Raw genomic sequence first — 57,036 nt, 5'->3', positions numbered from 1 at the left:
TTCTCTACTGATATAGTATATTTTACGGTATCAACGGTAACAAAGTATTATAAAGCTATATAAATAAAGGGTTTATAGTGATACCATTCTCTAAAAGAAGAGTAATTATAAAGTATCAACGGTAACAACTATAAGAAACAGACTGATAGTTATTTAGAAGTGAAAGAACGCCAAGCAAAACTAAATAATTTTTTAATAGCCCAAAATATAATAAAACTTTTAATTGTTTCTTTGATTGCTTTAAACATTTATATTTCCTCCTATCAGCTTTTAACGTGGTTCAGGTTTGCACGTATTGGGGTTAAGTAAAAAAAGATTCAATAATTTACTTATGGAATTGGTGGAAAAAGGGGGGAATTTGTTATAAACGACTATTATTTCAATGATTCCGCAAGCGTTAGAGTTTTTCTATCAACTACTCTTATATCTTCATTTTCGAGCCGAACAATATAACAATTTTGCAAAGTTGTAGATTCATCGCCAGTAACAATTGTGGCAGTCTGTCCGTCTGATAGTTTGATAACGTCGTCTTTTTTCATGGTGTAAATTCTTTCTAATTTTATAGTGGATATAAGCCACTTTGATTATATTGAGGAGTTTGAAATACTCCGTCACGGATGATATGAATTAAAAAATATATTCATACCTTTGGTTTTCACAGATATGAACTTTCGTAAATTTCTGATAGTTAAGGTAAAGTAAAAAAGTTACTTGCCCTAATTAGATTGTGGCAATAGTCGTAAAATGCGACCTCAGGTAGTTTAATAAAAAATGTAATGAGTATGTTGTTATTTTCTAATTTGAAAACCAATACAAAAAAGTGTAAGATGAAAGTATAATGATTTTGAGATGTCATTACTTTCAAGTATAAAGCTACTCTTTGGTGTGGCTTTTAAATGTACAAATTATAGAATATGTTGTATAATCTATTTATTCCAAACATAAACTTTTCATGAAGTTTTGCGTTAAGCGTCCTATTTCAAACTAGGGCGCTTTTTTTATTTTCTATATTAAATCCAGTTGTTTCATTTTATGCAATATCTTCATTATTGCTGACCTCGGCAAAATTGGCTGTTATGCGTTTAGAGTAGTTTAGAGTAGATTAGAGCGAACCTATAGAGATTTGTACAAAAATGTTCATATCCTATTCTTGGTTTCCGAAAAAAGTGAAACCAAAAACATATAAATAAAAATGAGATTGTGCCAATTTGGCACTAACAAAGTTTAGACAAGGTTAATCACAAAAATGTGAGAAAGTATTCGGAGTTGTCGGAGCTATTAAAAAAGGGAGGAACGAATCGTTACTACCTAGGGAGTCGAGAATCACGACCCCCTTAATAACAACAACGAAATTTTCGTTTTTGCCACTTGTGGCAGAAAGTTGGGACGATTAACGGAGGGAAAAATCACTTCGTTAATACTTAGCTTGTCAGTTACTTGCAAAATGTAAGCAAACTGACAGCGGTTCAGGGTGTAAAGATTTTAACGCCCTCAAAATTGTGGAGGTTATCAACACTAGACAAAGTCTATACCGACATCACGTCGGTCAGGGGTAACTTTGAGGTGTACCCATTCAAAACAAAAATGTTATAGCTCCGTAGTTACAAATACACAGCAAATTCTAGCAACATACAAAATTTACATGCTGTCAGTATCATACTGAACAAGCGTACCTAAAAGTACACTTGTTAATTGTTGGCAAATGTTGGCATGAAATTGACTTATCAGGGTATAATCCCAAAATTTATCTAGAGTTTATATACTAATATAAATCAAAATGCGATTCAGAATCTGGTTTAGCTAACAGTGGTTTGCCATTCTTGTCTATCAACGGTGTTATTCCACAACCGTCAGAATCTTTATTAACCACCATATATTGTACGCCAGTATTTTTATCAGTAATTATTTCTACACCGCTTAAAATACCTCCAGAAGTTCTTTCAAAGCGATCTTTTATCTCTTTTTTTGTTATCATTGTTATAATCATTCCTTTCCGCTTCGTTCCAAGACACAACACGAGATGAAAAAGTGTTGTACTATATTCACACCTCTTTTTCTCAAATCAAAGTCTCTTTGCCGATATATATTTATATAAAATTAGCTGAGCAAGTGATTTGTTTTATTAAAGATTCAAGTTACCTGTTGCAAAAAGAAGTAATAAGGCACCAACTATTCCAAAAATAACTCCAAGAATTCGTTGTTTAATAAAACTTACATTTCCTAAAAGCACTCTAACTAAAATAAACTGTCTACTAGCAAAAGTAAATAGAAGGCCAATACCCAATATAATACATGAGATAAGTGCTAATGGGTTATGACTAAAAATTTGAATAAGGTTATCTGATTCGTTCGTAATATTATCCACTTTATTTTCCTCTTTCGCGTGCGCTCAAGCGCTTTTTATTTTGCATTCCTAAAATTTAGGACTTGCTATATAGATTTGAACCTTAGCATTTCTTAGCATACTGGTATTGGACTGTTATAAGCAAGTATTTTATAAGTCTCCTGTAAGGAATTGCGCTCTTCCCCCAAAGAAACTCCAGTCTTCATCACTATTAACGGTCAAATTTATCATTATATCTTCTGCCCTTATTTCAAGTTTTTCATTCAATCTAGAAACCAATTCTTTATAAAAATTAACTTTTTGTTCCACAGTTCGTGGGCGAGTGACTAAACTAAAAACTATTACTTTATCTGTACGATTTACTCCCAAACCAGTATCAAGTATCTGCATTTCAAATATTTCATGTTGAGTTACAATTTGATAGCGGTCTCCCTCGGGTGCTTCAAAAGCTTCTAACATGACCCGATAAGAGATCTCAAGTATTTGCGTAATTTCATCAGTTGAATAGCTATCTTTAATCATATCAAGTTTCATTAATGGCATTTTTTCTCCTTTTATCCATTTTTAGTGAGTGGAAACACTTTAATTAAGCACTATAGTAATTCAGAATTTACCACTGGTTTTATTTTATCTAACTGTAAACCGTTATATTCAAACCAAGCAAATCCATTTCTATCTCGGCCTTTTTGAGAATCTAATAACTGATGAGTTTCATCATAACAACAAATCGCTGCCCTTGATAAAGACTGCTCAGTTTTACAACAAGGGCAAATAACTCTATTTCTCCTGTCTGTCACTCTTGCGATTAAGTTTTTGTTTCCCTTAAAAACAAGTCGTCCACCAATTGGAATATTTAAATAATCAAAAGTTCTGTTTGGACGTTGCCCAATTTTTCTTTCTTTAATTGGAATTATTTTTTTAATGATCTCTGAGTTATACTCACTAGGATGTATTAGCTCATTTTCAGAATTTATTGCTAGTAGCGAAAAAGCAGATTTAACTTGATTAAAACTAACCGTGAACCACTCCTTTTTACTTGATTGTCTTTTGTCTGTAAAGACATTATGAAGTAGTCTTTCAGCTTTTTGATAGTTCTCTAATCTGAAAGCAAAAAGTAATAGTGTAGGATTACTGTCTGGCATTCCTGTATTATTAAATTGCTTCAGGCGTTTATGTAAATTTTTGGTTTGCCCTATCTTTATCATCCCTGGGAATGATTTGTTTTCCAAAGCGTAAACATACCCTTTTTCAGACATTATTATTTTCCTCTCAAACTCTAAGCGCTCTAAAAGCGCTTTTTATTTTGCATTCCTAAAATTTAGGAATTGTTTTATATATTTGAACCTTAGCATTTATTAGCATGTTGAGAAATGTTGAGGTTCACAGCTATATAGACTTTAGCACTATTAAAATTCTAATCTATTGCTTTTTTCATTTCATGAATAACTCTTCTTAATTTTGGCAAAGGTAATTCCATCAGGTCAGTAAACTGTTCTTGTGGTAGTCTGTAGTGTTCTCCAAACATTTTCTCATACTCAGCTATAATTACAGCCTTTTCCATTTTTTCATCTAGGTTATCAATATTCTTTAAGTAGTCCGATAGTTTCATGTTTCCTCCTTTTTTTACCCCACCAAATCAAACCAGCACAGCTCATACAGCAACGCACACGCCTCGTCATAGGCGTTGTGATGATAGCCGTAGAAGCTCTACTTCTTATTTTTTCGATTATAAATTTTACATGAGTTTGGTTTATTCCTTATCGTCATCTATAAGTTTCATTACCGAGCTATGTCTTAAACTGTTGAAATCTGAAATAGGATTTAGAGCTTTGTTGATTTCGTAAGATTTATCAAACAAATCTTTGTCGAATTCTGTTAGATTATCTTGACATACCGATGCAATTATTTCCACGGCTTTTTTCGCCACTTCAACGTTTTCTTTGACACTCTTTCTAAAAATGAACTCAAACCATATTCGCCTTAGTTCTTCATAAATATATTCATCTTTACTTGAGTCCTCAATCCCTAATAATTGACTTTTTGTAACACCTAGAACATCAGCTATCTTTTGAATTTCTCCCATTTTAGGGGTTCTTTTCCCGTTTTCCCATGCCGATATAGATGATTTTGCTTTTCCTACCCTTTTTCCGAGTTCTTCCATAGAAAACCCTCTAGCTTTTCTGAACTCTTTGATGTTTTCAGCAAACTTTATATCATTCATTCTCTTACACCTTTTATTTTATTAAAAATATTATAGCACAAAAAGTTTTGTTTTTGCGTACCTTTTTAATTGACAATGCAAAAAAAATAGTTTATTATAGTACACATAAACGAAACGAAGGAGATTTAATATGACTTTAGACGAGCTTATTAAATCTAAAGGTTTCATGATTTCATTTGTCCAACAAGAATTAGGACTGAAAAAATGGAACTTTTGGAATAAGAAAAAAGACCCAGAAAACGGCTTTAGTATTGCATAACTTAGAAAAATAGCTAAAATTATAGGAGTAGATGAAACGGCAGTCTTTGAAGCCGTTAAAATTAGCTCAAAAAGTACACAAATTCAGAACGACAAAAAATAAATCATCAAAGAGAACAATCGTTGATAGTTATGAGTAATTTCTATCTAACGAACGTACACAAGGTATTCACGTCCTTGTAAGTATCTTTGCTGATTCCACAGCCTACGCATGGCTCTAAACTGCTGACCTAACAGACCGCAATGTCTTTAAACTACGTAGAAATGAGGATAAATGACCCCATTAGTATTATTTGACAGCCTAGACTTGTCTAAAGCAAATAATGAAGATTTTTATACGACTACCGAGATTATTGCTGAACAGACAGATATTATCTATGATTCAGTTTCTCGATTGGTTCGTAAATATAAAAAGAAACTTGAAGAAATAGCACCGCTGACATGGCACTTTGAAAGTTCCATGAAGAAAGGTTCACGCGGATTTGAAATCCGTGTAAACAACCGAGGAAACGCAAGAAAAGTTTATCATCTCAACGAACAACAAACTTTATTCTTTATTCCATTATTAGGAAATACACCAGCAGTTGTGCAATTCAAATTTGATTTAGCTGCTGCTTTTATAGCTATGAGAAATGAGTTACAAGCTCGCAAGATTGCAAGAGCAGTCGAGAAACCAAAAGGTGTTAATCTTCATCAAGCTATTTCTGAGTGGGAACACTTTCCACGTCATGGTAATACATGGCACACCATTATTAGAAGTTTGCTTGCTACTACTGTGACAGGACTAACTAAAAAGCAGATACAAGCTAGAGATACAGACTGGCGAAAAGAAAAAACGCTCCTAGACCTCTTAAATTCAGAGGAAATGGAACGTTACAAAATGCTTGAAAGTATCGTAATAGCAATGATTGAAGCTGGTTCTGATTATGAGCCTATCAAAACAGCTATTAAAGCCACAATGACAACAAAAAAGCCGTAACTGATCCCCATCAAAACGACTTTAAATATTAAGTAAGGCAAGCCTTTCGTGGCTTTGCTTTACTCCATTCTAACAAAAATTATCAGCAAAATCAAAGCTGATTGACCTTTGAAAACTGAATAAGAGTGAACTTCTTGAAAAATGATTTATTTTTAATTTGTGGTGCAATAATTCTTGACATATATAATTAGTGGTGTTATAATTATATATGTAAGGTTAATCAAGGGTTACGGCTTAGGCAAATGAGTACTGATTAACTTGCAATTTTAGTAAGAAAGGTGCAGGATTTGACTGAGGAAGAAAAAAGACGTGTAGGGCGACCTACCAACGACCCAAAAGAAACAAGGATGTCTGTAAGTTTTAATGCTGAACAGGCAAAACTAATCAGCGATTATTCCCGAGAAAAAGGGATAACTAAAGCTGAAGCAGTACGTCATGGCGTAAACAAATTAAAAGTAAAATAAAAAACTACTAAACTTCTCCCCGACCAAAGTTTGAAGTTAAGTAGTCCGCACCGAGAGTTTCACTCGATAAATAAATTATATCAAGAAGTGAACTCTTTTTCAACACGCATTTTTTAAGGCGCGAGAAATGGAGTTTTTTTGTACCATTTTTCGCCCGATTTATAGAATTGGAGCTAACAATTGAATAAAATAATCGACGTAATTTACCCCACTCACGGCATACGCACAGGCGCACAAGTGCAGTTTGACCCAATCGCTCATACTTGGACGGTTTGGACGAAACAAGGCTTAGAACGCACGTTTAAAAACGTAACTTCATACGCTAGATACATGACGAAAGGTTAAGGGGTAAAGCATGAAATTCAAAACATTTAATTTAAGAGCTTACCGTCGCAAAGACGAAACTATACTTTCATTTGATATCAAAGGTGGACGGATACCAACAAGCAGAATCCTTTATATTAAAAAAGGCAACCCTTTTAAGATGAAAATTTCTCATGAAATTGCTGAAAAGTACCGCATTAAGCAAGAAATTAAACAAACAGAATATAAGGGGTTCGTTACAGAGGGCGTCGCGCAATTAGCTGACATCATAGAGAAAAAGATTATCTTGATGGACTATCACACCGCAAATAAAAAAAATTGGCAAGACTGGATGCGCATTTTTGCTTATGAATACCTTTATGACGTAGCTTTTAACCGTGGTATTCGCCATGAAAGACAACGTAGGAAATCAAAAGAAACAGTTCTATCAGCCTTTGATATTATCAGTTCCGAAGATGTTTCAGAGCTTTCTCATGAGCTAGGAATAAATGAAGACAGACTGACTTATGCAGTGCTGGAAGTTATCTCTAAACGTAAAAACGGAGGCACTCCATGAATGAAGACACACTAACAACCCTTGTGGCTCGTGGTTTAGTTGATTCTGTGATTACAGATTTTAACCAGTATGCAAATAAGCTGTTAGAACTAAAAAAAGAGCGAAAATTGCCTTATATTTCTAGGCAAGAAGTTATAAAAGAAATGGATATATCAGACGGCACACTTGATACTTGGGAAGATAAAGGATTGAATCGCTATAAACCAAGATACAAAACTTCACTTATTTACTATTTAATCGATGATATATGTAAGTTCATCATCATAGATACTTAGCAACTTGTCAGGCAAGGCAAATTTATTAAAGGATTGAGAAAATGACAAATATTATTAGAGCTTGTCCCTATGTGGCTGGTATTGATAGCGTAGGCATGCAAAACTTAAAAGCCTATCACACGGAGCTGACAGACAAGCAAATCGAAAAAATAGACCCATTGAATGCAAACACAGGCACAGTTGATTATAGCTTTAAAGTTAGTAAATACAAGCACGGTGTCCGATTTGAGGGCGAAAAAGAGGGCGGAGAAATCAGCTTATTTGATGAGGTAGCGAGATGATAGAACACCACCAAGGTTATACGGCTATAAAACGGTACGGACGGAATAGTTTTAGACCGATAGGCAAACACCCATTTAAGATGATTCACAACGCACGAGCGGTCAAATATGACTTGATACAGCAGTTTGAAGCGAGTACAGGCATAATTTTACCAAGTGGAGTAAAGAAAGCCTTATGCAGGCAAGTAAGCCCAGTTTTGGGAAAAGAGCTTGCTGTTATCAAATTACAGATAAAGGAAAATAGAAAATGACATTAAAAAATTTGAGTGATGATGAACAACAAGCACTTTCTGAATTTATGGAGAGTGGCAAAGCTTACGAAATGCTGAAAACTCAACCAGATACTGAAATAAAAGCCATTACAATTGAAGCCTTATACAAAGGCGAAGATTTACTCGCAGTTACACCACAGTTTGATGAAATATCAAATCTTGAAGCAGTCAGTATCTTACTTAATGTATTGGTAGCTGATGCAAGACAAAGCACAGACATAGAGAATTTTATCAAGACCATTATTTCTATATGGGGAACTTATGACGAAGCGGAGGGGAAATCATGAAATTAAGAGAACTACAAAAGCTTGATCAAAACATTATTAAAATGCTGGCAGACCATAAGGGGATTGATAGAGCAATCAGAGGCGAAGTATTGGCTCAATCCTTGAATATTGATTTGAGAACCCTACAAAGTCGTATTTCTAGCTTACAAAAGAAACGTTGTGCCATTGGTACGATTGACGGATTAGGCTATTTTATCCCAACTGATGAAGCTGAACGCACGGCGGGAATCACTAAAAAAGAAGAAATGGGCTTTTCGATTCATGATGCTGTTTCAGGCTATAGGCGTGCAGATTTGGAATGGCTTGATAAGATGATTGATTAGGAGGACTGACATAGTGAATTGTTATTTATGCGGTAAACCACTAAAAGAAAATGAAGTCATTCCCTATCAAGAGCGACAAATTTGTGATGAATGCGAGTATCGATTGGAGGTTGATGATTGACACCAAAAGAACAAGCCCTAAACTGTATTAGTCGTGGCTTTTCTGTTATCGCTGGTTATCCAGCAGGTAAAAGCGAGAGAGCTGTTATAAAAGGAACTTCAAGCGGAACTCTTGACGAAATCACAGTGAGTGAATGGTTTGATGAAATACCAAACCGCAACATTATGATTAATCTTAGAAACAGCGGTTTGATTTGCATTGACTTAGACCAACACCAAAACGGACAGAATGGCAGAGCTGTATTCAGTCGCTTGTGGAATGAACACAGCGAGGGCGAAATATTAAGTACCTATGTTGAAAAGACACCCACAGGCAACGGCTTGCACGTTTTCTTTAAAGTTCCGAAAGAGCTATTTAATCAGCCGATTGTCAGTGAACTAGCGGACGGCGTAGAGATAAAAACACACTTCACACCCATATATCCGAGCAAACGTACAGACGGCGATTATATGCCTTTGAATGATACAGAAACTAACGAGCCTTTAACTTTCGATAGTCTTTGCGATTGTCCTGACTGGTTACTTGAAATGATACAGCGACCACAAAAAAGACAGAACACAACGCTAGGCAGTCGAACTTATGGCGCTGAAATGTGGGAACTATTCAACCAAGGCGCAAGAAAAGGGAATCGAAACAATGACACGAACCGTATTCTCCACTACTGGAGAAAGATTGGCATTGATAACAATAGTTGCATGGACTTATTGCGAACCTTTAACAATCGAACCAGTCCGCCCTTACCTGATGACGAGCTGGCGACCATTTGGAAAAGTGTATTCAAGATGAGATAGAAAGGAACTCATGGCTGACCAATTAGATAAACTTGTGGCAGAAACGCCACAGGGAAACGTAAGAAGTCCCAAACCTCAAATAGAGGACTTCACGGAATATGGCGAGGGCGGAATAAAAAGCGTAAGTATTACAGCTTATAGCGAAGCCGTCCTTGATTGGATTGAGCAAGAAAAAGAAATCATTAATAACCCTGATTATGTCAAAGCACATACTCAAACGCTTAAAGCCGTTAGAAAACTATTCTTTGAACACCGTAACTTATTTTTAAGTACACCTAAAGAGGACGGCAAGTCACCGAAATCATTAACTCCTTTAGAGACAGCAAGAATCATTTATAAAACGCTCAAAGTCATCAAACTAGACCACCAAAGCGGACTGTTAGGCGTTTATAACCCTGAACTAGGGATATATGAAACAAATGAAAACTTCTTTCATCGGCTCATTTACTGGCTAGAGCCGTCATACAGTCAGGCACGGTCAAAAGAAGTCTTGTTCAAACTTGAAACCTTAGCAGAGGTTAAACAACAAACCGCAGAAGCTCATCTTATCCCAGTTGCGAACGGTATTTTCAATAAGAAAACACAACAATTAGAGCCATTTAGTCCTAAGTACGTATTTACCTCAACGATTGCTACAAAGTACAATGCCAAGGCAAAAGTACCTCATATTAACGGCTGGAACGTAGACGACTGGTTAATTGATTTAATGAGTGGAGATAAAGAGCTTGTTAGCCTTTTATGGCAGATTATTTCCGCAAGTACCAACGGCAACTATTCCTATCGTAAAGGCGTGTGGCTCGTCGGTAAAGGAAATGACGGAAAAGGGACTTTTCAGAGCCTCATCATGAACTTAATCGGACGTGAGAACGTCGCAAGTGTCAAAGCTGAACAGTTTTCTGAACGGTTCGCCCTTTCTCAAGTAGTGGGTAAAACATGTATTATCGGAGATGACAGCCAAGTCAGTTACTTAGACAATGCAGGGAACTATTTCAGCGTGGTTACTGGCGACCCAGTACCGATTGAAGCGAAAGGAAAGCAACCAACTTTGGCAGTATTTAACAAGCTAGTTATTCAATCGACTAATTTCTTACCTAAGTTCAGAAACAAGTCAAACGGAACGTACAGACGGTTGCTTATTGTTCCCTTTAACAAGTCTTTCACGGCAGATAATGACAACTGGAAAATCAAAGATGATTATATTAAACGCAAAGACGTTTTAGAGTACGTGCTTAAAATCGCTTTATCGCTTAACTTTGAGAAGTTTGACGAACCAAAAGCCACACAAGGGCTGTTAGATGACTTTAAAATCTCTAATGACAATGTATTGGCCTTTGTAAATGATATGTTTGAGGAGTTCGTCAGCGACTTCTTACCCTCTATATTTTTAAGTAGTTTATACCGTGCATGGTGCGATACTGAGGGCGTAAAACCGTTCACTAAGCGAGAGTTTGAACTTAAATTACCTGATTATATTAAAGAAGAATGGGAAAAAACAAGCAGACGACCGAGTGGTGCAGGTTTTAATCGAGCTGTAGATTTGCACCGAGCGAATGAATCGGAACTGTTTAGACGTTTATTTCATTGGGATGATGACAAGCATAAAAGCATGACCAAAGGTTATTTACGTAAGAAAACGAGAAAATGACACCGATGTACGGTAACACTGAAACCGCAGTGGTATCGGCTTAAATAGCTCAACAACAACGATTATAGCCAATTGAAACCGTGGTACCGTATTTTTCCTACTTCGCTAGGAATTTATCAGAGGAAATAAAAACATGAAAAAAGCACGATGTCCGACAAAATGAATTTACTGATTTGAATTAGAAGAATAAGAAAGGAGTAAAAATGCGAGCAAGGTCTCCAACAAAATCAGTTGTTTTAACTCATTTATAAAAAGCGCAATTAACGTAATGAAATACAGGCCTTATCTGTAGTTTCGATAAATTGGTATCTTTACCAATAGAAAATAAGGAATCAATACAATGAATCAAACACTAAATACACTCAATGAGCTGTGGATTGAAGCAGGCGAAAAAGTAGAAAATTATAATGATAAAATCAATCAAATGCTCAAAAATGAAAACTTTTCAGCTCAAACCTTAAGAGATTTAACCGCAAAGAGAGATCATGCACAAGCCCGTTGTGATGCACTTAGAAATCAAGTCGTCGAAGCACAATCGACGCAAGTTGCTCATCTTCGCTCAAGCGGACAACTTCCCTTAGGAAATGGAGAAAACCAAACCGATCAATCTTTCATTTCAGATTTCAAAGCCTTAATGAGAGGCGATTCTAAAATCACAAATCTAGTCACTTCCTCTAAAGATGAATCAGGCGAAGCGGCTGGTTTAACCATTCCACAAGATCTAAGAACTTCCATTAATGTTTTAAAGCGTCAGTATGATGTGATGGAGCAATATGTCAACGTTGAAAATGTGACTACAGCGTCAGGTTCACGAGTTTATGAGAAATGGACAAATATTACCCCACTCACAAAACTAGATAGCGAAGATGAAATCATTGGAGCCAATGATGATCCCAATCTTAAGCTTGTTAAATATCAAATTGGGCGCTATGGAGGAATCACAACAGCGACCAACTCCCTACTTAAAGATAGTGCCGAAAACATTATGTCATGGTTGACGGGTTGGATTGCTAAGAAAGTCGTCGTTTCTCGTAATAAAGAAATCATCTCACTCATGCAAGCAGCCCCTAAAAAACCAGCGCTCTCTACTTTTGATGATATTATCACTATGATTAATACGGCAGTCGATCCAGCAATTAAAGCAACTTCTATTTTAATTACCAACACGAGCGGACTCAATCAACTTACTTTAGTTAAAGATGCGCTAGGGAATTATTTGTTACAACCTGACCCCGTTCAACCTGATCGCTATTTAATCAAAGGAAAACGAGTGGTTGAAATCAGTGATCATTGGCTTCCAAGTGGTGGAGAAGCAAGCAGTCCGCTTTATCCGCTCTATTATGGAGACTTTAAACAAGCCATGACTTTATTTGACCGTGAAAATATGTCACTACTTCCAACCAATATTGGAGGGGGTGCCTTTGAAACGGATACGACTAAAATTCGTGTGATTGACCGCTTTGATGTTCAGCTTACGGATACAGAAGCCTTTGTGTCTGGTTCGTTTACAGCGATCTCAGATCAAAAGGGAAACATTCATACTGCAGCTACACCTACACCTACACCTACAACTACCAACTAATCATAAGGAGAAATAATAATGGACATTCGTCATATTGAAGAAAAAACAAAAGAATTAAAAGCACAATCAATTCCTCTGGTTCAAGCCGTTGAAAAAACCCAAGCCTTAGTCAATGAGTTAAGCACAAAACTTGAGAATATGAAAGTAGATAAACAACAGCCAGATATTGATGCGACTCTTGCACAAATGGCTAAAGAACGAGATGCTCGTGTTTTACTTGATGAACTGACGGAACATCTTACCAAGCAAAAAGAATCACTTCATCAATTTTGGAATAATGAAGAAACCAATTATGCCATTAAAACTGAGGCTAATCGCTCACAAGAATATTTGAGCCCAACAGAATCTCAATTAATTGAGGGATTAATTGATAATACTTTAAAACGAAAATTAAAAGCTTATGGTAAAGAAGTGGAAGAAGCTCGAAATAAAGCCATTGAGATTGTGGATTATCTGAAAGAAAACAATTATGATCAATCCGTTGGTAATGCTCTCCATCCGTTAGTTGAAGCCAAAAACTTTTATTACTTTAGAATGGCTCAGTTGATTAGTTCTACATTTCAACATGAATTGATGGAGTATTTGCTTGAGGAGGGGCTGATTACAAACTATCCTGGCTATTATACCCCACGCCGATAAGTAGGGGAGGCACTTAAATAGAGCCTTTAATATGGTATAATAGAACTATCATAAGTCCCAGAGATGGGCAGTGGTATAATAGTACAGGAAAGTATCTCTAATTGTGGAGGTACTTTTTTGTTTAAGAGGGATGACATGATGAATGAAGTTAAATTCAATATTAGGCTTTATTTTACGGGCGGGATGAAACGCTTAACGGATAGGATAGACAGCACAGACAACCTCACACCACAGCGCATTGTATTGAATACAATGACAGAGCTGTTTGATTCATTGAGTGAGGATGAGATAGAGATGATCAGGCTTAGATACATGAAAGGCTTAACACTATCAGAAGTCGCAAGTCGTTACTCGATAAGTGAACGTACTGTTAGAAATCATACCAACCCAATCATTAAGCAAGTAAAAGAAATTATATCTAAAGCTAAAGTTTTAAATAAGGAACCTTAGTAATAGAAACTTATATCAAAAAAATGTATGATAATAACATTAACAAATAGGAGGAACTAAAAATAAAAATAAAAACAAAAACAAAGACAAAGACAAAGACAAAGACAAAGACTATTATTGTAATGACAGTGATTTTCCTCTTTTCACTAATAATATTTTATAAATCTACAAAAAACACAGCCGAACAAAAAGTAAATAGCACACAAGTTCCACTTATTTTAATACCAGGTACCAATGGGGACGGAGATCAATTTGATAATTTTATGAACATGATAACGAAGAAGATTGGGAAGAGAGACATTCTAAAAATTAATGTTAAGACTGACGGCACTACAGAATGGACATCTTCTTTAACCAAAAAATCTATTGCTCCTTTTATTGTAATAAGCTTTTCCGATAGTTCCGAAAAAGGGGTAGAGAAACAGGCAGAATGGACTGATATAGCTATGAAAAAAGCTCATCAGCTCTATTCTTTCAATTCTTATAATGCATTGGGGTATTCAAATGGAGGGTTAGTCTGGACAATCTACTTGGAAAAAATGACACAGAAGTCAACATCACAAATGAAAAACCTTATCACATTGGGTACACCATATAATTATCTTGATTCAAATGCCAACCCTTATCCCAATAGTTCTTCGTTAACCGAAACAGATATGTTAAGACGCATGATAAACAAAAAAGGGAAAATCCCTCATAGCTTGCGAATGATCTCAATTGCAGGAAACTATAAGAATAACGGCGATGGGGTTGTACCTCTCACTAGTGCACTTTCAAGTAGTAAAATATATAAGAATCAAGCCAAAAGTTATGATGAAAAGATTTTTTATGGGATTAATGCAAGTCATGGAAAATTAATTGAGAATGATCAAATTATTGACTATATCTCAAATAAAATATACTAACCCTCCCCCCGTATATTTTTACAGGGAAAGCACACACATAGGTATCGTCTTGCGTGAAAACCCAATTTTGAAAATTTTTATATAGGGGGGGTCAAAACACTAAAACATTGATTTAATCACGTTTATAGGCAAAAAAAGGGAAAAACACTTCCCTTTCTTGCCTTTTTTTACGTCGTTTTAGCACTAATAATCGTTGGTAGCATGTCTCACAAAGCAACTTACCTTATTTTTCTCATTTTTGGTGTATAACTTTTGGGGGTCAATTATGCTTGTTATTCCTATGGTTGAGCGATTTAGTCTCATAAAAAAACTTTTGAAAATTGGTCTGTGGCATAAGATGAGACCTATGTGTGTGGTTTCCCTAGTATAAGTATAGGGGGGAGGGTATTCATTTTTTAATAATTTTTTTACGCTTTTATACAAAAAGTCAGCAAAATTAAAAGCCGTATATCGTGGATATACAGCCCCTTGCCTGACAAAAATTTGTTCATTTTTTTAACGCTTTTTACTACGTTCGTATTTTTTTACGCTTTTTACTACGTTTAAAAACATGTATATTGTGGTCTAATGGGTCGTGTTTTTAGTGCATAATTGTATAAAACGTGTATTTTATCCTCTATTTGGCTCTAATGGGGAGCTGTGATAAAATAGAACTATGTTAAAAAAAATTGAAAAAGCTTATTTATTTTTAGAAGAAAATGTGGAAATGTTGAGATGTCCAATTTGTCATGGAAAATTTCAATTGGCAGCCTATGCCTTAAAATGTGAAAATAATCATACTTATAATTTAAACAAGAAAGGTTATGTTAGTTTTTTACAAACAAAAGCTGACACAGAGCATTATACGCGTAAAATGTTTGAACCACGTAGACGCCTAATTCAAGCAGGGATGTATCAAAATTTACTGACAGAAATTCAAAAATCATTTGTCAGTGGAAATTTACTTGATGTTGGAACAGGTGAAGGTTCATTTTTAGAACTCCTAGAGGGTGCGGGCGCGAAGTTTGCTTTTGATATTGCTAAAGATGGAATTGAAATGGCAACCGAATTAGATACGAAAAGTTTTCTGTCCTTAGCTGATTTAACTAATCTCCCTTTTGCTGACGAAAGTCTGTCAGTAATTTTGAATATTTTTACGCCTTCAAATTATGCAGAATTTCATCGAGTTCTGACAGAAAATGGCCGGGTCATTAAAATTATTCCTGACAGAAATTATTTACGTGAGTTGCGAGAAGTTTATCAACTTCCAGTTGATTATGATAATCAAGCAGTTATTGAGCATTTTAAAGAAGAATTTCCTAAGAATACTCAACAAACAATTGATTATACTTTTGAAATTCCAGAAAATTTGCGTCAAGATTTCTTATTGATGAGTCCATTAGAATGGTCAGTTTCTGAGGAAAGAAAAAAATTTGCAAAGGAAAATCCGCCAAAAACAGCGAGAATTCATGTGCAAATTTTAATTGGAATAAAATAAAAAAAACTGTCTATTAGGCAGTTTTTATTTCATCATAAATTTAATCGCTTTAGCAATTCCTTTTTTCACGGAAATATAAAGAGCAAGCGAGAGAACAATAGAAACTGGAATAGCAATCCAGCTTGCCAATAAACTCACCAAAATGTAAGTAGTAAAAACAAGAAAAATTGAGAAAACAGCAATATTAGTGAAGAAGCTTAATTCTTCAATTCTTTTGTTGACTTGTCTTTGCTCAAAACTTTTACTTTCGTTATAATCGACATATTCTTGCTTCTCATAAAAATCTTTTAAATTCTTTAATTCCATAATTTTCTAGCACTTTCCTATATTATGTAATCAATTATAGTATAAAAAGCACAGGTTTACGTTACCCAGAATTTAAATGTATTACCATTTAGGTTAGTTTGGGTTAAAATAAAATTAACCTATACTTTTTTATGAATAAATATCATTTTGAGTAGTAAATTTTAGTAAGAGGATGAATTAGAAAAAACGTGTAAGAGAACAATATGATATAATTATCACTATGATTACTATTACTTCTACGGCAGAAAGCCTAGAGCAAGCTAAAGCATTGCTCGAAGCTGGAGTCGACCGTTTATACATTGGTGAAAAAAATTATGGTTTACGCGTACCAACTGCCTTAACCAACGAAGAGATTCAAAAAATTACAGAACTTGCACATGATGCAGGAAAGACAGTGACTGTCGCGGTCAATGCTCTGATGCATACAGAGATGATGGCAAAAATAAAAGATTTTTTAGATTTCTTAGTTGAAATTAAAGCTGACCGAATTGCAGTAGGCGATGCGGGTGTGATTTTTGTTTTGCAACGTGATAAATATGAGTTACCATTTACTTATGATGCCTCAACCATGGTTGCTTCTGCCCGCCAAGTTAATTTTTGGGCCAAACAAGGGGCAATTGAAGCTGTTCTTGCACGTGAATTGCCAAAAGAAGAACTTGCTGATATGACCGATGAACTAGCTGTACCAGGCGAAATTTTAGTTTATGGTGCAACAGTGATTCATCATAGCAAACGTCCATTGGTGCAAAACTATTATAATTTCATCAAGACTGAGGAAAAAGGCAAAGACAGAGAAAGAAATCTTTTTGTCTCTGAACCTAAGAAAGTTGATACACATTATTCAATCTTTGAAGATAATCACGGGACGCATATTTTTGCTAATGATGATTTAGATATGATGACAGAACTTTCAGATTTAGTAGCAATGGGTTATGACCATTGGAAATTGGATGGAATTTTTACTCGTGGTGAAGATTTTGTAGCGATAAGCAAACTTTTTGTAGAAGCTAAAAAGCTGATTGAAGCAGGCGAATTTACAGAACTTAAGGCTTTCCAACTAGATGAAGAAATCCGAAAAATACATCCAGCAGGACGGACATTATCACACGGTTTCTATGATTTGGACAAAGATGCCATTAAATAAAAAAAGGAAAGAAGTTGTTAATTTACTGACAGCTTTTTTTTGATGAAAAACTATTGTCAAAGGTTCGTAAATCATTTATAAATAATTTTAAAGAAAATTCATAAAACTTTTAATTAACTCTTGAGGAGAGAAAATAATGATTAAATTTCAAAATATTTTTTTCCGGTGCTAATACTGATTGTCTGGCTCATTATTTTTTTCTTTAACCCAGGAACAAGAGAAAAAATAATTTTGACGCTCATATTGATTATTGGGGCACTTATTCTTTTCGTTATAAATGATATGAGAAAATCAGGAAAATAAAGTTGAAATAGAGGATTTACTGACAGAAATGTAAAAAGCTTTATCAATAATTCTGTCAGTAAAAATGAGAGATAAGCAACATAATGTCAAAGAACTTTGTCACATTTGAAGGTTTAAATTTGGCAAGAAATCCTGTAAAATAAAGAAACAAAGAAGTTTTGGCTCGCAAATTTACTGACAATAAATTTGACTAAGATTTTTTCTTTTTGGAGCCTTTTCAAAATACTTACAATCTTGAAAATTGGAGAATTGAAACATGTCAATTACAAAAACACGTCCAGAGGTGCTTGCACCAGCAGGAACACTCGAAAAACTAAAAGTCGCTATTGATTATGGCGCAGACGCAGTATATATTGGTGGACAAGCCTATGGCTTACGTTCACGCGCAGGTAATTTTACTTTTGAAGAAATGGCTGAAGGGGTCGCTTATGCAAGTGCCCACAACGCTAAAGTTTATGTAGCAGCCAATATGGTGACACATGAAGGGAATGAAAAAGGGGCGGGCGAATGGTTCCGTACATTACGTGATTTAGGAATTTCAGCGGTTATCGTTTCTGACCCTGCTTTGATTGCCATCTGCGCTGCTGAAGCACCAGGTTTGGCCATTCACTTGTCAACACAAGCGTCTGCTACTAACTATGAAACCTTAGAATTCTGGAAAAATTTAGGACTTGAACGCGTAGTTTTAGCGCGTGAAGTTTCTGTAGAAGAGTTAAGAGAAATTCGTCAACATACTGATGTTGAAATTGAAGCTTTTGTTCACGGAGCCATGTGTATTTCATACTCAGGACGTTGTGTCTTGTCAAATTATATGAGTATGCGTGATGCTAATCGCGGTGGATGTTCACAATCTTGCCGTTGGAAATATGATTTATATGATATGCCATTTGCTGGCGAGAGAAAATCGATTACCGGTGAAGTCACTGAAGAATTTTCAATGTCAGCCGTTGATATGTCAATGATTGAACATATTCCTGATATGATTGAAAATGGAGTTAATTCGCTCAAAATCGAAGGAAGAATGAAATCAATTCACTACGTTTCAACAGTTTCTAACGTTTATAAAGCAGCTATTGATGCCTATTTGGAATCACCAGAACGTTTTGAAGAAATAAAACCAGCCTTAGTTGATGAATTATGGAAAGTAGCTCAACGTGAATTAGATACTGGCTTTTATTATGGAACGCCTGATGAAAATAAACAACTCTTTGGGGCTCGTCGTAAAATTCCTGAGTACAAGTTCGTCGGAGAAGTTGTTGACTTTGATGCTGAAACAATGGTAGCTACAATTCGTCAAAGAAATGTTATTACAGAAGGTGACCAAATTGAATTTTATGGCCCAGGATTCCGCCACGTGGAAACAGTGGTCAAAAATCTTCGTTTGGCAGAAACAGATGAACATATTGACCGTGCACCAAACCCAATGACCCTTTTACATATTGATGTTCCTTTTGCGGTTAAAGCAGGGGATATGATTCGTAAAAATGGCTCAGGTTTGATTAATCTTTATGATAAAAAAACAGGTCTTGCTAAAACAGTACGAGCTTAATAAAAATAAAAAGAGAATTTTTGCTGAAATTCTCTTTTATATCATTTTAGGACTGATAATTTCAGAATTGTCAAACTTCTATTTTTTATAAAATTAAGGCAAAGTGCTATAATCAAAGAAAGAAGATAAAGAAAACAAGGCTTGACTTTATTCTCTTTAAGTAGTCTTTAAAATTCATTTTATACAAAGGAGTCCCAATGATAAAAGCAATTGCCTTAGAAAATGTTTGGTTAAATTTTTCAGATGAAACAAAAGCGGCTTTCAAGAAAAATAAAGCTTACCAGTTTCAATTTAAAAAAGAAGAAGAGCTGACAGAATCAGATTTTCTGGAAACAGAAGTATTAGTTGGTCTGCCAAAGCCTGATTTATTAGCAAAATATAAAAATTTAAAATGGCTCCAACTTTTATCAGCTGGAACCAATGGTTATACTCAAGGAGCAAATTTTCCTCAAGAGGTAGTTTTGACAAATGCAACAGGAACTTATGGACTTACGATTTCTGAGCATTTACTAACAATGGCTTTCGTTCTTCTAAGAAAATTTGACCTTTATCAAAAACAACAAGAAAAAGAAATCTGGGAAAATATTGGTCAGATTCAATCTATTTATGGCTCAACAGTATTGGTTCATGGTTTAGGTGATATTGGAAGTCACTTTGCACAAAAGATTCAAGCTTTGGGAGGTCATGTCATTGCAGTCAAACGAACTGTTTATGGTGATGAAGAATTTGCTGATGAAGTCTATGCCGAAACTGACCTAGACAAAGTTTTACCGAGAGCTGATATTATTGCTTCAAGTGTCCCTGGGACCCATGAAACTTATAAATTATTTAATCAAGAAAAATTTGATTTAATGAAAGAAAATGCTATTTTCCTAAATGTTGGTCGGGGAACAAATGTCGATTTAGAAGCCTTGTGTGATGCTCTTGAGTCTAAAAAAATTGCTGGGGCAGGAATTGACGTGACCGACCCAGAACCATTGCCTAAAGGTCACCGGGCTTGGCATACAGAAAGACTATTAATCACTCCTCATGCTTCGGGCGGTTATACTCTTCCTGAAACATGGCGTCGCTTTATGAAAATATTGGAAAAAAATCTCGATGCCTATGCAAATGGTAAGGAATTGACGAATATTGTTGATATGAAAACAGGATATAAACGAAATGCTCACAAATAATATTTCAAAATCAAAATTAAGTGGAAAAAATATCGGTATTTATTTTGGAACTTTTGCTCCTCTGCATACGGGGCATCAGCAACAAATCTATAAATGTGCAAGTTTGAATGACGGGGTCTTGCTTGTCGTTTCCGGTTATGATAATGACCGTGGTGCCCAAATTGGCCTACCTCTTGAGAAACGATTTCGTTATTTGCGTGAAGCTTTTAATGATGAAGAAAATATTAAAGTTTCGATGCTTAATGAAAATGATTTACCAGAAATGCCTAATGGTTGGGACGAATGGGCAAATCGTTTATTTGAATTGATTCATCATAATACATTGGAGAGAGATTTATCAGTCACTTTTTATGTCGGCGAATTAGAATACGCAGTAGAATTGAAGAAACGATTTCCAGCTGACGGGAATCAATATGCTGTTGAAATTGCTGACAGACATGATATTTCACTATCAGCTACACAAATTAGAGAAAATCCGCAAGAACACTGGACTCACATTAATCGCGTCTTTAGAAGACATTTTTCGAAAATTGTAACCGTCATGGGTTCAGCTTCAACAGGTAAATCAACCCTTGTTCGCCGTTTGGCACGTTCCATTAATGCCCCGTTTTCAGAAGAATACGCTAGAGAATATGAAGAAGCTTTTAATATTGATGATGATGAGTTGAAAATGGATGACTATGCTCGAATGATTACAGGTCAATATGATGCAAATTCTCGCGAAGTCAATTCTCCTGCTAACCAAGGAATTGTCTTTTTAGATACTGATGCCATTGTGACCAGAGTGTACGCTAAATTATACTTACCTAGAGAAGATTTCGAGCAGCTTGAACCTCTATTCAAGAAAACAATTGCAGATGAACGAATGGATTTAATTTTAGTCATTCCACCAATTACAGAATATATTGATGACGGCTTTCGTCATATGGAATGGGAAGAATCACGTCATGAATTCCATGAAGAATTGATGCGTCAATTAGCTGAGTTTGGTTTAATGGATAAAGTTGTTATTTTAGATGACGAAGGAGATCACCGTGATCAGGAAGGATATTTAACACGTTATCATCATGCAATTGATGCTGTTCACGAATATACTGGTGTAAAAATTGACCGATTGAGCTATTAATTTTACTGACAGCTTTATTTAGAAAATAAAAAGTTACTGACAGATTTGTCAGTAACTTTTTTGTTCTTTATAAGAGCTTTTCAATCTTAATTAATTCTTCGTCAGTAAATTTCAAATGTTCTAAAGCTGCCACATTTTCAATGATTTGTTGCGGACGGCTTGCGCCAATTAAAGCAGAAGTGATGCCTTGAACCTTGTCATCTCTTTCTCGTAAAACCCAGGCCAAGGCCATTTGAGCTAAAGATTGTCCACGACTTTGAGCCAAATCATTAAGCGCTTGGACTTGTTCCAATCTTTCTTTCGTAAGACTGTCATCATGCAAAGTTGCATAATGAGGGTCACGCATTCGCGAATCTTCAGGAATACCATGTAAATATTTTCCGGTTAAGAGTCCTTGGTACAAAGGTTTAAAGGCGATTGTTCCTATCCCCGCCTCCGTCAAAGTTTCTTGCAAATCATCTTCAATCCATCGATCTAGCATTGAATAACGAGGTTGATGAATCAAGAGTTTAAAGCCTAACTTTTCAGCCGCTAAGACCGCAGCTTCGGTTTCTTTGGCGGAATAATTGGACAAACCTACATAAAGTGCTTTTCCGCTATCCAGAGCGCTTTTTAAAGCCCCCATTGTTTCTTCAATCGGTGTATTTGGGTCAGGACGATGTGAATAAAAAATATCAACATAGTCAAGTCCCAAGCGTTCCAAAGATTGATCAAGACTAGCCAGCAAACTTTTTTTACTGCCCCAGTTTCCATAGGGGCCAGGCCACATTAGATAACCAGCTTTAGTTGAGATAATTAACTCATCACGCAGTTTTTGGAAATCGTCTTTCAAAATACGACCAAAATTACGTTCTGCCGAACCGGGTTTTGGTACATAATTATTGGCCAAATCAAAATGAGTAATTCCTAAATCAAATGCCGTATGAATCATGTCTCTCGCATTTTCAAAATTATCTACCGAACCAAAATTATGCCAGAGTCCTAATGAAAGAGCAGGCAATAATAAACCAGATTTTCCAGCTGGACGATAAATCATATGGTTATAACGAGTGGGATTGGGAATATAAGTCATCACTTTCTCCTTAAAAATAGAAATATAAAACGATTTCAGGGAATTATAGCAAATGTAAGCGTCAAATGTTATAATTTTAGGATAGAAAACATTTTTTGATAACAACAAGCGAATCAATGGAGTAAAAATATGTCCAATTTAACCAATGCTGAATCCTATACTTGGCAAATTATTCAAGAAAACTATGAGAAAATTCCACAATTATCAATTTCAGAATTGGCAGAATTGGCTCATGTTTCTCTCTCAACTGTCAATCGAACAGTAAGAAAAAAAGGTTTTGAAGGTTATGGTGAATTTAGATATTCGATTCGTGAGAAAAAACTTCCTGAAATCAATGGTTTTTCCAAAGAAGTCTTGGGGGCTATTGCTAAAAATCAAGAAGAACTTTTGAAAACAATAGAAAATATCTCTGCTGAAGAAATTGAAAAAGCTGTGGAGTTGATTCAAGAATCAGAGGAAATCTTAATTTTTTCACGAGGCTTATCAACAAACGTTGCTGACGAACTGATGAAAAAGTTGCAACTTTTCCGTAAGCCCGTCAGTTTGCATGATGATTCAAAATACATGGCTTACTATGCCCGTTTTGTTAATGAAAAAAGCCTAATCATCGTTTTATCACTTTCAGGAGAAACAGTAGAAATTTTAAATGCTCTAAATATTGCCAAAGGACAAAATCCCAAAATATTATCCTTAACTGTTAATGCTAATACCAGTCTGACCAATCTTTCGGATATAAGTTTGATTGGATACAAGAGTAGTCTTGAGGTGAATTATTTTGATTTAGATGTTCATAGTAGACTCTCATTATCCATTTTATCAAGAGTTCTAATTGATGCTTACTCCATTTATACTTTAAAACAATAATGCTTCGATATCAAGTCATATCGAGCTTTTTTTTATAAAAAGAGCAAAATAGAAAGGGTTTCCAAAAGATAAGCTGAAATTGGAAACCCTTTCTTAAATCAAAGTGTTATACTCTAAATGTGAGCGATTTCAAAATGAAATTGAAGACTGTTTCGCTTTTAAAAACTTATCCAAAATAAAAGTTTTCCCAACCAAGGATTACTCGTTTCAAAAGGCAAAACAGTAGCTTTGTAGATTTACTTATGAATTAAGTAGATTTAGTATAAAGGAGGATCCCCATGAAAGAGGGAAAAATGAAACAACGTTTATCGTACGCTTTTGGCGCATTAGGACATGATGTTTACTATTATTCAATTAGTACATTCTTCATCGCCTTTGTAACGGCACAAATGTTTGCTGGCACACCACATGAGGATGCGATGATTGCTTTAGTCACTGGTTTAGTCGTTATTATTCGTTTAATCGAAATTATTTTTGACCCAATCATTGGTTCAATTATTGATAATACCCACACAAGATGGGGAAAATTTAAACCTTGGTTGGTTGTTGGTGGGATTATGTCATCTTTGATGATTATGCTCATGTTTTCAGACTTCTTCGGACTAGCAAAAAGTGATAATCGTACATTATTTGCCATTGTCTTCATCATTGCCTTTATTATTCTTGACGCCTTTTATTCATTCAAAGACATTGCCTTCTGGTCAATGATTCCAGCGCTATCAGAAAAAAATTCTGAACGTGAAACACTTGGAACTTTCGCCCGTTTTGGCTCAGCAATTGGTGCGCAAGGGGCAACTATTTTAGCGATTCCAATCACAATTTTCTTTACTAAAGGTGGACATGCTCAAGGAGCAAGAGGATTCTTTGCTTTTGGTGTTATTGCCGCTTTGGTCCAAGGAATTTCGGCTTTGGTAACCGCTTGGGGAACTAAAGAACAAAAATCAGTTATTCGTCAAGAAGGAACCAAAACAAATACATTGGATGTATTTAAAGCGCTCCTAAAAAATGACCAATTAATGTGGTTGTCACTTTCATATATTTTATTTGCCATTGCTTATGTGGCAACAACAGCAACTTTGATTTTGAACTTTACTTTTGTTATTGGAAATGCTAGTCTTTATTCAATTACAGGAATTGTCGGATTCATTGGTTCAATCATTCTCGTTCCAATGTTTCCGATTTTAGCTAAAAAATTTGGACGACGCAAAGTTTTGACTGGAGCAATCATTTCAATGCTTCTTGGTTATCTCTTGTTCGTTTTAGGAAGTTCGGTAGCAATGACTGTTGCTGGATTAATCTTCTTAACTGCGCCATATCAACTTGTTTTCTTGTCAGTATTAATGACAATTACTGACTCGGTAGAATATGGTCAATGGAAAAATGGAGTACGTAATGAAGCCGTAACGCTTGCCATGCGTCCATTGCTTGATAAAATTGCCGGTGCTTTCTCAAATGGTATCTATGGATTTGTGGCAATTTCAGCAGGAATGACAGGTTCAAAATATATCTCTGGTCACACTTACGGTGTGGCAACATTTAAACTCTACTCATTTGTAGTTCCAGCCATTTTGATGATTATCGCTTTAGCAATTTATTTATTCAAAGTTAAATTGACTGAAAAACGTCACGAAGAAATTGTTGCAGAACTCGAAGAACGTTTAAAATAGGTAAATAATTTACTGACAGCTTTTGTAAGATAGAAAATAAAAAGATGAAATTCGTTTAAAAGGTCATCAGTAAATCTGTCAGTAGAATTTTTAAAATTTGATTAAAGGTCATTATAGTTAGGAAATATCATGGAAATTAAAATAAGAGATTTTGGCTTAGGAAGTGACTTAATTAGTCTAACCAATAAAGCAGGTGTCACAATTTCTTTTACAAATCTCGGCGCTCGGATTGTTGACTGGCAAAAAGATGGAAAGCATCTGATTCTAGGCTTTGATTCAGCTAAAGAATATTTAGAAAAAGATGCCTATCCTGGTGCAACAGTTGGACCCACAGCAGGAAGAATTAAGGATGGTTTGGTCAAAATTTCTGGAAAAGATTATATCTTAAATCAAAATGAAGGCCCTCAAACCTTACATGGTGGGGAAGAAAGTATTCATACTAAACTTTGGACATATGAAGTTACCGATTTAGGAGCTGAAGTTCAAGTCAAATTTTCCTTAGTTTCTAATGACGGAACAAATGGTTATCCTGGTAAAATAGAAATGTCAGTAACTCACTCTTTTGATGATGACAATAAGTGGAAAATTCATTATGAGGCCATTTCTGATAAAGACACTGTGTTTAATCCAACTGGGCATGTCTATTTTAATTTGAATGGTGATGCTAGTGAATCTGTTGAAAATCATGGACTTCGACTGGCCGCTTCAAGATTTGTTCCTTTAAAAGACCAAACAGAAATTGTTCGTGGTGATATCGTTGATATAAAAAATACAGACTTGGATTTCCGTCAGGAAAAACAATTATCAAATGCCCTCAATTCTAATATGGAACAAGTTCAATTAGTTAAAGGAATTGACCATCCTTTCTTGTTAGACCAGTTAGGACTTGATAAAGAACAAGCTCGTTTAACGCTTGATGATACTTCAATTTCAGTCTTTACTGACCAACCAAGTATTGTGATATTTACAGCAAATTTTGGTGATTTAGGAACTCTTTATCATGGGAAAAAGCAGGTGCACCATGGTGGAATTACTTTTGAATGTCAAGTTTCACCTGGGTCTGAGCAAATTCCGGAGCTTGGAGATATCAGCCTAAAAGCGGGAGAAAAATATCAAGCAACCACAATTTATAGCTTGCATATAAAATAAAGAAATAAATTTATAGGAGAGAAGAAATGTCTATAGTTGTAGAAAATAGTACTGTATTATCAGCATTAACAGAAAAATTTGCAGAAGTTTTTGGAGATACAAAAGAAGTTGAATACTTTTTTAGCCCAGGACGAATTAATTTGATTGGTGAACATACCGATTACAATGGGGGATATGTTTTCCCAGCATCAATCACAATTGGAACAACAGGACTAGCTCGTCTGAGAGAAGATAAAAAAGTCAAACTTTACTCAGAAAATTTTCCTAAATTAGGCGTCATTGAATTTGATTTAGATGAAGTTGAAAAGAAAGATGGTGAGCTTTGGTCTAATTATGTTAAAGGAATGATTGTCATGCTTAAAGGAGCAGGATATGAAATTGACAAAGGTTTTGAATTGTTGATAAAAGGAGAAATTCCTACAGCATCTGGCCTTTCATCATCAGCATCACTTGAGCTTTTAGTCGGCGTTGTTTTGGATGATTTATTTAACTTAAATGTTCCACGTCTTGAATTGGTTCAATTAGGACAAAAAACAGAAAATGATTATATTGGTGTTAATTCTGGAATTTTAGACCAATTCGCTATTGGTTTTGGTGAAGTCAAAAAAGCAATCCTATTGGACTGTAACACTCTAAAATATGAGATGGTTCCTGTTGAACTTCGTGATTATGATATTGTTATCATGAATACTAACAAACCGCGGGCTTTGACAGAATCAAAATACAACGAACGTTTTGCTGAAACACGTGAAGCGCTCAAAAGAATGCAAACGAGATTGGACATTCAATCACTTGGAGAATTATCAAATGAAGAATTTGATGCCAATACTGATTTGATTGGGGATGAAACATTAATTAAACGTGCACGTCATGCCGTTTATGAAAATAATCGAACTAAAATTGCTCAAAAAGCATTTGTTGCAGGTAATTTGACAAAATTTGGAGAACTTCTTAATGCTTCACATGCTTCTTTGAAAGATGATTATGAAGTCACAGGACTTGAACTTGATACCTTAGCAGAAACTGCTCAAAAACAAGCCGGTGTCTTGGGGGCCAGAATGACTGGAGCCGGATTTGGCGGTTGTGCAATCGCTCTTGTTGCTCATGACAATGTTTCAGCCTTTGAAAAAGCCGTCGGCCAAGTTTACGAAGAAGTTGTCGGTTATCCAGCAAGCTTTTACGTCGCTCAAATTGGTTCTGGTTCAACAAAGTTGGATGTTGAATAAATCAAATAATATTAAAAAATTTTTATGAGTGATTTAAGTGAGTTAACATTAAATTAGTGATAGCACAAATTCAAGCACTCAAAACTAAGTGCTTGAATTTTGTATTCATTTCCAAAACTCACTAATCAAGACAAAGCAAGAACTTTACTTACAGAAGTAAATTAGAAAGTATTTTATGTCAATTTATCAATCAATTCAAGATTTTATTAGTCTTGCTTTACAAAATGGAACGATTGAGCCACTTGATGAGCTCTATCACAGAAATCAACTTCTTCATTTTCTTGGTCTAAATGATTGGGCAGAAGTCGATAAAGAAGCTCACGAGAAAGATTCCTTGATTTTAATGGATCAACTTTTAGCGATTGCAAATGAAAATAATATGATTGAAAAAGGACAAGATGAATTTTATGAAGCTGCTCTGATGAATTTTATTACACCACGCCCAAGTAAAATCAATCATGATTTCTGGGAAAAATATAAAACATCTCCAGATGCAGCAACTCAATATTTTTATGAACTGGCACAGCAAGTGAACCAAGTAAAAACTCGAGATATTGCACGTAATATTGCCTTTAGTCATTTGACAAAATATGGAAAACTTGAAATAACGATTAATCTCTCAAAACCAGAAAAAGACCCCAAAGCCATTGCGGCAGCTAAATTAGTAAAGGTTTCCTCTTATCCAGCCTGTCAACTTTGTTTGGAAAACGAAGGATTTTATGGCATAGGAAATAAACCTGCTCGTTCTAATCATCGAATCATTCAAGTTTCAATTAACGGCGAAGACTGGGGCTTCCAATATTCTCCTTATGCCTATTTTAATGAACACTCGATTTTACTAAATTCTAAACATCAACCAATGGAAATTAATAAACGTGCTTTTGATAATTTATTGGGATTTCTAGATCAATTTCCTGATTATATGATTGGTTCTAATGCAGATTTACCAATTGTTGGAGGGTCAATTTTGACCCATGACCATTATCAAGCTGGCCGTTATGAATTTCCGATGGCAAAAGCAGAACTTCGAGAAGAAATTAAACTTCAACATTTTCCAGATGTTTCTTGTGGAATTGTGAATTGGCCAATGTCTGTTCTAAGATTATCAAGTAAAAACCAAGTAGAACTTTCAAAAGCTGCAGATGAACTTTTAAAAAAATGGCAAGTTTATAGTGATGAAAGTCTTCAAATCAAAGCTAAAAGTGCTGACGGAAAGTTTCATCATACAATTACTCCGATTGCTCGAATTCGAGAGGGGAAATATGAATTAGATTTAGTTTTACGAGATAATAATACAAGTGAAATTTATCCAGATGGAATTTTTCATCCACATCCAGCCCTACACCATATTAAAAAAGAAAATATTGGATTGATTGAAGTGATGGGACTTGCAATTTTACCAGCCAGGTTAAAGACAGAACTTTTGGAAGTTGAAAAATATCTCTTGAATCAAGAAAATGAGATGTCAGAAATTCACAGACCATGGGCTGAAGAATTGAAAAAGACAGAATATTTTTCAAAAGAAACAGTGCATGAAACAGTTCAGGGAGCAGTTGGAGAAGTATTTGAACAGGTGTTGAAAGATGCCGGAGTGTTCAAAGATAATCAAGAGGGACAAGCTGGTTTCCATAGATTTATTAATTTTATAAATGCTTAATCCTAAAACTAAGTTTAAAATTTATTGAGTGATATTAGCTATCATAATTGTTAGTGTTTCCAAAAAGTGATACAAATTCTCAATAATTTGATATAATGTATAGAAAATGGAGGTTTTTATGACAGTTGTAGTTCTTGGTGGAGCAGGATATGTGGGAAGCCATGCGGTAGACATGCTTCTTAAACGTGGTTATGATGTGGCAGTGGTGGATAATTTAGTGACAGGCCACCGTGAATCTGTTCCAGCAAATGTACGCTTTTACGAGGGTGATGTGCGTGATCATGCTTTCTTAGCTAGTGTTTTTGAAAAAGAAAATATTGAAGGAATCATGCATTTTTGTGCTTACTCTTTAGTGGGTGAGTCAATGCAAAAACCTTTAATGTATTTTAATAATAATGTTGGTGGTGCTCAAGTAATTCTAGAAACGATGGAAGAATTCGGAGTAAAACATATTGTTTTCTCAAGTACAGCAGCTACATTTGGAATTCCAGAAAAAAGTCCAATTTCAGAAAAAACACCTCAAAAACCAATTAATCCTTATGGTGAAAGCAAATTAATCATGGAAAAAATGATGAAATGGCAATCGCAAGCAACTGATATGACTTATGTCGCTTTGCGTTATTTCAATGTTGCTGGGGCTAAGGATGATGGTTCAATTGGTGAAGCTCATAAAAATGAAACACATTTGATTCCAATTATTTTGCAAACAGCACTTGGCCAAAGGGAATTCATTACTATTTATGGTGATGACTATCACACGCTTGATGGAACTTGTATTCGTGATTATATTGATATGGAAGATTTGATTGAAGCACACATCAAAGCACTAGAGTATCTTAAAGCGGGCGGTCAGTCTGACCAATTTAATCTCGGTTCAAGTAAAGGTTATTCAAATCTTGAAGTACTTGAAACAGCACGAAAAGTAACAGGTAAAGAAATTCCAAGCCAAATGGGTGAACGCCGTGCAGGAGACCCAGATGAACTAGTTGCTGATTCAACAAAAGCTGGTGAAATTTTGGGTTGGAAAGCACAAAATGATTTAGAGCACATTATTACGAACGCTTGGAAATGGCACCAAAGTCATCCAAAAGGTTACTGATAAATTATCTAAAGTTCGAAAAAAAGCTCAATTTTTTGAGCTTTTTTATATGTAATCGTCATGAAAATGTAATGATAATTGTGATAATTATTAATAAAAAAATTTGATATAATGAAGTGGATGAAAAAAAGACAGTTAAGAAGAAATAAAAATAAATTTAAAAGGCTTTCTCTGACTTTTATTGCTTTAGTTATCGTTCTTTCTGGAACAATTTTCGTCCTCTCTTGGTCGAAAGCTCAGCATTCACATGCTAAAAGTGATAATGGAACGAGTTTGTCAACGACAGCGGAAGTTAAGGAGAGTACTTCCTTAACTTCGAATTCGAATAAGCAAATAATTTATCCTACGATTTATATTGCAGGTTCAAGTGGCAGTGTTACACCAGTGGATTGGTTAGTTCAACGGCTACTTCCGATTGAAAATGTACCCGCTCATAAATCTTTGTCAATTACTGCAGATACTAATAAAAATAATATATTAAAAATTGAAGGACAAATTTCACAAGATAACCAGTATCCGATGATTGAATTTGGGACAGTAAAAGGAACTGACTCTGGTTCGATATATTCTGCAGGATTACAAAAAGTAGTATCTTATTTGATGCAGAATTATCAGATTCCTTGGATTAATCTCGTCGGTTATTCTTCAGGAGGGACCGGTGCTGTGTACTATATGATTGATACAGCCAATAATCCAAATTTCCCTCCTGTTAATAAATATGTATCTTTGGATGGGGAATACAATAAAGGAACTAATCTCCAATACGGAGAGAGTTTGACTAATGTCATACAAAACGGACCATTAATTAAAACACAAATGTATCAATACATCGAAGAAAACTATGAAAGAATATCTCCGAAAGTTCAAATGTTGCTATTGGAAGGAGATTTTAATAGTGCAAAGCAGACAGATAGCGCTATTCCTTGGGCAGATAGTTTTTCAATTTATCATCTTTTCAAGAACAACGGAAATGAAATAACTTCAACTTTATATCCAACTAAAACGAGCCATTCACAAGCTCCAAAAAATCCAACTGTAGTAAAATATGTTAAAAATTTTCTATACGGAACACCATAAAAAACTCGGAATTAAGATTCCGAGTTTTTTTGAAGAGTTTCATAGTAATGATGTTTTTTTTGTAAAATAAAATCTAAGTGACCTTCTAAATCAGTAATTTGTTGGCGTAAAATTCGCTCTTGTTCAACTAAAAGTGAAATACGTTGAATAATTGTTGAATCGCCTTGTTCTCTTAAGCGAGAATAATCTTGGATTTTTGCAAGAGGCATTCCTGTTGCTTTAGCTCTTTTGATAAAGTAAATCCATTCAAGGTCAGCTTCTGTAAACTCTCGATAATTACTAGAGTTTCGAGCAGGTTTTAATAAATCAAGTTCCTCATAATAACGAAGAGTAGCGATTGGAAGTTCTGTCAGTAAAGCTATTTCTGAAATTTTATAAGTTTTAGTCATTTTTTTCTCTTTTTCGCTTGCCCTCAAGTTAACTTGAGGGTTTATAATGATTTTATCATAGAAAGCTGGTAAATAAAATGAACAAAAAAGAAATTGGTTTAAAAAATTTAGCGAAAATTGACGGAGTAGCTGCTGAAGTTGTTTTTGATTCACTCAAAGATCTTGCACCAGACTTGAATGATATGATGCTAGAATTCGCTTTTGGAACGATTTATGAGCGAGGAGTTCTCAATTTTAAACAGCGTGAAATGATTACTATCACCAGTTTGTTGACTCAAGGAGGCTGTGAAAATCAATTGCGCGTGCATATTCAAGCTTCGTTAAATGTTGGACTAACGCAAGAAGAAATTATTGAAACTTTTATTCACTGTGTTCCTTATGTCGGTTTTCCAAGAGTTTTGAATGCTATTTTTGTTGCTAAGGAAATTTTTACTGACAGAAAGTAAAAAAGTTACTGATGAATTTCTGTCATAGGATAGCTGTTACTGCTTTAGCAGTTTACAGATATGCTAGTAGTTTCATCAGTAACTTTTTATTGCTCTTGTTCAATGGTTCCAGCATTAACATGGAAAATACTCAGATTTTCAGGTAAATTTTTAAGATGATCAAGAGTGGTTGTAGTTATAAAAGTTTGTGTTTTACCCAAACTTGTTTCAATCAAATCAAGTTGACGATGATTGTCTAATTCACTCATGACATCATCTAAAAGTAAAATCGGATACTCACCAGTCTCTTCAAAAATTAAATCAATCTCTGCTAATTTAATTGAGAGAGCAACGGTTCGTTGTTGTCCTTGACTACCAAAATCAGCAACATTGATCTCATTGATAAAAAATTGTAAATCGTCACGATGAGGGCCAACTGATGTTTGATGCCTAAAAATATCATGGTCTTGTCTGCTCAATAATTCTTTTGAAAAGTCAGTTTTCACATTTTGATTATAAATGATTTTTAAATTTTCTTTACCATGAGTAAGTTGCTCATGGATTTTTTTTGCATGAACTTCAAGTTTATCAATAAAATTTTGCCGCTCAAGCATGATTTTATTACCATGTTCAGCTAATTGTCCGTCAAGAACACTTAAAAAATTTTTATCAATTTTGTCTTTATCAAATTTTAAATAAGCATTCCGTTCTTTTAACGCACGATTATATCGCATGGAATCATAAAGGTAAACCGCATGAATTTGTCCTAGTTCAATATCCATAAATTTTCTGCGGGTAGCAGGAGAACCTTTGACCAATTCCAAATTTTCAGGTGCAAACATCAAGATTTTTAGTTGACCAATGTAGTCGGCTAAGCGATTTTCTTTGAGATGATTGGCTTTAGCAATTCTCCCTTTGGGACTTAATTGAACTTCAAGTGGAACAGTTGCATGAGCTTTTTCAACGACTCCTGAGACCTTCATTTCTTGTTGCGACCAAGAAATGAGCTCTTTATCGTGACTTGTTCTGTGACTACGAGTGAGTGCTAAAAAATGAATCGCCTCAAGGATATTTGTTTTCCCTTGAGCATTTTGTCCTAAAAAAATATTGAGATTAGGGTGAAAATCAAGTTTTAATTCCTCATAATTACGAAAATTTTTGAGTTCAATTACTTTGAGTTTCATTATTTTCTACCAGGAAAACGTGGCGGAGCTTTTTTAGCTGGTTTTGTCGTCTTGTTTTCCGCGTTCATTTTTTTCACAATAGCTTTAACACGCGCTTCTTCAGCTTTTTCTGCTTCATGTTCTTTAATCGCATCAGCGTCAGCTTGCTCAAAAGTAACTTTTAAATCAAAAGTTGGAAATTCTAATAAATCTCCGTCACGGAGTTTTTTGCCACGACGATTTTCAGCTTCGCCATTATAGAAAATATTTCCTTCGTTTTCAGCAAGGAAAATTTTTGCTTGACCTCCTGTTGAAATTAATCCAAGTTCTTTCAAAACTTGTCCGAGTGTGATATATTCTTCAAATAAAATGTATTTTTTCATAGTCTTATTTTAACATAAATCTGAAATTTAGTTCATTGGAAATTTAGAAATTTATTGAATAAAATAAGGAAACTTTAAGATAAAAATTATTCGTCATTTTCGTTAGGAAATCTCACAAAATTGCTTCAGTTTTTGGTATAATAAAGGTTGCCTTAATAACTAGAAAAAGCTTGATAAAATAGGAAAGTGATAGTCAATTGACAGAAATTAAAATGGCAGATGGAGTGATGCTTCATCTCATTAAAGAAAGCAAATTTAAAACAGTAAGACTAATGGTTCGTTTTCGTGAAGAAATGTCAGCTGACACCCTTGGAAAACGTGTCCTTATTTCTAATATGCTCGAAAGCACTAATGCGGTTTATCAAACCGGAAAAGATTTTAGTCGCAAATTATCTGAAATGTATGGCGCTTCGTTTACGACAGGAGTGGCTAAAAAAGGGAAACAACATTTACTTTCTCTTAATATGAGTATCGTAAATCCTAAACTTGTTGATTTTGATACTTTGGGAGCAGCAGTCGATTTCTTGAAAATTGCAATTTTTCAACCCGATGCTGCTAATGGTCAATTCAATCCCGAAATTTTCAAAAGAGAGCAAAGAAATTTATTGCATTATTTGGCCTCAATGAATGATGACCGTTCTTATTATGCCAGTCGTCAGTTGGCTAATTTATTCTTTGAAGATGAAAATCAAGCACTACCAAGTGTTGGAACGAGCGAATTGATTGCCAAAGAAAATCCAAAAGCCGTTTTTGAATATTATCAAAAAATGCTGACAGACAATGCCATTGATATCTTTGTCTTAGGTGATGTAGATGAAAAACGAATGATTGAACGATTCTCAGACTTCAATTTTACTGACAGAGCTGTCAGTAAAGAAATTTTTTATCAACAATCACTGACAGAAAGCTCAGTAGTGACAGATGAAAAAGAGGTTGCTCAATCTATTTTGCAATTCGCTTATCAAATGCCAATTGCTTATGGAGACAAAAACTACCTTGCTTTGCAAGTGATGAATGGACTTTTGGGAGGTTTTGCTCATTCAAAACTCTTTACCAATGTTCGGGAAAAAGCAAGTTTAGCCTATTCAATTTCTTCAACTTTTGATTCTTTCACAGGTTTTCTAAAAATTGCAGCTGGAATTGACGTTGAAAATTATGAAGAAGCCAAAAGTTTAATCTTTGAACAATTAGAAGCCATAAAATCAGGAGATTTTACAGAATTAGAAGTTGAGCAAACCAAAACAATGTTACGAAATGCTTATTTTGTGGGGCAGGATTCGCCGTCAAACACTATTGAGCTAGAGTATGTAAAAGCACTTATTCCAGATAAATTTTTACCGATGTCTGAATTTTTAAATGCCCTCGAATCTGTTTCAAAAGCCGATTTGATTAGCGTTGCAAAATCATTAAATCTGCAGGCAGAATACTTTATGAAAGGATTTACTGTGAATCAGGAAAAAATGGAGGTCAGCCTTGAAAAGTAAGTTTTATGAAAAAATAGGTGAGAGATTATTTACAGATATTTTGCCTAATGGCTTGACAGTTTATTATCTTCCAAAAGCAGATTACAATCGAACTTACGGCTTGTTCACTACAAATTTTGGTTCACTTGATACAAGTTTTGTCCCATTGGGAGAAAGTGAATTTCAGACTTTTCCAGAAGGAATCGCCCATTTCTTAGAGCATAAACTTTTTGAAAAAGAAGAGGGTGATGTCATGTATAAGTTTGGAGCTTTGGGAGCTCAAACTAATGCTTTTACAAGTTTTTCAAGGACTTCATACCTTTTTTCTACTCGCGAAAATTCTTATGAATGTACAGAACTTTTACTTGATTTTGTCCAAAAACCTTATTTTACAAAAGAAAATGTTGAAAAAGAACAAGGAATTATTCAACAAGAAATCCAAATGTATCAAGATGACAGCGATTGGCGTCTTTTTGCAGGACTTTTGGAAAAAATGTACCCTGATTCTCCTTTAGAAGCTGATATTGCTGGTACACCGGCAACAATTAATGCCATTACGGCAGATGATTTGTATAAAAATTATGAAGTTTTTTATCATCCTAAAAATATGAATTTGTTCCTAACAGGTCCTTTTGATATTGAGATGATGTCAGACTTTGTAAGAAGTAATCAAGCTAAAAAAGACTTTGCTGATTTAGCAGAAATTCAAAGAAAAGAAATTAAAGCGAGCGAACCAATTTTGGGAGAGAGTTTGGAACTTGAAGTCGCCATGCCAAAATTTGCTTTGGGTCTGCGCGGTGAAGACCAACTTTCAAGTGACTCAAAGACCCTATTTAAATATAAATTAGCCAATCAACTTTTTCTCGATTTGCTTTTTGGTAGAACCAGTCAGCGCTATGAAGAGCTTTATAATTCAGGCCTAATCGACGATTCCTTTGGTTTCTCCTTTGATTTGGACAAGAGATTTCATTTTGCAGTGTTGACTGCTGACACAGAAAATCCGCAAATTTTAGGTCAAACTTTGCAAGAAGCCATAAAAAGTTATAAAATAGATAGAGATTTTAGTGAGGAACATCTCGACTTACTCAAAAGAGAAATGTTGGGAGATTATTTTAGTTCATTAAATTCGCTTGAATATATTGCGAATCAATTTTCATCAGAAATTTATGGTGACTTAACTTTCTTTGATTTCCCTGAAATTTTGAAAGAATTAAGTCTGTCAGAAATTGAAAAATTTGCTGACCAATTTATTTCTGAGATGAAAAAAGTAGAATTTACAATTTTACCTAAATAAATCCCTCTGTCAGTAAGACAGAAAAGCTAAAAATCTACTGACAGAAATTTAAGGATATCCGTAAGGGACTAAAGTCCCAACGGATATCCTTTGACAGAAATTCAAGCCTATTAAAATCTTTCTGTCAGTAAAATAAAAAGTCGCTCAAAGTTTCAGTGAAACTTTGTCAGCGCAATTTCTAAGGCGAGATAGTAAAAATCTCCAAAATAAACAAAGAACAGTGATAATTAACAATCGATGTGCAGTACAAAAATGAAGGGAGGATATGTTGACAATCAAAACAATCGGACAAGTCTTAAAAGAAAAGCGGACATCGCTTGGACTTGATCTTTCTGAAGCAGAACAATTAACTCAAGTACAAAAATTATATATCGTAGCACTGGAGACAGATGACTATAAAGCCCTACCGGGTGACTTTTACATTAAAGCTTACCTCAAACAATATGCAGAAAAATTGGGGTTGAATGCAGATAGAATTATTCAAGCCTATGATGAAGGCAAAGGAATCACAGTTGAGGATAAAGAGGATATCCTAGAAAATTATCATTTTGTGAAACCGAGTGAGCGAGTAGAACCTGAGGAAGAAGTGCCAAAAACATGGCGTCATTATGTACCAATTATTTCTTTATCAGCAGCGGCATTATTAATTGTAGTAGGTGTTTTTGCAGCGGTAATTATGAATAAACCAGAAACACCAGATTTAATAACCAATGATTATTCTTATTCAAAGAGTGAAGTTAGTACTTCTAAGTCTTCTACAAGCTCTACAAAACCATCAGAAAGTAGTACACAAGCAAGTAGTAGTACACCTGAACCAACAATTGCTATCTCAGGCTCAAGTTCGGCATTGATTGCCACAATTTCTAATATTTCTGACCCTATAAAAGTTGATTTTTCAGTTGCAGCAGGACGAACAATTTGGGTTGGCATGACGAATTCCAATGTTCCAGCAACTGGTCAAACATTATCTGATGGAGCCAATAGTCTGTCTGCTTTAGTGACAACAGGCGCAGAAAATTCAGTAATTACACTTGGAAGTGTTCAAGGGCTTACCATTACGGTTAATGGAAAAGCTCTTGATTTATCATCACTAACCACAACTGGACCAAATAAAATTACTTTACAAATTAATCGAACGACAAGCAATTCAGCTGCTCAATAAATAAAAGTTGAGGCTTATTTTAAGCTGTAAAAGGAGAACTATGAAAGAGAAATTACCCAATCAATTGACAATGGCAAGGATTTTTATGATTCCAATCTTTGTGATTTTATTTTATTTACCAGAAGGTGCACATTTTAATGGTTTTGTTTCACAAGACCATAGTTCAGTGATGTGGGTTATCGCAGCAATTGTATTTGCCGTAGCCTCATTTACTGACTGGCTTGATGGATATCTCGCCCGTAAATGGCATGTTGTCAGCAATTTTGGTAAATTTGCTGACCCATTGGCCGATAAAATGCTCAATATGGTTGCCTTTGTTGTTCTTGTTGGACTTCATGTTGTTCCAATGTGGGCTGTTGCAATTATCATTTGCCGTGAGCTTGCGGTTACAGGATTGCGCCTCTTATTGGTTGAACAAGGTGGAGTTGTTATGGCGGCTGCAATGCCTGGTAAAATCAAAACTGCCACACAAATGTTGAGCGTTATTTTCCTTTTCATTGGGAATCCCTTGTATATAGGAACAATCCTCTTTTATGTTTGTGTCTTCTTTACCATTTATAGTGGCTATGACTATTTTGCTAAAAATATGCAAGTTTTTAGAAATGCTGATTAATCATTTCCAAATAGAAAATAAAAAAATTCAAGTATTTCTACTTGGATTTTTTTATTTGGAGTGCCAGATATGGCACGAATAAAAGAAGTCGAAAAATCAGCTGTTATAATGATTTTGAAAATAAAAAAGATAAAACTCGATTGTAAATTTAGCAACAAGTAAACTCCTGCAATAGTAGAGAAAAATAGTTTTCAATTTTATATAAACAACCAAAATGATTATTTGTGTAACCTAAACTAATATTTATTGGATAATCCAATTAGAAAAAGGGAAGAAAAGATTATGAAAAAAGGACTAAAGTTCATTCTTATAATTATTTTTGCGGTGATTATCTACTTTGTTGTAAGTTTTACCTATAGCAAATTCAGTAATAATCCAACCCCTGAAAATAATTCATCAGTGGATATGAATATTGTAAAAAATGGTGATTCAATATTTTGTGATGAAGTAGAAGCTTCCACTTACCCTACCCTACCCAATGGGTGACATGGAAATCATATAGTTCAAATACAAATATTCAAAAAGCCACTCGTGCAGTTCAAAAATCAATTGTTACTACTGCAGTAGTTCTTCTTTTGGCCAAAAAAGGCAATGCAAGTTCTGGAGAAATTAAGACAGCCGTAGCAGCTGCCTTGACACCTGCCATTTATGATTATATAGCTGATTCAAGTAAAAATGTGTATTTTACAGGAAAAATCGAAGTTAGAATTGTAGGAAATACAGGGTTATTTTATAATCCTAAATCATATCAAACAAGAGTTACTATTACATCATATAAGGATAGTGCACATAAAAAACTTATAAAGACAGCAGTAGAAACTAGATACGGACATCCCGGAATGACTTATGGATTCTGAGGTCACAAGGCTCTATGATGCCGATTTGCATCATAAGTTTAAAAAAGAAAAAATACATGGGTTCACAATAGAAAGGAGATTTTTTGCACAAATGAACAGAAAATATTATTACAAAAAAAGTCTTGCGCCCTGAACCTAAAAAGGAGACAAGCAAATGAAAAAATTTAAAATTGGAAGCCTCATCGCACTACTACTGGGATTAGTTCTGTTTACAGGACTAATCGTTAATGCTGATGAATTCACAAATGTTGGAAGTCTTTATGATAAAGCTGTCAACGAAAACATTATTGACCCCAATCTTTATCCAAAAGCAAATTGGGAAAAAGACGAAATTTCTACTATGCGCCCCTCCTATGAAGAATACAAAAATTATGATTCATCAATCACTTATGAATCATGGTTAAAACTCAATAATTATGGTGTTATGACTGACACAAAAGAACCAGTCTTACAACTTAAAACCCCCGCTGAGTCAAATATTAGACTGAGAACGGCACAAGATAATATTGACAAATTCTGTCGTGATACCCAAGCCGGTGATATTTTAATCGTTGGTGGAGACTTTCCTACGGGAGTAATTGGACATGCAGCTATCTTAAATGCGGACGGTTATGTTTTAGAAATGCCAGGTGGGGCTAATTGGTTTTGGGGAATAGCAGATAATAATCGTCAACTCCCTAAAAGACAATGGATTACTGAACATATTAAAGAATGGACATCTGTTTACAGAATAAGAAATACTGGTTTAGCAAGACAAGTTGCTCAATATGCAGATACTCATTATTATTCTACCACTGGAAGTATAACTAAAAACATTCATATTGATTATAGAATTACCACTGATATTAAAGGAGTAAATCCTAACTATTGTTCAAAATTAGTTTGGCAAGCTTATTATTATGGCACTGGTGATTTACCGGTTATGTATGGGATAGGAAGTGGAGTTGTCGTACCGACAGGGTTACCCGCTTTATTTACCCAAGCATACGCTCCTTATCAGGTAGGAAGATACTAAACTATGACAATCAAAAAAACAATTCCTATTTTACTGACCATTTGGCTTTGGCTCTCTGCTCCCTTCTTTAGTCAGATTAGTTTTATGAATAAGTCTTTTGAACTTATCGGTAAGATGTTAAGTAATATAAGTCCGGTTGATTGGCTGGTGCCTGTCTTACTATTGTTAGGAATTCCCGCTTTTTCCTTTATCTTCTATCTTTACTTTTATATCAAAGAAAAAAATAATGATTTAAATCTAGTCTACCTTCTATTTGCTACGCTTTGCTTTTTAAGCCTTATGGTTTTCGGTGTTATTACATCAATAGGATTAGGCTATCTTTTATGATAAGGAGAAACCGATTATGTTTTTAGTGACTATAGTATTTCTAGCCTCAATCATTTTTGTAGCAGGAATCTTTTTTCTAATCGTTAAATTGGTATCCAAGATAAAAAAGTCGGACTGACATTGAATCGAAAGTAGAAGACCCTCTTCAGGGTCTTTTTATATCTTAAAAAACTGATTCAGGACTTGAAAACGCAAACAAATAGTTATATAATAAAACGATATTATTAAAAGAGTGATAATTAGATGAAACAAAAGTCACAAAATTATGGTACTTGTTTCAAAGAGTTGCGTCAACTGGCAGGTTTTAAATATAAAGATTTAGAATCAATTATTTCTAAAAATGGAATTGTTAGGTTTGAAAACGGGACTTCAAATATTTCATTTGAGAGATTAGCTGAACTTTTAAAATTTATGGGTTATACTTTGAGTGACTTTATGTATTTATCTGGAGAAAGTCGAGTTGATGAAGTTTATGGGGAAAAGTTTCATATCATTCGCTACCAGCAAGGCTATCGTGATGATTTTTTTATTCCAGTTGGCGTAAATCCTGTTCGTTTGAAGCTATTTGAAAGTGGAAAAATTTTGCTACCGTATGATGTGATTGATGCAATGCTTGGGCTCATGCATATTCCGGAACAGGATTTTTCTTATATTATCAATGGAAGTAAGGATGATTATTTTGTTCATTATATCAACTGGTTGGATAGGATACAGTTAAGAGAAGAATTTGCGGAAGCAGAAATGATTCAAAATGAAGCACACAAATATGCGAATAATCAAGAAATAAAAGGTAAGATACTTAAAGAAAATTTTGAAACTTTGAACTATAACAATGAGTGGCTTGAATTGCATTCGCAAGAAAGATTGACCAGACAATACACTGATTACCGTGTCTTAGAATTAACTGCTAAAGCTTGTCATCAAATATTAAATGATGAAGAAGTAACAGAAATTGGTGATTTTTTATTTGGAATCGAGCTTTGGCTTGAATATAGTTTAGGAATTTTGGCTTTAAATGCTTGGCAACTCCCTTACTCTTTAGTTTATGCAATATTATCAGATATTAATTTACATGAGAAAGAATATAAAGGAAAATTAATTTATCGACGTCGTATTGTACAGACTGCCGGGCGATATGCTATGACACTCATAAGTAGAGGGGAAACCCAAAAAGCAAGTGACTTATTATCAATGGTTCATCATTATGCAGAAGCACTTGATACACATGTCCAAGGACTTTATCGCTTTGCTTGGGCTTATTTAGATTATAGGAATGGAAAAATAGAAGGTCAAAAAGAAATGCTTAGAGTGATTGCCTTATTTGACTTTTTAGAAGTTCCTATTAGTCGTGATTTTGCTCAAAAATATTATAATCGCCATGTTCTTAATTTAGAAGAATCATAGAAGTTAAAATATTTTCTAAATCCTACAAAAGTTGCTTGCTTTGGCTCACTTTTTGCGTTACAATAATAGAAAAGAGAGTGAGTGTTGGTGAAAGCTCATAGGGTTTGTGACAGTGTTTATCGGTGATAACATTATAATCAATCTGAGGCTCTGATTTTCTAGGAGCAAATTTAGGTGGTACCGTGCAATGATGCACCCTAGAGCGAGAAGCTTTAGGGTGCTTTCTTATGTAAACGGTATCTTTGAAATGAATGTTCAAACCCAATGAATAATCATAAAGATTTCTACTCCCAGTTAACCGAAAGGAAAAAAATGAAACTTCAAAAACCAAAAGGAACAGCAGATTTACTGCCTGCTGAAACTGCAAAATGGCAGTACATCGAAGAAATTGCTCGTGGTGTTTTCAATGATTATAATTTCAAAGAAATTCGGACACCAATGTTTGAAAGCTATGAACTTTTTAGTCGTGCAACAGGTGAAACAAGTGATATTGTTACCAAAGAAATGTATGATTTTGAGGATAAAGGAGGACGTCATATTGCGCTTCGTCCAGAAGGAACTGCCTCAGCTGTTCGGGCTTATATTGAGAATAAACTCTATGCCCCTGAAGTAGTAAAACCAGTGAAGCTATGGTATGACGCACCAATGTTTCGTTATGAACGTCCACAATCAGGACGTTTACGTCAATTTCATCAATTTGGTGTAGAGTGTTTAGGAGTGAAAAATCCAGCAGTTGATGTAGAAATTATTGCAATGGCTGACACACTTTTCCGCCAGTTAGGAATTACTGGTCTTAAACTAGCTCTAAATACACTTGGAGATATGGAAAGTCGCATGGCTTACCGTCAAGCATTGATTGATTATTTGACTCCTTTTGAAAATCAACTTTCAGAAGATAGCCGTCGTCGTCTCAATGAAAATCCTTTACGCGTTTTGGATAGTAAAGAAGCAGAAGACATCGCAATTGTTAAAAACGCTCCAGCTATTTTAGACTATCTCAATGAAGCTTCAAAGGCTTATTTTGAAGAAGTGAAAGCCTTGCTTGAATCCTTACATATTGAGTACACTATTGACCCAAATATGGTTCGTGGTTTAGATTATTATAATGATACAATTTTTGAATTTATTGTTGATTTTGATGGCAAAGATTTGACTGTATGTGGTGGTGGACGTTATGATGGGCTAGTTGAATATTTCGACGGACCAGCAACTCCTGCCTTTGGTTTTGGTTTAGGAATTGAAAGACTTTTGATGATTGCTCAAAAACAAGAAATTAATTTCATTCCTGAAGAAACTTTGGATGTTTATATTGCTGTAATGGGCGAAAAAGCAAATCTTGAAGCAACAAAATTAGCTGAAAGCCTACGTGAACAGGCCTTTAAAGTCGAACGTGATTTCTCAAATCGAAAACTAGGAGCGCAATTTAAAACGGCTGAAAAATTGGGTGCTGAGTTGATTATTACACTTGGAGAAGATGAGATTCGCACAGGTCAAATCAAAGTGAAACATAATCAAACACGTAAACAAGTAGAAACAACACTTAAAGCTGTTCATGAATCATTTGCACCGATTTTTGAAGAGATTTATGCGGATGAAGAACTTTAAGTGACTTAAAGCAGGGGTGAATTGATGACGGATTGTCCATTTTGTCAGATGAAAGATACAATCTTTGAAAATGAATTGGCACAGGCATTTTATGATGCCTATCCAGTCAGTGAAGGTCATATGTTGATTACGCCTAAAAGACATGTGTCTTCATATTTTGAGATGACCAAAGCTGAAAGAAAAGCAATTGAAGAACTTTTAGACTTATCAAAAGATAATTTAACTGAGAAATTTCATGCCGAGGCCTACAATATTGGCATTAATGTTGGTAAAGCAGCTGGACAAACTGTTTTTCATTGTCATGTTCATCTAATACCGCGGCATCATGGAGATGTAAAGAATCCAACCGGTGGTGTTCGTGGTGTCATACCTGAAAAACAAAACTATAGATAATAAAAAGAAAGAGGAGTAAAATTTTACTTTGTGTACTAGAAGAGTAAAATTTACATTTATATGAAACGTACAAATTACGCGGGAAATATTACAGAAGAATACTTAAATCAAACGGTTACGGTTAAAGGCTGGGTAGCCAAACGCCGTAATCTTGGTGGATTAATTTTCATTGATTTACGTGACCGAGAAGGGATTGTCCAAATCGTTGTCAATCCTGAAACAGCAGCGGCTGATGTGGCAGAAGCAGCTGATAAAGCACGCAATGAATTTGTTCTTGAGGTGACAGGTAAAGTTGTTGAGCGCGCAAGCAAGAATGACAAAATTAAAACTGGTGGTATTGAAATTGAAGCGACTGCCATTGAAATTTTGTCTACTTCTAAAACAACACCTTTTGAAATTAAAGATGATGTTGAAGTTCTTGATGATACTCGTTTGAAATATCGTTACCTTGATTTACGTCGTCCAGAAATGCTTAAAAATATCACAATGCGTCATGCGACGACTCGTTCAATTCGTGAATATTTGGATGGAGCAGGATTCATTGATGTTGAAACACCATTTTTAAATAAATCAACACCAGAAGGAGCGCGTGATTATCTTGTTCCATCTCGTGTTAATAAAGGTGAATTTTATGCTCTTCCACAATCACCACAATTAATGAAACAGCTTTTAATGACTGCTGGACTTGATCGTTATTATCAAATTGTTAAATGTTTCCGTGATGAAGATTTACGTGGTGACCGTCAGCCAGAATTCACACAAGTCGATTTAGAAACATCATTTTTGTCAGAAGAAGAGATTCAAGATTTGACAGAAGGGTTAATTGCTAAAGTCATGAAAGATGTGAAAGGAATTGATGTCACTTTACCTTTCCCACGTATGAAATATGATGATGCCATGAACTTTTATGGTTCTGACAAACCTGATACTCGTTTTGAATTGTTACTGACAGATTTGTCAGCACTTGCTAAAACAATTGATTTCAAAGTTTTCCAAGAAGCAGAAGTTGTTAAAGCGATTGTTGTCAAAGATGCTGCTGACAAATATTCTCGTAAGGCAATTGATAAATTGACAGAACAAGCCAAACAAAATGGGGCCAAAGGCCTTGCTTGGGTTAAATTTGAAAAAGGTGAATTTGCTGGTGGCGTTTCTAAATTCTTAGCAGAATCTACTGACAGCTTTGTTAATGAATTGAAATTGACTGACAATGACTTGGTGCTCTTCGTTGCTGACAGTCTTGATGTAGCAAATTCAGCTCTTGGTGCGCTTCGTTTAACGATTGGTAAACAACAAGGATTGATTGATTTCCGTCAGTTCAATTTCCTTTGGGTCATTGATTGGCCTATGTTTGAGTGGTCAGATGAAGAAGAGCGTTATATGTCTGCTCACCATCCATTTACTTTACCAACGAAAGAAACACAAGCTTTTTTATCTGCTGACGGACATAGCAAAGATTCTGATTTGAAAAAAGTTCGTGCCCATGCTTATGATATTGTTTTAAATGGTTATGAACTTGGTGGAGGGTCATTAAGAATTAATACCCGCCAACTTCAAGAAGAAATGTTGAGCGCTCTTGGCTTTAAATTAGAAGATGCAAACGAACAATTTGGTTTCTTGCTTGAAGCACTTGATTATGGTTTCCCACCACATGGCGGTTTGGCGCTAGGTCTTGACCGTTTCGTAATGTTGCTTGCTGGAAAAGACAATATCCGTGAAGTAATTGCTTTCCCTAAAAATAACAAAGCCTCTGACCCAATGACACAGGCTCCATCCATAGTTGCTGAAAAACAACTGGAAGAATTGAGTATTAAACTTGCAAACAAAGATCAATAAAATTCTCGGCGGCCTTCTAGATAGAATTGGACTTTATCAAGTTTTAAAATCTATTGGCGCTGAAAAAATGGCAAATAAATTTTCGGCAGCAGTTGTTTATGCTGTCTTCTCATCATTCGCATTGAACTTTTTCTATCAGCCAGGACATGTGTATGCTTCTGGTGCGACGGGGGCAGCTCAGGTTGTTACTGAATTAGTAGCAAGAATAAGTGGTCATAATATCTTACCTATTTCTGCTTCTTTGATATTAGTAAATGCGCCACTTTTCATTCTTGCTTGGCGAGGAATAGGCAAACAGTTCACCGTTTATACAGTGATTACAGTTGTTATGAGTTCAGTTTTCATTCATTTTATTCCAGTGACGTCCTTAACTCATGAGCCAGTTATTAATGCTGTCTTTGGTGGGGCAATTATGGGATTTGGTGTTGGGAATGCAATGAAATCTGGGATTTCTTCTGGAGGGACTGATATCGTCAGCCTCTATATGCGTAAGAAAACAGGAAGAAGTGTTGGAACTTTGGCATTTCTGGTCAATGGTGTGATTATTTTTACAGCCGGAGTTCTTTTTGGCTGGGAATACATGCTCTATAGTTTAATTGCTATTTTCGTTAATTCTCGTGTACAAGATGCAATCTTTACAAGACAAAAACGTCTTCAAGTAATGATTGTAACTAAAAATCCAGAATTACTGACAAAGAAATTAGTGAATCGTTTTAAACATGGAGTAACCATTTTACATGACGCGGAAGGTGGCTATACACATACCAGTCAGACCGTCCTCATGACTGTCATTACAATGTATGAATATCAGGAATTCAAGGATATTATTCAAAAATATGACGAACATGCTTTTGTATCAATATCGGAGAATGTTCGAGTGCTTGGAAAATTTGCAGAAGTAGAAGACTAACTGCTTAGGTTTTACATTGAAAAAAGAAAGATAAAAGGGAGAAAGCCAAAAGGAGGACTTTCTCCCCTTATTATCTGAAAAAATAAAGGAGGAAATAAAATGAAAAGATTTGCACGAGTACATTTTTTGTACTTGCTTGCCATCGCAATTGGTACTGGAATTTATGCTTTTGGCTTTGTCGCCTTTAATATGGCGAATCACTTAGCTCAAGGAGGGGTCGCCGGACTTTCTTTGATTTCTTATGCTTTATGGCATATTGACCCTTCTTATGTTCAACTTTTAATCAATATTCCTCTTTTGATGATAGGTTATCGTTTTTTAGGAAGAAGAACCTTTATTTATACAATTTGGGGAATAGTGAGTTTAGCTGTTTGGATCTGGATTTTCCAAAGGGTCAGTTTTACAATTAATATTGGAAATGATACTCTAATAGCCGCTTTACTCGCCGGAGTTTTTTCAGGTTCAGGAATTGGATTAGTCTTTCGCTTTGGTGGAACAACAGGTGGGACGGATATTCTTGCTAAGTTATTTCAAATAAAAAAAGGAATTCCTGTTGGGCGAATGCTTTTTATCTTTGACTCTTGTATTTTGGCTCTATCTTTAAGTTATGTTGACCTTAAACATATGATGTATACTTTGATTGCCAGCTTTATTTCAATGCAAATGATTAATTTGATTCAAAATGGTGGTTATACAGTTCGGGGAATGCTTATTATCACAAATCATCATGTAGAAGTTGCTAAAACAATTATTGAAGAAATTGGCCGAAGCGCAACATATTTACACGGTGAAGGAGCCTATTCAGGAACTTAAAAAGAAGTGCTTTACGTTGTTCTTAACCCAAGTGAAATACAAGAAGTAAAACAAATTCTATCGGTAATTGACCCGAATGCCTTCGCTTCAGTCATCAATGTTCATGAAGTTGTGGGAGATTTCTCTCCTAAACGGGGTAGATTTAAAGATTTAAAAAAATAAAATAGCTCATTGAGCTATTTTTTTTAAGATATTTAAGTTAAAAAGGGAGAAGTTTTCAAAAGTTGACTAAATTCTAAATTTAAACTACAATAGATTTAAACGTCCTTGCCCTCGGCAAGGATATTTCATCGAAATTTTTGAGGAATATTATGAAAAAATTATCTAAGGTGCATTTTTTGCAACTTCTTGCTGTTACAATTGGTACAGCAATCTATGCCTTTGGTTTTGTTGAGTTCAACATGGGGAACCACTTGGCTGAAGGTGGAGTCGCTGGGCTTTCATTGATTGGTTATGCTTTATTGAATATTGACCCTTCCTACACCCAGCTTATCTTAAATATTCCACTTTTAATTCTTGGCTATCGCTTTCTTGGGCGCCGAACCTTTGTTTATACAATTTGGGGAATCGTGAGTCTTTCAATCTGGATGTGGATTTTCCAACGGATTCCAGTCGCAATTAATGTTGGCCATGATTATTTAATCGCTGCTTTGCTCGCTGGTGTATTTGCCGGAACAGGAATTGGTTTAGTTTTCCGTTTTGGTGGAACGACTGGTGGGGCCGATATTATTGCCAAGCTTTTGCAGATTAAGGCTGGGGTCGCTGTTGGGCGAACTTTCTTTATCTTTGATGCTTGTGTGATGTTACTTTCATTAAGCTATATTGATTTACGCCATATGATGTACACTTTGATTGCAAGTTTTGTGGCAGCACAAGTAATTAATGTGGTTCAATCTGGTGGTTATACGGTTCGAGGAATGCTTATTATCACGAATAACCATGCTGAAATTGCTAAAGCAATTATTGAAGAAATCGGTCGTAGCGCGACTTATTTACATGGAGAAGGGGCTTACTCAGGAAATTCTAAAGAAATTCTATATGTTGTTTTAAACCCTGGAGAAATTCAAGAAGTAAAACAAATTTTGTCTATTCTTGACCCGAATGCTTTCACATCAATTATAAATGTTCATGAAGTCATTGGTGATTTTACTTATCCACGCAGTCGTTATAAAGTGGCTAAAAAAGGAAAAAAATAGCTCCAGAGAGCTATTTTTTATTTTTGTCAGTGAAATTAATTATCTTGAAAGACGTGCGCCTTCAATTTCACCGGTAGATTTGACTCCTTCAACAGAAAAACTATCTGCATTGATTCCAGTTTTGATATTTTCCAACTGCTTAATTGTCTTATCTAACTGAATCAAGTTTTGAACATTGTATTCAAAAGTATAATTACTAATTTCTCGTTTTGCTTTCTTCAGGTGAATAATAGCTTTTTCGATTTCTTCAGTGGCTTTTGTTGTACGCATATAGAAAACCCTTTCTATTTTCGGAATTGTGTGAATATTTATTTCTATATTTATTATAACTAAAAAACCTGGAAATTTCCAGATTTCATATCGTTTTATTTGATTCCATTCACAAAATTATCGAGAATAGTGATAATTTCTGCTTGTGATTCTGCTTGATTGACAGCAACTTTTACTTTTGCTGCACGAGAAGCTCCTTTTAGGTAATATGCTGCATGCTGACGAAATTCTCGGCTAGCAAGATTATCACCTTTTAATTCGACGAGACGTGCCAAGTGAAGTTTTGCAATTTCCATTTTTTCCGCAACTGTTGGTTCAGGCAATAGCTCACCTGTTCGTAGATAATGCTCGGTACGATGAAGAATCCAAGGGTTTCCAAGGGCTGCTCTTCCCATCATGACCGCAGTGACGCCTGTTTCATCAATCATGCGTTTCGCATCTTCAGGAGTCTTGACATCGCCATTTCCGATGACCGGAATATTGACATTTTCGGTCAATTTTTTGAGCCAGTGCCAATTTTCTTGAGCATTTCCTGTATAAGCTTGTGCTTTGGTTCGTGCATGCATAGAAACAGCCGCTCCGCCTCCCGCTTCAATTGCTTTAGCATTTTCAACTGCAAAAAGGTGGTCATCATCCCAACCAACTCGGATTTTCACTGTTAATGGTCTTGAAATAGCTTTAGAAACAGCAGAGACCACATCATAAACTTTATCAGGATCAAGCAAAAGACGAGAACCGGCTTCGTTTTTAGTTACTTTGGGTACTGGGCAACCCATATTGATATCAATAATATCAGCAACAGTATTTGCTTCAACAAATTTGGCTGCTTCAACCAAAGTATCTACTTCACCCCCAAAAATTTGCATTGAGAGTGGATGAGGTACCCCTTCAAAATCCATCATTTCCAAAGTTTTTTTGTTGCGATGTTCAATTCCTTTATCAGAAATCATTTCAGTTACAACAAGTCCAGCTCCAAATTCTTTAGCAGTAGTCAGAAAAGCTTTATTCGTAATTCCGGCCATTGGTGCTAACACAATTTTATTTTTTATTTCGATATCGCCAATTTTCCACGATTCGTTGTAAATTTTGTCCATAGTCATAAAGAATATTATAGCAATTTTTTGAGATTTCACAAGGTTTTAAGGCTTAAAAAATACTGACAAAATTGTCAGTATCTATTTTTTTACTAAATAATGTAATTCAACAAATTGTCCGTAGGTTTTTGTATCAATCAGTTGAAGTTTCTCTTTGTAATTTCCTGACGGAAAAAGTGGAATTCCGCCTCCTAGTAAAACTGGGGCAATGGTAACTTGTAATTCATCAACCCAATGATTTTCAAGAAAAAGTTTGATGACTTCTCCGCCGCCAACAACCCAGATATTTTTGTCAGTATCCGCAAAATTTACTGACAGCTCTGTCAGTTTTTCTTTGTCAATAAAAACGATATTGTCAGTAGAAGAAATTTCTTGATGAGTTAAAATATAAGAAGTTTTGTCAGAATAAGGCCACTGACCGGCTTGCTCTTTTTCTAACCAATCATAAGTCTTTTTCCCCATAATGATTGTATCAATACCACTATAAAAAGCACCATAGCCGTTATCACCCTCACCCTCAACATCAAAAAGCCATTGGAGACTTTCTTCTTTGGTGGCAATATAGCCGTCTAATGTAGAAGCAATAAAAAGTTTTACAGTCATTTTTCTCAATTCTATTTACTGACAGAATTTCTGTCAGTAAAATAATTAGTTATTTTACTTAAGGAGTGCTTTTAATTCATCTTCAGAATACTCATATTTGTTTTCACAGAATTGACAAATAATTTCAGCACCGTGATCCTCGGATATCATTTCCTCAATTGGTTCTCTTCCTAAAGATTTAATGCCTTCAAGGAAACGTTCCTTACTACAATCACATTTGAATTCCAAAGGAAATTCACCAAGATTTTTGTATTCCATATCGCCATAAATATTGTCTAACATCGTTTTTAATGGTTCTTCACTGGTCAGCATTGTTGCAATTGAAGGCATACTTTTGATATTATGTTCAATTTCGGTAATTTCTTCGTCAGTAGCATCTGGCAAAGCTTGCAACATAAATCCACCAGCAATTTTGACTGTATCTGAGTCTTCATTAAGCAAAACATTCACACCAACAGAAGAAGGAGTTTGTTCTGAACTTAAAAAATACCAAGCTAAGTCTTCGCCAATTTCACCAGTAATTAAATCAACTTGACCACTATAAGGTTGTTTAAGTCCCATGTCTTTGACCACAACTAAAAAGCCATTACCAACAAAAGGAGCAACTAATACTTCACCAGTTGAAGCTTTTTTATAGTCGAGTTCACGATTTTTGACATAACCTTTGACATGGCCGCGGCTGTCAGCGACTGCGATGATTGGACCCATTGCCCCATCACCCAGAACTTTAACTGTAATTTTAGTATCACCTTTTTCATTAGCTCCTAAAATTTGTCCAGCAATCAATGTACGACCTAAGGCAACCGTCGAAGTTGGCCATGTTTGATGGCGTTCCTGTGCTTCTTTCACAGTTAGGGTTGAATCCAAAGCAAAAGCTCTGAAATGCCCATTTTTTGAGATTGATTTGATAATTTTATCCATGAGTCTATTGTACCACAAGACCCCAACTGACCTCAATAGAGCACAAAAATTGTCAATCAATAAATGATATAAAAGCAAGAAAAAACCTCAGATTTTCCTTTGATGTTTGAGAAAGCTTAAAAGTGTTTGTTAAGAATAAAGGATTTTGATAAACTAATAGCAGTAAATAAATTTTTTGAACATATTATTACTAAAAACAACAAAAAAATGATAATGAAGATGAGAGAGGCCTGCTATGGAATTTGAAGATTATTTTAAAAATGATGAGTTAATGAACATTGTCAGAGAAACTGTAAAATTGGTCTTTCCTGAAGTACAAGAACGGATTTCCTATGGAATGCCTGCATGGTTTAAGGATAAGAATGTCCTTATTTATGCAAGTCCTCAAAAAAAGCACTTAGGAATATATCCCAAACCAAACTTCATTGAAAATAATAGTGCGTCTCTTAAAGAACAATACGAATGCAGTAAAGGGACCATAAAAGTCCCTTATGATGTTGAAACCAATGAACTCAAACGCTTAGTTAGTGAGATTGTAAAATGGAACTTGGGCCATTAAATTTAACTGATATTCTGATAATAAACTATAAAAATTATTTGTATTTGTAAATTTATGTATCCTGAAACCAATTATTAAAAGAAAGAATGTGAATTATGCGAACTGTACCACTTGGACCAATATTAATATTTATTGCTTTTTTTATATTAATTTATATAGGACTAGTCATAGCAATTATTTTAACTGCTTTTATCAATGCAGTTCGTAAAAATGAAAATGTAGATGAATCATTTTTAGATAGATTTGAACGTCTTAATAAAGAATATTTTTATACGATGTTTAAGAAAGGTTACAAGCCTAAAAAAGAAGCTTTGCCCGAATGGATTCGTTGGATTAGTAAGCCCTGAGAATGGTATTTTAAAATAATCATATGTAAAAACTTAATATAAATTAATTGAACAAATACAGAAGTAAAGGATAATAAAAATGGATATGAGAAGAGCTAAAAGACAGGTCACAGATATTGAGCTAATTAAAAAACTGGTTGAAGAAATACAAGTAGTTCGTCTGGCCATAAATGGAGAAATTTACCCCTATGTAGTACCAGTAAATTTCGGCTATTCTTGGGATAATAATGATCAACTAACATTGTATATTCACGGAGCAAAAGAAGGAAAGAAAGTATCAATGCTAGAAAAAAATCCTTTAGTTGCTATCGAAATGGATAGTCATCATAAGCTAATCGAAGGAAATAAAAATGCTTCAACTTATTCTTACGCTTATCAAAGTTTGATTGGTTTTGGAAAAGCAGAAATGATAGAAAATTTGGACGAAAAGAGGGCGGCATTGGAGCTTTTAATGGAGCATGCAGCAAAAGGAAAAGAATACGACCCCATGCCAGAAAAAATGTTAGAGCGAGTTGGAGTAATAAAAATTGAATTGGACTCATATACTGTAAAACAAAATATCCATCCTGAGGAAAAAAATTAGAAATTTTGGGGACCTATATTGTTAAGCTACATAAAAATGTTCTTTAAAAGAGAATGATTTTATATAAATTATGAAAATTTGGAGTAGAAAATGATTAGAAAAAAGGAGTGGGAGAAATCCTTTAAAAATGTAAATGGGCGTGAGCCTAATGAAGAAGACTATGAAAAGGCTCTTTCACTAGGATTGGTACGCGAGGAGTCTAGTGTTCCAAACTCTAATAAAAAAACAGTGCTTGTTTTAGGAACTGTTATTGTGAGTCTTTTAATATTTGCGATAGGAATTTTATTAACGATCTTTTTCTATCCCAGTCCAAAGAGTTCACAAGCAAGTTTTGCTAGTAGCACTTCTCAATCTTCCAAAAAAGAAAGGGAGTCTACAGATACTGGCTCTTCAATTAATTACAAGGATTCATCAAACTTATCACAAGAAGATCAGGAAAAACTTGAAGAAGGATATAAATCTATTGAACTTGAGAAAGAGGATTGGCATAGACAAATGTTGCGAGATATCATTACCATGTATGCTGAACCAAAAATAAGTTATAGTGACAGTCAGTTTCAAGAAACATATGATAGCGATTATAAGCAGTGTACAGAAGCGATTGAAAACAAAGTAAAAGAAATACTCCCTGAACATTTAAGAGCTTATACTGAGGCTCATTATGAAAATGGAGGATTAGGACTTCCTACTTTTGATAATATAATAAATGAAGCAAGAACATATTATAATTCAACCACTAAAAATTGGACATATCCTCATGATTCATAATTTTTCAATCACAAAATAAAAAAACAAATTTATATGGAATAAGAGTTTAACAACTAGGAGTAGTTATGAAAAAAATTATCTTATGGGGTCCTACTTTTCTTGTAATATTAACACTATCGTCATGCTCAAAGAATAAAAATAGCAAGTACGATTCAGTAATTTCAGATTTAAAATCAGAACTTGCTGTTAAAGGGGATTCGAAGCTTACTTTTGATAATTATGAATGGAGTTATAAAGTCGTTCATAATGTGACAAATGCAGATATTTCTAAAGGAGATATGATTGAAGTTTATCCAAAAAAAGAAAGAGATTCAAAAAGGCTATTTAATATAAATATAGATTCACAAATGGGGGATTCTTATGCACAAAGTAAAATTATAGTCCTGCAAAAAATAGTTTCTAAAATTGCTAAGAAGCTACCTAACGATAATTCTGAAATTACTCTAGGTTTTAAAAGTCAACAAAAAAGTAAAAGAATTGTCCCAGTTGCTCGTTCTCTAAAATCTATGGATGCATTTCCGATAAATGATTGAGAAAATAAAGTTTTCTAAGACAATTAGCACTAATAATCCGAAAAAATATAGCTTATTTTGCTAAAATATTAAAATTTGTATTAGGGTACAAACTATAATCTCAAGATAAATGTAATCTATCATCCAACTGGATAAAATCCATTTTTATAAAATAGAAAGAATTTAGAACATGAAAAAAGGCGACATCATCATCTTAGCTGATGGACAGAAAGCTACCGTTATATTTGGTGATGAATCAAATTATCAACATAGCTGTATTGTAAAATTGGAAAATGGTCAATTAAAAGTAGTTGAAGAAAAAAATATCTCGCTTCTTTCACTAAATTAATAACTCAAATGTCAGATAAGTGATAATAATTGTATAATGGATATTTTGCTAGCTCTTAACTGAAGAATATTGTCCTGTCTTTTATTCGTTTTCTAAAATTTAAAGAATCGAAACTTACAAGTTGTAACAAAAATAATAAATATCCATGGAAATTGTTCAAAGCATTTAAAGTTGTCAATCTTAAATCCGTTGCTTATAGCTTTTTATTTAGTAGAATAATGAAAAAGCTCATCCTCAATAGCTTTGAGAGGTTAGAAAATGGTTAATATGTTTTCAGTTATAATAAATTCAACGGTTATCTACTGGGCAACAGCCCTAGATTTACTTATATTACTAGCAATATTATATGTTCGTTTTGATAAAAAAAGTCATTTATCTATTACTTTGGGACAAATAATTGGTTCTTTTGCACTTGTAGTAGTCAGTTTATTTTTTGCGGTCATCCTAAAACTTGTTCCAGAAGAGTGGATTTTAGGCTTACTGGGCCTGATTCCTTTAGGACTAGGAATAAAATATTTATTCTTTGGGGATGATGATGACGATGAAGAATTAGATGAATTGCTACAAAAAAGGAAAAATAAAAGCTTGCTTGGAACTGTTATTATCATTTCTTTTGCGAGTTGTGGAGCGGATAACATTGCTTTGTTTACTCCATTTTTTATGACACTGTCAGCAAATAATTTGCTATTATCTATAATAATTTTTGCCTTAAACATATTAATTTTAGGGCTTCTTGGAAAAACAATTGCAAAAATTCCTCACCTTCATGACGTTTTAGAAAAAAACAGTCGTTGGATTCTTGCTTTTGTTTATATAATACTTGGAATAATGGTTTTACTAGAAAGTGGAACAGTCTCCAAAATTCTCAGTTTTTTGTAAAACATAATTTAAAGATTAAAAAAGTTCCGTATTTCCGAACGATAATTTAGATTTAATCAAAAGCATCAGGATTTTTTAAGTAAATCTTGATGTTTTTTGATAAAATAAAAAATAGTGCGATAGGAGCTTTCAAGAAATGATTTATCTTTTACTTTTGATAAATTAGTTCAAAAGTTGAAGAAGTTTTTTAGAAATGCCAGCCAAGCGAACTTGGAGCGTGCAAAATATTTTAAGAAAAGTGGATAGTCAAAACTATCCAAAAGGAGAATATTATGCCATCAGTAGTAGTTGTCGGAACGCAATGGGGAGACGAAGGAAAAGGTAAAATTACAGATTTCCTAAGCTCAAATGCAGAAGTTATTGCCCGTTATCAAGGGGGAGACAATGCAGGTCATACCATCGTCATCGACGGCAAAAAGTTCAAACTTCACCTCATTCCATCAGGAATTTTCTTCCCTGAAAAGATTTCCGTTATTGGGAATGGTGTCGTTGTTAACCCAAAATCACTGATTGAAGAAATCGCTTATCTCGCTGAAAATGGAGTTTCTGCAGAGAGCTTACGTATTTCAGACCGTGCACATGTTATCTTGCCTTACCATAAAAAATTAGACTTCCTTCAAGAAGAAGCCAAAGGCGATAAGAAGATTGGGACAACCATTAAAGGGATTGGGCCAGCCTATATGGATAAAGCAGCTCGTGTCGGAATTCGTGTTGCAGACTTACTTGACAAAGAAATCTTTGAGGAACGTTTACGTACAAACCTTGAAGCTAAAAACCGTGAATTTGTAAAAATGTATGATTCAGAACCAATCGAATTTGAAGAAATTTTTGAAGAATACTATGAATACGGTCAACAACTTAAAAAATATGTGACAGATACTTCAGTTATCTTGAATGATGCCCTTGATGCAGGAAAACGTGTCCTTTTTGAAGGTGCGCAAGGGGTAATGCTTGATATTGACCAAGGAACATATCCATTTGTAACTTCATCAAACCCAGTAGCTGGTGGGGTAACGATTGGCTCTGGTGTGGGTCCATCAAAAATTTCAAAAGTTGTTGGTGTTTGTAAAGCCTATACTTCACGTGTGGGTGATGGTCCATTCCCAACAGAACTTTTTGATGAAGTTGGACATCAAATTCGTGAAGTAGGACATGAATATGGAACAACAACAGGACGTCCACGTCGTGTTGGTTGGTTTGACTCAGTCGTAATGCGTCATGCAAAACGTGTTTCTGGCTTGACTAATCTTAGTTTGAATTCAATTGACGTTCTTTCAGGACTTGAAACAGTAAAAATT

Annotated in this window: 65 protein-coding genes and 2 pseudogenes (1 of these 67 only partly in view); 51 read left to right on the top strand and 16 right to left on the bottom strand. The window is 34.8% G+C overall.

Annotation, left to right across the window (positions count from 1 at the left end; translation table 11 throughout):
- Positions 1–374: 374 nt before the first annotated feature.
- The 7 genes from MKX45_RS11455 to MKX45_RS11425 form a co-directional block, all read right to left on the bottom strand.
- Positions 375–539, bottom strand: coding sequence for a hypothetical protein (locus MKX45_RS11455; RefSeq protein WP_058224134.1), 165 nt, complete (start codon positions 537–539; stop codon positions 375–377).
- Positions 540–1,762: 1,223 nt separating this feature from the next.
- Positions 1,763–1,987, bottom strand: coding sequence for a DUF6440 family protein (locus MKX45_RS11450; RefSeq protein ID WP_010905058.1), 225 nt, complete (start codon positions 1,985–1,987; stop codon positions 1,763–1,765).
- A gap of 135 nt (positions 1,988–2,122) precedes the next feature.
- Positions 2,123–2,365 carry a hypothetical protein gene (locus MKX45_RS11445; RefSeq protein WP_010905057.1) on the bottom strand — a complete coding sequence of 81 codons (243 nt, stop codon included), beginning with the start codon at positions 2,363–2,365 and terminating at the stop codon, positions 2,123–2,125.
- Between the two features lie 129 nt (positions 2,366–2,494).
- Entirely contained in the window at positions 2,495–2,887 is a 393-nt protein-coding gene (locus MKX45_RS11440; protein ID WP_340817242.1) for a tautomerase family protein, read from the bottom strand.
- A 50-nt stretch (positions 2,888–2,937) separates the two neighbouring features.
- Positions 2,938–3,600: a GIY-YIG nuclease family protein gene (locus MKX45_RS11435; RefSeq protein ID WP_021212115.1), complete on the bottom strand. Its 663-nt coding sequence runs from the start codon at positions 3,598–3,600 to the stop codon at positions 2,938–2,940.
- A gap of 158 nt (positions 3,601–3,758) precedes the next feature.
- Positions 3,759–3,953: a hypothetical protein gene (locus MKX45_RS11430; protein ID WP_340817240.1), complete on the bottom strand. Its 195-nt coding sequence runs from the start codon at positions 3,951–3,953 to the stop codon at positions 3,759–3,761.
- Between the two features lie 141 nt (positions 3,954–4,094).
- Entirely contained in the window at positions 4,095–4,565 is a 471-nt protein-coding gene (locus MKX45_RS11425) for a helix-turn-helix domain-containing protein (protein WP_340817238.1), read from the bottom strand.
- A gap of 130 nt (positions 4,566–4,695) precedes the next feature.
- Between MKX45_RS11425 and MKX45_RS11420 the strand changes: the two genes are divergently transcribed.
- From MKX45_RS11420 to MKX45_RS11345, 16 genes are all read left to right on the top strand, one after another.
- Positions 4,696–4,824 carry a hypothetical protein gene (locus tag MKX45_RS11420; protein WP_340817237.1) on the top strand — a complete coding sequence of 43 codons (129 nt, stop codon included), beginning with the start codon at positions 4,696–4,698 and terminating at the stop codon, positions 4,822–4,824.
- Positions 4,825–5,097: 273 nt separating this feature from the next.
- Positions 5,098–5,802 (top strand): Rha family transcriptional regulator, encoded by a 705-nt coding sequence (locus MKX45_RS11415; protein WP_340817236.1) that lies wholly within the window; start codon positions 5,098–5,100, stop codon positions 5,800–5,802.
- A gap of 287 nt (positions 5,803–6,089) precedes the next feature.
- The gene (locus MKX45_RS11410) at positions 6,090–6,266 is read left to right on the top strand and encodes a CopG family transcriptional regulator (RefSeq protein ID WP_308859249.1); all 177 of its coding nucleotides are present in this window, start codon (positions 6,090–6,092) and stop codon (positions 6,264–6,266) included.
- 355 nt (positions 6,267–6,621) lie between these two features.
- Entirely contained in the window at positions 6,622–7,146 is a 525-nt protein-coding gene (locus MKX45_RS11405; protein WP_340817233.1) for a hypothetical protein, read from the top strand.
- Positions 7,143–7,421 (top strand): hypothetical protein, encoded by a 279-nt coding sequence (locus MKX45_RS11400; protein WP_260141055.1) that lies wholly within the window; start codon positions 7,143–7,145, stop codon positions 7,419–7,421. The genes MKX45_RS11405 and MKX45_RS11400 overlap by 4 nt, the downstream gene beginning before the upstream one ends.
- Positions 7,422–7,462: 41 nt before the next feature.
- On the top strand, positions 7,463–7,702 hold the full coding sequence (locus tag MKX45_RS11395) for a hypothetical protein (protein ID WP_128267797.1): 240 nt from the start codon (positions 7,463–7,465) through the stop codon (positions 7,700–7,702).
- On the top strand, positions 7,699–7,953 hold the full coding sequence (locus MKX45_RS11390; protein WP_128267798.1) for a hypothetical protein: 255 nt from the start codon (positions 7,699–7,701) through the stop codon (positions 7,951–7,953). Before MKX45_RS11395 ends, MKX45_RS11390 begins: the two co-directional genes overlap by 4 nt.
- The gene (locus MKX45_RS11385) at positions 7,950–8,261 is read left to right on the top strand and encodes a hypothetical protein (RefSeq protein WP_340817230.1); all 312 of its coding nucleotides are present in this window, start codon (positions 7,950–7,952) and stop codon (positions 8,259–8,261) included. The genes MKX45_RS11390 and MKX45_RS11385 overlap by 4 nt, the downstream gene beginning before the upstream one ends.
- Complete coding sequence (locus tag MKX45_RS11380; protein WP_081200176.1) at positions 8,258–8,584, top strand: hypothetical protein; 327 nt, start codon at positions 8,258–8,260, stop codon at positions 8,582–8,584. Before MKX45_RS11385 ends, MKX45_RS11380 begins: the two co-directional genes overlap by 4 nt.
- Positions 8,585–8,701: 117 nt before the next feature.
- Positions 8,702–9,496, top strand: coding sequence for a bifunctional DNA primase/polymerase (locus tag MKX45_RS11375; RefSeq protein ID WP_340817228.1), 795 nt, complete (start codon positions 8,702–8,704; stop codon positions 9,494–9,496).
- Positions 9,497–9,506: 10 nt separating this feature from the next.
- Positions 9,507–11,141, top strand: coding sequence for a DNA primase family protein (locus MKX45_RS11370; protein ID WP_340817227.1), 1,635 nt, complete (start codon positions 9,507–9,509; stop codon positions 11,139–11,141).
- Positions 11,142–11,481: 340 nt separating this feature from the next.
- Positions 11,482–12,723, top strand: a complete 1,242-nt coding sequence (locus MKX45_RS11365; protein ID WP_340817226.1) for a phage major capsid protein — start codon at positions 11,482–11,484, stop codon at positions 12,721–12,723.
- Positions 12,724–12,741: 18 nt separating this feature from the next.
- Positions 12,742–13,362 carry a hypothetical protein gene (locus MKX45_RS11360; protein ID WP_340817225.1) on the top strand — a complete coding sequence of 207 codons (621 nt, stop codon included), beginning with the start codon at positions 12,742–12,744 and terminating at the stop codon, positions 13,360–13,362.
- Between the two features lie 138 nt (positions 13,363–13,500).
- Entirely contained in the window at positions 13,501–13,812 is a 312-nt protein-coding gene (locus MKX45_RS11355) for a sigma factor-like helix-turn-helix DNA-binding protein (protein WP_047206785.1), read from the top strand.
- A gap of 122 nt (positions 13,813–13,934) precedes the next feature.
- Positions 13,935–14,717 carry an alpha/beta hydrolase gene (locus tag MKX45_RS11350; protein ID WP_340817224.1) on the top strand — a complete coding sequence of 261 codons (783 nt, stop codon included), beginning with the start codon at positions 13,935–13,937 and terminating at the stop codon, positions 14,715–14,717.
- Between the two features lie 655 nt (positions 14,718–15,372).
- The gene (locus tag MKX45_RS11345) at positions 15,373–16,194 is read left to right on the top strand and encodes a methyltransferase domain-containing protein (RefSeq protein WP_057720388.1); all 822 of its coding nucleotides are present in this window, start codon (positions 15,373–15,375) and stop codon (positions 16,192–16,194) included.
- A gap of 24 nt (positions 16,195–16,218) precedes the next feature.
- On the opposite strand, the gene MKX45_RS11340 is transcribed toward MKX45_RS11345, so the two are convergent.
- Positions 16,219–16,500: a DUF3270 family protein gene (locus MKX45_RS11340; protein WP_038602178.1), complete on the bottom strand. Its 282-nt coding sequence runs from the start codon at positions 16,498–16,500 to the stop codon at positions 16,219–16,221.
- Between the two features lie 220 nt (positions 16,501–16,720).
- On the opposite strand from MKX45_RS11340, the gene MKX45_RS11335 reads away from it, so the two are divergent.
- From MKX45_RS11335 to MKX45_RS11320, 4 genes are all read left to right on the top strand, one after another.
- On the top strand, positions 16,721–17,644 hold the full coding sequence (locus MKX45_RS11335) for a peptidase U32 family protein (protein ID WP_004254664.1): 924 nt from the start codon (positions 16,721–16,723) through the stop codon (positions 17,642–17,644).
- Between the two features lie 559 nt (positions 17,645–18,203).
- Complete coding sequence (locus MKX45_RS11330; RefSeq protein WP_021465949.1) at positions 18,204–19,496, top strand: peptidase U32 family protein; 1,293 nt, start codon at positions 18,204–18,206, stop codon at positions 19,494–19,496.
- Positions 19,497–19,693: 197 nt separating this feature from the next.
- On the top strand, positions 19,694–20,671 hold the full coding sequence (locus tag MKX45_RS11325) for a D-2-hydroxyacid dehydrogenase (protein ID WP_010906252.1): 978 nt from the start codon (positions 19,694–19,696) through the stop codon (positions 20,669–20,671).
- Positions 20,658–21,797: a nicotinamide-nucleotide adenylyltransferase gene (locus MKX45_RS11320; RefSeq protein ID WP_057720390.1), complete on the top strand. Its 1,140-nt coding sequence runs from the start codon at positions 20,658–20,660 to the stop codon at positions 21,795–21,797. Before MKX45_RS11325 ends, MKX45_RS11320 begins: the two co-directional genes overlap by 14 nt.
- A gap of 67 nt (positions 21,798–21,864) precedes the next feature.
- On the opposite strand, the gene mgrA is transcribed toward MKX45_RS11320, so the two are convergent.
- A complete protein-coding gene (gene mgrA / locus MKX45_RS11315) occupies positions 21,865–22,869 on the bottom strand; it encodes an L-glyceraldehyde 3-phosphate reductase (RefSeq protein WP_340817222.1) in 1,005 nt (334 codons plus the stop codon).
- A 126-nt stretch (positions 22,870–22,995) separates the two neighbouring features.
- Here mgrA and MKX45_RS11310 point away from each other — a divergent pair.
- The 7 genes and pseudogenes from MKX45_RS11310 to MKX45_RS11280 all read left to right on the top strand — a co-directional run.
- Positions 22,996–23,733, top strand: a pseudogene (locus MKX45_RS11310) (MurR/RpiR family transcriptional regulator); the annotation flags it as partial.
- A gap of 278 nt (positions 23,734–24,011) precedes the next feature.
- A complete protein-coding gene (locus tag MKX45_RS11305) occupies positions 24,012–25,400 on the top strand; it encodes a glycoside-pentoside-hexuronide (GPH):cation symporter (protein WP_057720392.1) in 1,389 nt (462 codons plus the stop codon).
- Positions 25,401–25,529: 129 nt separating this feature from the next.
- Positions 25,530–26,549 carry a galactose-1-epimerase gene (gene galM / locus MKX45_RS11300; protein WP_128267808.1) on the top strand — a complete coding sequence of 340 codons (1,020 nt, stop codon included), beginning with the start codon at positions 25,530–25,532 and terminating at the stop codon, positions 26,547–26,549.
- A gap of 26 nt (positions 26,550–26,575) precedes the next feature.
- Entirely contained in the window at positions 26,576–27,775 is a 1,200-nt protein-coding gene (locus MKX45_RS11295; protein ID WP_010906249.1) for a galactokinase, read from the top strand.
- A 175-nt stretch (positions 27,776–27,950) separates the two neighbouring features.
- On the top strand, positions 27,951–29,432 hold the full coding sequence (locus MKX45_RS11290; protein ID WP_340817220.1) for a UDP-glucose--hexose-1-phosphate uridylyltransferase: 1,482 nt from the start codon (positions 27,951–27,953) through the stop codon (positions 29,430–29,432).
- Positions 29,433–29,550: 118 nt separating this feature from the next.
- Complete coding sequence (gene galE / locus MKX45_RS11285) at positions 29,551–30,531, top strand: UDP-glucose 4-epimerase GalE (RefSeq protein ID WP_340817219.1); 981 nt, start codon at positions 29,551–29,553, stop codon at positions 30,529–30,531.
- 120 nt (positions 30,532–30,651) lie between these two features.
- Positions 30,652–31,608 (top strand): alpha/beta hydrolase, encoded by a 957-nt coding sequence (locus MKX45_RS11280; RefSeq protein WP_042230622.1) that lies wholly within the window; start codon positions 30,652–30,654, stop codon positions 31,606–31,608.
- Positions 31,609–31,619: 11 nt separating this feature from the next.
- Here the strand turns inward: MKX45_RS11280 and MKX45_RS11275 are convergent, their stop codons facing one another.
- Complete coding sequence (locus tag MKX45_RS11275; protein ID WP_015427093.1) at positions 31,620–31,997, bottom strand: MerR family transcriptional regulator; 378 nt, start codon at positions 31,995–31,997, stop codon at positions 31,620–31,622.
- Between the two features lie 77 nt (positions 31,998–32,074).
- Between MKX45_RS11275 and MKX45_RS11270 the strand changes: the two genes are divergently transcribed.
- Positions 32,075–32,443 (top strand): carboxymuconolactone decarboxylase family protein, encoded by a 369-nt coding sequence (locus MKX45_RS11270; protein WP_128267811.1) that lies wholly within the window; start codon positions 32,075–32,077, stop codon positions 32,441–32,443.
- 86 nt (positions 32,444–32,529) lie between these two features.
- Here the strand turns inward: MKX45_RS11270 and recF are convergent, their stop codons facing one another.
- Together recF and yaaA are read right to left on the bottom strand one after the other, a co-directional pair.
- A complete protein-coding gene (gene recF / locus MKX45_RS11265) occupies positions 32,530–33,606 on the bottom strand; it encodes a DNA replication/repair protein RecF (protein WP_057720397.1) in 1,077 nt (358 codons plus the stop codon).
- Positions 33,606–33,968: a S4 domain-containing protein YaaA gene (gene yaaA / locus MKX45_RS11260; RefSeq protein ID WP_012898492.1), complete on the bottom strand. Its 363-nt coding sequence runs from the start codon at positions 33,966–33,968 to the stop codon at positions 33,606–33,608. Before yaaA ends, recF begins: the two co-directional genes overlap by 1 nt.
- 197 nt (positions 33,969–34,165) lie before the next feature.
- Between yaaA and yfmF the strand changes: the two genes are divergently transcribed.
- The 15 genes and pseudogenes from yfmF (at position 34,166) to MKX45_RS11185 (ending at position 48,853) form a co-directional block, all read left to right on the top strand.
- Entirely contained in the window at positions 34,166–35,452 is a 1,287-nt protein-coding gene (yfmF, locus tag MKX45_RS11255) for an EF-P 5-aminopentanol modification-associated protein YfmF (protein WP_023164564.1), read from the top strand.
- Complete coding sequence (gene yfmH, locus MKX45_RS11250; protein ID WP_057720398.1) at positions 35,442–36,725, top strand: EF-P 5-aminopentanol modification-associated protein YfmH; 1,284 nt, start codon at positions 35,442–35,444, stop codon at positions 36,723–36,725. The genes yfmF and yfmH overlap by 11 nt, the downstream gene beginning before the upstream one ends.
- A gap of 265 nt (positions 36,726–36,990) precedes the next feature.
- Complete coding sequence (locus MKX45_RS11245) at positions 36,991–37,887, top strand: helix-turn-helix domain-containing protein (protein WP_015427088.1); 897 nt, start codon at positions 36,991–36,993, stop codon at positions 37,885–37,887.
- A 40-nt stretch (positions 37,888–37,927) separates the two neighbouring features.
- The gene (pgsA, locus tag MKX45_RS11240; RefSeq protein WP_012898490.1) at positions 37,928–38,500 is read left to right on the top strand and encodes a CDP-diacylglycerol--glycerol-3-phosphate 3-phosphatidyltransferase; all 573 of its coding nucleotides are present in this window, start codon (positions 37,928–37,930) and stop codon (positions 38,498–38,500) included.
- Positions 38,501–38,782: 282 nt separating this feature from the next.
- The gene (locus MKX45_RS11235) at positions 38,783–38,986 is read left to right on the top strand and encodes a hypothetical protein (RefSeq protein WP_057720399.1); all 204 of its coding nucleotides are present in this window, start codon (positions 38,783–38,785) and stop codon (positions 38,984–38,986) included.
- Positions 38,983–39,357: a hypothetical protein gene (locus MKX45_RS11230; RefSeq protein ID WP_057720400.1), complete on the top strand. Its 375-nt coding sequence runs from the start codon at positions 38,983–38,985 to the stop codon at positions 39,355–39,357. The genes MKX45_RS11235 and MKX45_RS11230 overlap by 4 nt, the downstream gene beginning before the upstream one ends.
- 154 nt (positions 39,358–39,511) lie before the next feature.
- Complete coding sequence (locus MKX45_RS11225) at positions 39,512–40,372, top strand: hypothetical protein (protein WP_057720401.1); 861 nt, start codon at positions 39,512–39,514, stop codon at positions 40,370–40,372.
- A gap of 3 nt (positions 40,373–40,375) precedes the next feature.
- On the top strand, positions 40,376–40,699 hold the full coding sequence (locus tag MKX45_RS11220) for a hypothetical protein (RefSeq protein WP_057720402.1): 324 nt from the start codon (positions 40,376–40,378) through the stop codon (positions 40,697–40,699).
- A 243-nt stretch (positions 40,700–40,942) separates the two neighbouring features.
- Complete coding sequence (locus MKX45_RS11215; protein ID WP_340817215.1) at positions 40,943–42,103, top strand: Rgg/GadR/MutR family transcriptional regulator; 1,161 nt, start codon at positions 40,943–40,945, stop codon at positions 42,101–42,103.
- Between the two features lie 312 nt (positions 42,104–42,415).
- Complete coding sequence (gene hisS, locus MKX45_RS11210; RefSeq protein WP_012898483.1) at positions 42,416–43,708, top strand: histidine--tRNA ligase; 1,293 nt, start codon at positions 42,416–42,418, stop codon at positions 43,706–43,708.
- Positions 43,709–43,732: 24 nt separating this feature from the next.
- A complete protein-coding gene (locus tag MKX45_RS11205) occupies positions 43,733–44,101 on the top strand; it encodes an HIT family protein (protein ID WP_057720404.1) in 369 nt (122 codons plus the stop codon).
- 60 nt (positions 44,102–44,161) lie between these two features.
- Entirely contained in the window at positions 44,162–45,934 is a 1,773-nt protein-coding gene (aspS, locus tag MKX45_RS11200; protein ID WP_128267814.1) for an aspartate--tRNA ligase, read from the top strand.
- Entirely contained in the window at positions 45,915–46,844 is a 930-nt protein-coding gene (locus tag MKX45_RS11195) for a YitT family protein (protein WP_163646743.1), read from the top strand. Before aspS ends, MKX45_RS11195 begins: the two co-directional genes overlap by 20 nt.
- A gap of 99 nt (positions 46,845–46,943) precedes the next feature.
- Positions 46,944–47,819, top strand: a pseudogene (locus MKX45_RS11190) (YitT family protein).
- A gap of 149 nt (positions 47,820–47,968) precedes the next feature.
- On the top strand, positions 47,969–48,853 hold the full coding sequence (locus MKX45_RS11185; RefSeq protein WP_004254791.1) for a YitT family protein: 885 nt from the start codon (positions 47,969–47,971) through the stop codon (positions 48,851–48,853).
- A gap of 39 nt (positions 48,854–48,892) precedes the next feature.
- On the opposite strand, the gene MKX45_RS11180 is transcribed toward MKX45_RS11185, so the two are convergent.
- The 4 genes from MKX45_RS11180 to hslO all read right to left on the bottom strand — a co-directional run bounded on the left by MKX45_RS11180 (position 48,893) and on the right by hslO (position 51,741).
- Entirely contained in the window at positions 48,893–49,123 is a 231-nt protein-coding gene (locus tag MKX45_RS11180) for a hypothetical protein (RefSeq protein ID WP_004254795.1), read from the bottom strand.
- Positions 49,124–49,218: 95 nt separating this feature from the next.
- A complete protein-coding gene (gene dusB / locus MKX45_RS11175) occupies positions 49,219–50,223 on the bottom strand; it encodes a tRNA dihydrouridine synthase DusB (protein ID WP_340817213.1) in 1,005 nt (334 codons plus the stop codon).
- Positions 50,224–50,298: 75 nt separating this feature from the next.
- Positions 50,299–50,820, bottom strand: a complete 522-nt coding sequence (locus MKX45_RS11170; RefSeq protein WP_015427081.1) for a dihydrofolate reductase family protein — start codon at positions 50,818–50,820, stop codon at positions 50,299–50,301.
- Between the two features lie 54 nt (positions 50,821–50,874).
- The gene (gene hslO, locus MKX45_RS11165; RefSeq protein ID WP_015427080.1) at positions 50,875–51,741 is read right to left on the bottom strand and encodes an Hsp33 family molecular chaperone HslO; all 867 of its coding nucleotides are present in this window, start codon (positions 51,739–51,741) and stop codon (positions 50,875–50,877) included.
- A gap of 235 nt (positions 51,742–51,976) precedes the next feature.
- Here hslO and MKX45_RS11160 point away from each other — a divergent pair, with 235 nt between their 5' ends.
- The 8 genes from MKX45_RS11160 to MKX45_RS11125 all read left to right on the top strand — a co-directional run.
- On the top strand, positions 51,977–52,300 hold the full coding sequence (locus tag MKX45_RS11160; protein WP_057720406.1) for an iron chaperone: 324 nt from the start codon (positions 51,977–51,979) through the stop codon (positions 52,298–52,300).
- 95 nt (positions 52,301–52,395) lie between these two features.
- Positions 52,396–52,647, top strand: coding sequence for a hypothetical protein (locus MKX45_RS11155; RefSeq protein WP_057720407.1), 252 nt, complete (start codon positions 52,396–52,398; stop codon positions 52,645–52,647).
- 85 nt (positions 52,648–52,732) lie between these two features.
- Positions 52,733–53,230 (top strand): pyridoxamine 5'-phosphate oxidase family protein, encoded by a 498-nt coding sequence (locus MKX45_RS11150; RefSeq protein ID WP_340817211.1) that lies wholly within the window; start codon positions 52,733–52,735, stop codon positions 53,228–53,230.
- A gap of 90 nt (positions 53,231–53,320) precedes the next feature.
- Positions 53,321–53,998 carry a hypothetical protein gene (locus MKX45_RS11145; protein ID WP_057720408.1) on the top strand — a complete coding sequence of 226 codons (678 nt, stop codon included), beginning with the start codon at positions 53,321–53,323 and terminating at the stop codon, positions 53,996–53,998.
- A gap of 65 nt (positions 53,999–54,063) precedes the next feature.
- On the top strand, positions 54,064–54,531 hold the full coding sequence (locus tag MKX45_RS11140) for a hypothetical protein (protein WP_340817210.1): 468 nt from the start codon (positions 54,064–54,066) through the stop codon (positions 54,529–54,531).
- Between the two features lie 169 nt (positions 54,532–54,700).
- Positions 54,701–54,859, top strand: coding sequence for a hypothetical protein (locus MKX45_RS11135; RefSeq protein WP_004254823.1), 159 nt, complete (start codon positions 54,701–54,703; stop codon positions 54,857–54,859).
- A gap of 258 nt (positions 54,860–55,117) precedes the next feature.
- Complete coding sequence (locus MKX45_RS11130) at positions 55,118–55,738, top strand: cadmium resistance transporter (protein WP_057720409.1); 621 nt, start codon at positions 55,118–55,120, stop codon at positions 55,736–55,738.
- Between the two features lie 272 nt (positions 55,739–56,010).
- A protein-coding gene (locus tag MKX45_RS11125; protein WP_015427073.1) for an adenylosuccinate synthase crosses the window boundary here: on the top strand, positions 56,011–57,036 show its 5' portion. Its footprint extends 267 nt past the window's final position; the window shows 1,026 of its 1,293 coding nt (coding positions 1–1,026); the start codon lies at positions 56,011–56,013; its stop codon lies off the right edge, out of view.

It is taken from the genome of Lactococcus sp. FSL W8-0209 (genome assembly GCF_038006585.1).
In the GTDB taxonomy this organism is placed as follows: Bacteria; Bacillota; Bacilli; order Lactobacillales; family Streptococcaceae; genus Lactococcus; species Lactococcus lactis.
Note: the sequence above shows the minus strand (reverse complement) of the source record. Positions and strands in the feature narration are given on the sequence as shown.

What these genes read in the sequence shown, in the direction of transcription:
- MKX45_RS11455 (WP_058224134.1), bottom strand. Translation starts at nt 539, where the DNA reads ATGAAAAAAGACGACGTTATCAAACTATCAGACGGACAGACTGCCACA.
- MKX45_RS11450 (WP_010905058.1), bottom strand. Translation starts at nt 1,987, where the DNA reads ATGATTATAACAATGATAACAAAAAAAGAGATAAAAGATCGCTTTGAA.
- MKX45_RS11440 (WP_340817242.1), bottom strand. Translation starts at nt 2,887, where the DNA reads ATGCCATTAATGAAACTTGATATGATTAAAGATAGCTATTCAACTGAT.
- MKX45_RS11435 (WP_021212115.1), bottom strand. Translation starts at nt 3,600, where the DNA reads ATGTCTGAAAAAGGGTATGTTTACGCTTTGGAAAACAAATCATTCCCA.
- MKX45_RS11430 (WP_340817240.1), bottom strand. Translation starts at nt 3,953, where the DNA reads ATGAAACTATCGGACTACTTAAAGAATATTGATAACCTAGATGAAAAA.
- MKX45_RS11425 (WP_340817238.1), bottom strand. Translation starts at nt 4,565, where the DNA reads ATGAATGATATAAAGTTTGCTGAAAACATCAAAGAGTTCAGAAAAGCT.
- MKX45_RS11420 (WP_340817237.1), top strand. Translation starts at nt 4,696, where the DNA reads ATGACTTTAGACGAGCTTATTAAATCTAAAGGTTTCATGATTTCATTT.
- MKX45_RS11415 (WP_340817236.1), top strand. Translation starts at nt 5,098, where the DNA reads ATGACCCCATTAGTATTATTTGACAGCCTAGACTTGTCTAAAGCAAAT.
- MKX45_RS11405 (WP_340817233.1), top strand. Translation starts at nt 6,622, where the DNA reads ATGAAATTCAAAACATTTAATTTAAGAGCTTACCGTCGCAAAGACGAA.
- MKX45_RS11400 (WP_260141055.1), top strand. Translation starts at nt 7,143, where the DNA reads ATGAATGAAGACACACTAACAACCCTTGTGGCTCGTGGTTTAGTTGAT.
- MKX45_RS11395 (WP_128267797.1), top strand. Translation starts at nt 7,463, where the DNA reads ATGACAAATATTATTAGAGCTTGTCCCTATGTGGCTGGTATTGATAGC.
- MKX45_RS11390 (WP_128267798.1), top strand. Translation starts at nt 7,699, where the DNA reads ATGATAGAACACCACCAAGGTTATACGGCTATAAAACGGTACGGACGG.
- MKX45_RS11385 (WP_340817230.1), top strand. Translation starts at nt 7,950, where the DNA reads ATGACATTAAAAAATTTGAGTGATGATGAACAACAAGCACTTTCTGAA.
- MKX45_RS11380 (WP_081200176.1), top strand. Translation starts at nt 8,258, where the DNA reads ATGAAATTAAGAGAACTACAAAAGCTTGATCAAAACATTATTAAAATG.
- MKX45_RS11370 (WP_340817227.1), top strand. Translation starts at nt 9,507, where the DNA reads ATGGCTGACCAATTAGATAAACTTGTGGCAGAAACGCCACAGGGAAAC.
- MKX45_RS11365 (WP_340817226.1), top strand. Translation starts at nt 11,482, where the DNA reads ATGAATCAAACACTAAATACACTCAATGAGCTGTGGATTGAAGCAGGC.
- MKX45_RS11360 (WP_340817225.1), top strand. Translation starts at nt 12,742, where the DNA reads ATGGACATTCGTCATATTGAAGAAAAAACAAAAGAATTAAAAGCACAA.
- MKX45_RS11355 (WP_047206785.1), top strand. Translation starts at nt 13,501, where the DNA reads ATGAATGAAGTTAAATTCAATATTAGGCTTTATTTTACGGGCGGGATG.
- MKX45_RS11350 (WP_340817224.1), top strand. Translation starts at nt 13,935, where the DNA reads ATGACAGTGATTTTCCTCTTTTCACTAATAATATTTTATAAATCTACA.
- MKX45_RS11345 (WP_057720388.1), top strand. Translation starts at nt 15,373, where the DNA reads ATGTTAAAAAAAATTGAAAAAGCTTATTTATTTTTAGAAGAAAATGTG.
- MKX45_RS11340 (WP_038602178.1), bottom strand. Translation starts at nt 16,500, where the DNA reads ATGGAATTAAAGAATTTAAAAGATTTTTATGAGAAGCAAGAATATGTC.
- MKX45_RS11335 (WP_004254664.1), top strand. Translation starts at nt 16,721, where the DNA reads ATGATTACTATTACTTCTACGGCAGAAAGCCTAGAGCAAGCTAAAGCA.
- MKX45_RS11330 (WP_021465949.1), top strand. Translation starts at nt 18,204, where the DNA reads ATGTCAATTACAAAAACACGTCCAGAGGTGCTTGCACCAGCAGGAACA.
- MKX45_RS11325 (WP_010906252.1), top strand. Translation starts at nt 19,694, where the DNA reads ATGATAAAAGCAATTGCCTTAGAAAATGTTTGGTTAAATTTTTCAGAT.
- MKX45_RS11320 (WP_057720390.1), top strand. Translation starts at nt 20,658, where the DNA reads ATGCTCACAAATAATATTTCAAAATCAAAATTAAGTGGAAAAAATATC.
- mgrA (WP_340817222.1), bottom strand. Translation starts at nt 22,869, where the DNA reads ATGACTTATATTCCCAATCCCACTCGTTATAACCATATGATTTATCGT.
- MKX45_RS11305 (WP_057720392.1), top strand. Translation starts at nt 24,012, where the DNA reads ATGAAAGAGGGAAAAATGAAACAACGTTTATCGTACGCTTTTGGCGCA.
- galM (WP_128267808.1), top strand. Translation starts at nt 25,530, where the DNA reads ATGGAAATTAAAATAAGAGATTTTGGCTTAGGAAGTGACTTAATTAGT.
- MKX45_RS11295 (WP_010906249.1), top strand. Translation starts at nt 26,576, where the DNA reads ATGTCTATAGTTGTAGAAAATAGTACTGTATTATCAGCATTAACAGAA.
- MKX45_RS11290 (WP_340817220.1), top strand. Translation starts at nt 27,951, where the DNA reads ATGTCAATTTATCAATCAATTCAAGATTTTATTAGTCTTGCTTTACAA.
- galE (WP_340817219.1), top strand. Translation starts at nt 29,551, where the DNA reads ATGACAGTTGTAGTTCTTGGTGGAGCAGGATATGTGGGAAGCCATGCG.
- MKX45_RS11280 (WP_042230622.1), top strand. Translation starts at nt 30,652, where the DNA reads ATGAAAAAAAGACAGTTAAGAAGAAATAAAAATAAATTTAAAAGGCTT.
- MKX45_RS11275 (WP_015427093.1), bottom strand. Translation starts at nt 31,997, where the DNA reads ATGACTAAAACTTATAAAATTTCAGAAATAGCTTTACTGACAGAACTT.
- MKX45_RS11270 (WP_128267811.1), top strand. Translation starts at nt 32,075, where the DNA reads ATGAACAAAAAAGAAATTGGTTTAAAAAATTTAGCGAAAATTGACGGA.
- recF (WP_057720397.1), bottom strand. Translation starts at nt 33,606, where the DNA reads ATGAAACTCAAAGTAATTGAACTCAAAAATTTTCGTAATTATGAGGAA.
- yaaA (WP_012898492.1), bottom strand. Translation starts at nt 33,968, where the DNA reads ATGAAAAAATACATTTTATTTGAAGAATATATCACACTCGGACAAGTT.
- MKX45_RS11245 (WP_015427088.1), top strand. Translation starts at nt 36,991, where the DNA reads ATGTTGACAATCAAAACAATCGGACAAGTCTTAAAAGAAAAGCGGACA.
- pgsA (WP_012898490.1), top strand. Translation starts at nt 37,928, where the DNA reads ATGAAAGAGAAATTACCCAATCAATTGACAATGGCAAGGATTTTTATG.
- MKX45_RS11235 (WP_057720399.1), top strand. Translation starts at nt 38,783, where the DNA reads ATGAAAAAAGGACTAAAGTTCATTCTTATAATTATTTTTGCGGTGATT.
- MKX45_RS11225 (WP_057720401.1), top strand. Translation starts at nt 39,512, where the DNA reads ATGAAAAAATTTAAAATTGGAAGCCTCATCGCACTACTACTGGGATTA.
- MKX45_RS11220 (WP_057720402.1), top strand. Translation starts at nt 40,376, where the DNA reads ATGACAATCAAAAAAACAATTCCTATTTTACTGACCATTTGGCTTTGG.
- MKX45_RS11215 (WP_340817215.1), top strand. Translation starts at nt 40,943, where the DNA reads ATGAAACAAAAGTCACAAAATTATGGTACTTGTTTCAAAGAGTTGCGT.
- hisS (WP_012898483.1), top strand. Translation starts at nt 42,416, where the DNA reads ATGAAACTTCAAAAACCAAAAGGAACAGCAGATTTACTGCCTGCTGAA.
- MKX45_RS11205 (WP_057720404.1), top strand. Translation starts at nt 43,733, where the DNA reads ATGACGGATTGTCCATTTTGTCAGATGAAAGATACAATCTTTGAAAAT.
- aspS (WP_128267814.1), top strand. Translation starts at nt 44,162, where the DNA reads ATGAAACGTACAAATTACGCGGGAAATATTACAGAAGAATACTTAAAT.
- MKX45_RS11185 (WP_004254791.1), top strand. Translation starts at nt 47,969, where the DNA reads ATGAAAAAATTATCTAAGGTGCATTTTTTGCAACTTCTTGCTGTTACA.
- MKX45_RS11180 (WP_004254795.1), bottom strand. Translation starts at nt 49,123, where the DNA reads ATGCGTACAACAAAAGCCACTGAAGAAATCGAAAAAGCTATTATTCAC.
- dusB (WP_340817213.1), bottom strand. Translation starts at nt 50,223, where the DNA reads ATGACTATGGACAAAATTTACAACGAATCGTGGAAAATTGGCGATATC.
- MKX45_RS11170 (WP_015427081.1), bottom strand. Translation starts at nt 50,820, where the DNA reads ATGACTGTAAAACTTTTTATTGCTTCTACATTAGACGGCTATATTGCC.
- hslO (WP_015427080.1), bottom strand. Translation starts at nt 51,741, where the DNA reads ATGGATAAAATTATCAAATCAATCTCAAAAAATGGGCATTTCAGAGCT.
- MKX45_RS11160 (WP_057720406.1), top strand. Translation starts at nt 51,977, where the DNA reads ATGGAATTTGAAGATTATTTTAAAAATGATGAGTTAATGAACATTGTC.
- MKX45_RS11155 (WP_057720407.1), top strand. Translation starts at nt 52,396, where the DNA reads ATGCGAACTGTACCACTTGGACCAATATTAATATTTATTGCTTTTTTT.
- MKX45_RS11150 (WP_340817211.1), top strand. Translation starts at nt 52,733, where the DNA reads ATGAGAAGAGCTAAAAGACAGGTCACAGATATTGAGCTAATTAAAAAA.
- MKX45_RS11145 (WP_057720408.1), top strand. Translation starts at nt 53,321, where the DNA reads ATGATTAGAAAAAAGGAGTGGGAGAAATCCTTTAAAAATGTAAATGGG.
- MKX45_RS11140 (WP_340817210.1), top strand. Translation starts at nt 54,064, where the DNA reads ATGAAAAAAATTATCTTATGGGGTCCTACTTTTCTTGTAATATTAACA.
- MKX45_RS11135 (WP_004254823.1), top strand. Translation starts at nt 54,701, where the DNA reads ATGAAAAAAGGCGACATCATCATCTTAGCTGATGGACAGAAAGCTACC.
- MKX45_RS11130 (WP_057720409.1), top strand. Translation starts at nt 55,118, where the DNA reads ATGGTTAATATGTTTTCAGTTATAATAAATTCAACGGTTATCTACTGG.